This is a genomic window from Escherichia sp. F1 (genome assembly GCF_046764225.1).
In the GTDB taxonomy this organism is placed as follows: Bacteria; Pseudomonadota; Gammaproteobacteria; order Enterobacterales; family Enterobacteriaceae; genus Escherichia; species Escherichia coli.
In genome coordinates, this window is sequence record NZ_CP177202.1 from 516467 (window position 1) to 573074 (window position 56608).

Below are 56608 nucleotides of genomic sequence, written 5' to 3' on the forward strand. Positions count from 1 at the left end.
GTGAGCGTTCTGGTCGAAGAAGATGGCAAACGCGAACGCGGTGCCAGTGGCGGCGGCGGTCGTTTTGGTTATGAGTTCTTCCTTGCCGATCTCGACGGTGAAGTCCGTGCGGATGCATGGGCAAAAGAAGCTGTGCGTATGGCGCTGGTCAATCTTTCTGCCGTTGCTGCACCAGCGGGCACCATGCCGGTAGTACTTGGCGCAGGTTGGCCGGGCGTGCTGTTGCATGAAGCGGTGGGGCACGGTCTGGAAGGCGACTTCAACCGCCGTGGCACTTCAGTATTTAGTGGACAGGTCGGGGAGCAGGTGGCTTCAGAACTGTGTACCGTGGTTGATGACGGTACGATGGTCGATCGCCGTGGTTCGGTGGCGATTGATGATGAAGGTACGCCAGGTCAGTACAACGTGCTGATTGAGAATGGCATCCTGAAAGGCTACATGCAGGATAAACTCAACGCGCGTTTGATGGGGATGACGCCGACTGGCAACGGTCGCCGTGAATCCTACGCTCATCTGCCGATGCCGCGTATGACTAACACCTATATGCTGCCGGGTAAATCGACCCCGCAAGAAATTATTGAATCCGTTGAGTACGGTATCTATGCACCGAACTTTGGTGGCGGTCAGGTGGATATTACATCCGGCAAATTCGTTTTCTCCACTTCAGAAGCGTATCTGATTGAAAACGGTAAAGTAACGAAGCCGGTGAAAGGCGCAACGTTGATTGGTTCCGGTATCGAAACCATGCAGCAGATTTCGATGGTTGGCAACGACCTGAAACTGGATAACGGTGTGGGTGTCTGCGGTAAAGAAGGGCAAAGTTTGCCGGTTGGCGTGGGCCAGCCAACGCTGAAAGTTGATAATCTGACTGTTGGCGGTACCGCGTAATAATTTCAGTATGTTCAGAAGGATAATTAATCCTTCCACGTGCATGAACGGTCCCCTTGCCCCTCTGTGGAGAAGGTTAGGGGAACCCGTTGGCACAGGTTTGTACAACGTAACAGTACAATATTAATTACTTCTCTTTCCCGCGCCCGTGCATCTCCTGAAACAATTTACCGACCTCAACAAAATAATCCGTTAGCGAGTTGATCACGACTTGTACCTTCAGCGGCAGCTTATCTTTTTCGGTATATAACGCATAAACCGGGCGTGGATCTGACTGATAACGCGGCAGCAGGATCTCCAGCTCCCCACGATTGATCTCGTTGATCACCCACATCAGCGGCACGTAGGCGATCCCGGCACCCGCCGTCAGCCAGCGCACCAGCGTCATCGGATCATTAGTCACAAATCTTCCTTGTGGGATCAGGCGAGTCGAGATCCCTTCCGGTGCGATCAGTTCAAATTCATTGTCGGGCCGCACGCTGTATTCAAGCCATGAATGACTACTCAAATCGGCGGGTTTTTCCGGTATGCCGTATTGTGTGAGATAGCTTTTTGCGGCGCACACCACCATTGGCATCGCGCCCAGACGGCGGGAAAACAGGCTGGAATCCTGCAACGCGCCGACGCGGATCACCACATCCAGACCATCGGCAATCAGGTCGGGGGCAGGAATTCCGGTAACCAGATTGACGCTCAAACCTGGGTATTCTTTCAGCATTTTTGCTGTCAGCCCGGCGAGAACATTTTGTGCCATAGTTGAAGAACAGCCAATGCGCAGCGTCCCGATGGGGGTGTTATTGAAGGCATACAGTTGCTCATGAACATCCTGCACTTCATGGAGCATCCGACGGCAGCCCTGGTAGTAAATTCTACCGGCTTCGGTCAGGCCAATGCTGCGTGTACTACGGTTTAACAGCTTTACCTGTAACTCATCTTCCAGTTTTGACACCGTCTGACTGATGGACGAAACGCTCATCTGTAGCTGTCTGGCGGCGGCGGTAAAAGAGCCAAATTCAACTACTTTGGCAAACACCGACATGCGTTTTAGTCGTTCCATTATTCACTCTGACTTAAAAGTGATTTAGATCACATAATATAGATAACAGCATAACAGTTACGCTAATATATTAAATATCAATCTACAGCAATGTTGCTCTCGCCCGGCTTTCCATGCCCTTCTCTGCGGCGACAGATGCTGAAAATAATAACGCCTGCTCTCTCTATACAACCAAGGTCAACATGAGTCTGTTTCCCGTTATCGTGGTGTTTGGGCTGTCCTTCCCACCGATATTTTTTGAATTGCTTTTATCACTGGCGATTTTCTGGCTGGTGCGCCGGGTACTTGTGCCAACAGGTATCTACGACTTTGTCTGGCATCCGGCGTTGTTCAACACCGCGCTCTATTGCTGTTTGTTTTATTTGATATCGCGACTGTTCGTTTGAGGTTGAAGTGAAAACACTAATAAGAAAATTCTCCCGTACGGCCATCACGGTCGTATTAGTCATTCTGGCCTTCATCGCAATTTTTAATGCCTGGGTCTATTACACCGAATCCCCCTGGACGCGTGACGCGCGCTTTAGCGCTGACGTCGTTGCGATCGCGCCGGACGTTTCTGGACTCATAACCCAGGTGAATGTTCATGATAACCAGCTGGTGAAAAAAGGACAGGTACTGTTCACCATCGACCAGCCGCGCTATCAAAAGGCGCTTGAGGAAGCGCAAGCCGATGTTGCTTATTATCAGGTACTGGCACAGGAGAAACGCCAGGAGGCCGGACGTCGTAACCGTCTCGGTGTGCAGGCGATGTCTCGCGAAGAGATCGACCAGGCCAACAACGTACTACAAACGGTTCTGCATCAGTTAGCGAAAGCGCAGGCGACCCGCGATCTGGCAAAACTGGATCTTGAACGCACGGTGATCCGCGCGCCAGCAGATGGCTGGGTGACCAACCTCAACGTCTATACCGGTGAGTTTATTACCCGTGGATCAACGGCGGTTGCGCTGGTGAAACAGAACTCCTTCTATGTACTGGCCTATATGGAAGAAACTAAGCTGGAAGGGGTGCGCCCTGGGTATCGTGCAGAGATCACGCCGCTTGGCAGTAACAAAGTGCTGAAAGGGACTGTTGATAGTGTTGCCGCTGGGGTCACCAACGCCAGCAGCACGCGTGACGACAAAGGGATGGCGACCATCGACTCTAACCTTGAATGGGTGCGTTTGGCGCAACGTGTTCCGGTTCGTATTCGTCTCGACAACCAGCAAGAGAACATCTGGCCTGCGGGCACCACTGCTACAGTGGTGGTCACTGGCAAACAAGATCGCGACGAAAGCCAGGATTCGTTCTTCCGTAAAATGGCCCATCGCCTGCGTGAGTTTGGTTAATCACGATGGGTATTTTCTCCATTGCTAACCAACATATTCGCTTTGCGGTAAAACTGGCGACCGCCATTGTACTGGCGCTGTTTGTTGGCTTTCACTTCCAGCTGGAAACGCCACGCTGGGCAGTACTGACAGCGGCGATTGTTGCCGCCGGTCCGGCCTTTGCTGCGGGAGGTGAACCGTATTCTGGCGCTATTCGCTATCGTGGCTTTTTGCGCATCATCGGCACATTTATTGGCTGTATTGCCGGACTGGTGATCATCATTGCGATGATCCGCGCACCATTATTGATGATTCTGGTGTGCTGTATCTGGGCCGGTTTTTGTACCTGGATATCCTCGCTGGTACGAATAGAAAACTCGTATGCGTGGGGGCTGGCCGGTTATACCGCGCTGATCATTGTGATCACCATTCAGCCGGAACCATTGCTTACGCCGCAGTTTGCCGTCGAACGTTGTAGCGAGATCGTTATCGGTATTGTGTGTGCGATTATGGCGGATTTGCTCTTTTCTCCGCGATCGATCAAACAAGAAGTGGATCGAGAGCTGGAAAGTTTGCTGGTCGCGCAATATCAATTAATGCAACTCTGTATCAAGCATGGCGATGGTGAAGTTGTCGATAAAGCCTGGGGCGATCTGGTGCGACGCACCACGGCGTTACAAGGTATGCGCAGCAACCTGAATATGGAATCTTCCCGCTGGGCGCGGGCCAATCGACGTTTAAAAGCGATCAATACGCTATCGCTGACTCTGATTACCCAATCCTGCGAAACTTATCTTATTCAGAATACGCGCCCGGAATTGATCACTGATACTTTCCGCGAATTTTTTGACACGCCGGTAGAAACCGCGCAGGACGTCCACAAGCAGCTCAAACGCCTGCGGAGAGTTATCGCCTGGACCGGGGAACGGGAAACGCCTGTCACCATTTATAGCTGGGTCGCGGCGGCAACGCGTTATCAGCTTCTCAAGCGCGGCGTTATCAGTAACACAAAAATCAACGCCACCGAAGAAGAGATCCTGCAAGGCGAACCGGAAGTCAAAGTAGAGTCAGCCGAACGTCATCATGCGATGGTTAACTTCTGGCGAACCACACTTTCCTGCATTCTGGGGACGCTTTTCTGGCTGTGGACGGGCTGGACTTCCGGTAGTGGTGCAATGGTGATGATTGCGGTAGTGACGTCACTGGCAATGCGTTTGCCGAATCCACGCATGGTGGCGATCGACTTTATCTACGGGACGCTGGCAGCGCTGCCGTTAGGGCTGCTCTACTTTTTGGTGATTATCCCTAATACTCAACAGAGCATGTTGCTGCTGTGTATTAGCCTGGCAGTGCTGGGATTCTTCCTCGGTATAGAAGTACAGAAACGGCGACTGGGCTCGATGGGGGCGCTGGCCAGCACCATAAATATTATCGTGCTGGATAACCCGATGACTTTCCATTTCAGTCAGTTTCTCGACAGCGCATTAGGGCAAATCGTCGGCTGTGTGCTCGCGTTCACCGTTATTTTGCTGGTGCGGGATAAATCGCGCGACAGGACTGGACGTGTACTGCTTAATCAGTTTGTTTCTGCCGCTGTTTCCGCGATGACTACCAATGTGGCACGTCGTAAAGAGAATCACCTCCCGGCACTTTATCAGCAGCTGTTTTTGCTGATGAATAAGTTCCCAGGGGATTTGCCGAAATTTCGCCTGGCGCTGACGATGATTATCGCGCACCAGCGCCTGCGTGATGCGCCGATCCCGATTAACGAGGATTTATCGGCGTTTCACCGACAAATGCGCCGCACAGCAGACCATGTGATATCTGCCCGTAGCGATGATAAACGTCGTCGGTATTTTGGACAGTTGCTGGAAGAACTGGAAATCTACCAGGAAAAGCTACGCATCTGGCAAGCGCCACCGCAGGTGACGGAACCAGTACATCGGCTTACGGGTATGCTCCATAAGTATCAACATGCGTTGACCGATAGTTAAGTCAAAACCGACGCCCGAAGCGTCGGTTTTTTCATGGCTATACTTAGCGATGAACGGCAGAACTCGCCGCGAAACGTGACGGTGGCAACAGATGAATATTTATACCTTTGATTTTGATGAGATTGAGAGTCAGGAGGATTTTTATCGCGACTTCAGCCAAGCCTTTGGTCTGGCGAAAGATAAGGTACGCGATCTCGACTCACTATGGGATGTGTTAATGAACGATGTCCTGCCGCTACCACTTGAGATTGAATTTGTTCATCTGGGAGAGAAAACGCGTCGCCGTTTTGGCGCGTTAATATTGCTGTTTGATGAGGCAGAGGAAGAGCTGGAAGGGCATTTGCGTTTTAATGTTCGTCATTAGCGCAAAAAAAAGCCCCCGAACCGGGGGCAATATCGTCGGACAAGACGATGAGGGTTTATTTGTACAGTTCAGCCGTAGCGTGCCAGGTGTCACCGCTACGAGCTTCCGTAATCTGGTAGGCCGTTGCGCCTTTCTCTTCCGCTTTTTTGTTCAGCATTTCACGCATATCCATTGGCGAAGACGCCACACCACTTACGGATACGGTCCCGATTGCTTCACGATTTTGTGCTTGTGCAGCATCAATGGAGTCGGCAGCGAATGCACCGAAAGAGAAAACAGAAAGTACGCTTAATGCAGCAACAGTGGTTTTGATTTTCATGATTTTTACCTCGACATAATCTTTTAGCTGGGCCTTTGTTTCGTGACCCATATCACAAAATCAAGTATACACTAATTATTGAACTAATTAATACCACGCTAACTGTTTCAGTTGATACTAAGTGTTAAAAATGTGAGTTTTAATAACAAAAAAGAATTAAAAACACGGTTACTTATTATTAATTCTATTATTTTCAATTAGATAATTAATTTTGCATAATGTGCTTTTTTTAACTCATGTATTTATTATGTGAGTGATATGTCGCGATAAAACGCACTATTCGTTAAATTAATCGCAGGAGAAAGCAGGGGGGGGTGAGAGGGAAAAACAACATTTTCCCCGCCGCCAGAAGCGACGGGGCAGAGATTAAAGCTCCTGGTCGAACAGCTCTAAAATCGCTTCGTACAGGTCTTTGACGGTGAAACCGTTAGCAGGGGTGGTAAAGATGGTGTCATCGCCAGCGATGGTGCCCAGAATACCTTCTGCTTTGCCCAGTGAATCCAGCAGGCGAGCAATTAACTGCGCCGCGCCAGGGCTGGTATGAATCACGACAACTGCATCGTTGTAGTCGATATCCAGCACCAGATTCTTCAATGGACTGGAGGTAGTTGGTACACCCAGTTCAGCTGGCAGGCAGTAAACCATTTCCATTTTGGCATTGCGTGTACGTACAGCACCAAACTTGGTCAACATCCGCGAGACTTTAGACTGATTAATATTGTCAAAGCCTTGCTCCTGCAACGCGGCGACGATTTCGCCCTGGGAGCTAAATTTCTCTTCTTTAAGTAATGCTTTAAATGCTTTAACTAGTTCTTCTTGCTTAGCCGAGCTTCGCATAAGTCACCCGATATGGTGGTTGATACAACATTATTGTGCATACAGATGAATTTTTATGCAAACAGTCAGCCCTGAAGAAGGCTGAAATAATGTTATGAAAGAGCGGGATTTTATCAAATTTCGTTATTGAGAAACATGCCTGCGTCACGGCATGCAAATTCTGCTTAAAAGTAAATTAATTGTTATCAAATTGATGTTGTTTTGGCTGAACGGTAGGGTATATTGTCACCACCTGTTGGAATGTTGCGCTAATGCATAAGCGACTGTTAATTACGTAAGTTAGGTTCCTGATTACGGCAATTAAATGCATAAACGCTAAACTTGCGTGACTACACATTCTTGAGATGTGGTCATTGTAAACGGCAATTTTGTGGATTAAGGTCGCGGCAGCGGAGCAACATATCTTAGTTTATCAATATAATAAGGAGTTTAGGATGAAAGTCGCAGTCCTCGGCGCTGCTGGCGGTATTGGCCAGGCGCTTGCACTACTGTTAAAAACCCAACTGCCTTCAGGTTCAGAACTCTCTCTGTATGATATCGCTCCAGTGACTCCCGGTGTGGCTGTCGATCTGAGCCATATCCCTACTGCTGTGAAAATCAAAGGTTTTTCTGGTGAAGATGCGACTCCGGCGCTGGAAGGCGCAGATGTCGTTCTTATCTCTGCAGGTGTAGCGCGTAAACCGGGTATGGATCGTTCCGACCTGTTTAACGTTAACGCCGGCATCGTGAAAAATCTGGTACAGCAAGTTGCGAAAACCTGCCCAAAAGCGTGCATTGGTATTATCACTAACCCGGTTAACACCACAGTTGCGATTGCTGCTGAAGTGCTGAAAAAAGCCGGTGTTTATGACAAAAATAAACTGTTCGGCGTTACAACACTGGATATCATTCGTTCCAACACCTTTGTTGCGGAACTGAAAGGCAAACAGCCAGGCGAAGTTGAAGTGCCGGTTATTGGCGGTCACTCTGGTGTTACCATTCTGCCGCTGCTGTCACAGGTTCCTGGCGTTAGTTTTACCGAGCAGGAAGTGGCTGATCTGACCAAACGTATCCAGAACGCGGGTACTGAGGTGGTTGAAGCGAAAGCCGGTGGCGGGTCTGCAACCCTGTCTATGGGCCAGGCAGCTGCACGTTTTGGTCTGTCTCTGGTACGCGCACTACAGGGCGAACAAGGCGTTGTCGAATGTGCCTACGTTGAAGGCGACGGTCAGTACGCACGTTTCTTCTCTCAACCGCTGCTGCTGGGTAAAAACGGCGTGGAAGAGCGTAAATCTATCGGCACCCTGAGCGCATTTGAACAGAACGCGCTGGAAGGTATGCTGGATACGCTGAAGAAAGATATCGCCCTGGGCGAAGAGTTCGTTAATAAGTAATTGATTAGCGGATAATAAAAAACCGGAGCACAGACTCCGGTTTTTTGTTTTGAGCGCACGACTTAATTGGTTGCCGGATATTCCTGAATGGTGACCTGCAGCGTTAACTGCTTATCATCACGCATCACTACAACCGGGATCACCGAGCCAGGGCGAATTTCCGCCACCTGATCCATCGTCTCCAGAGCAGAGATGGCCGGTTTGTTATCCACCGAAATAATCAAATCGTTGACCTGAATACCCGCATTCGCCGCCGGGCCGTCAGGTGACACTTCATTAACCACGATCCCTTGCAGTTGATCTATACCACCGCCCTGCGCGTGCAGTGGTGCGATCTCACGTCCGCCGATACCAATGTAGCCGCGGATCACGCGACCATCGCGGATCAGTTTATCCATAATTTTGGTTGCTAACTGGAAAGGAATCGCAAAGCCGATACCTTCCGGCGTTTCGCCATCGTTACTCTTATCAAACGACAGCGTGTTAATGCCCATCAGTTCGCCCAGCGAGTTCACCAGCGCGCCGCCAGAGTTACCGTGGTTAATGGAAGCATCTGTTTGCAGGAAGTTTTGCCGCCCGGTCGGGTTCAGACCGATTCGACCCGTGGCACTAATAATCCCCTGGGTAATGGTCTGCCCGAGGTTGTACGGGTTACCGATCGCCAGTACCACGTCGCCAATGTGCGGTACGCGACGTGCATTGATTGGAATGGTAGGTAAACCGCCAGTGGCATTAATTTTAAGTACCGCCAGATCGGTTAGAGAGTCAGATCCCACCAGCAATGCTTCAAATACACGTCCATCCTGTAAGGCGACGATGATCTGATCGGCGTCGTTGATGACGTGTTTATTGGTGATGATATAACCGCGTTGATCCATGATTACACCGGATCCCAGGGTGCGGATCTCAAGCTGGTTGTGAGAGTTGGTGTTCAAACCACGGTTGTAAACGTTAACCACCGCTGGCGCGGCGCGGCGAACCGCCAGATTATAGCTGGCAGGCGTCTCATCGGTACTGTCAAATTGCGGAGTGGAAAGCGGGTTAAGGCTGCGCAGCGAAGGCATGGCAACCAGCAGAATAGCGCCGACAATTAATCCAATCGCAACGGAACGTAAGAGCTTCACAAACATGATGGAGGCGTCATTAAAAAAGGGAACGGCAGCAGCATACCACGAGTTAACCGGACATCACACGTCAGCCTGATGCCCGGTTTACGACATTAACGCATCAGCAGATAGATGCTTTCATTGCCGCGTACAATTTGCAGGGCGATGATGGCCGGTTTTGCCGCCAGCACTTTACGCATTTCAGCAATCGAGTTCACCCGATCGCGGTTGACGCCAATGATCACATCGTCTTTTTGCAAGCCAGCCTGAGCAGCTGGGCTTCCTTTGACAACTTCATCGATTTTAATACCTTTGCCGCCATCTTTTAGCTGACCATCGCTCAACGTTGCACCTTCCAGCGCTGGCGTGATCATTTCAGCGCTGGCCGACGAAGAGGTGCTGGTATCGAGCGTCACTTCTACTTCCAGTGGTTTGCCGTTACGCAGCAGGCCAAGCTTCACTTTCGTGCCCGGCTCGGTGGTTGCGATACGAGAGCGCAACTCAGCAAAGCTATTCAGCGGTTTGCCGTTGAGGCTGGTAATAATATCGCCCGCTTTGACGCCCGCTTTTGCCGAGCCAGAACCTGGCAACACTTCGCTGACAAACGCGCCACGCTGCACGTCAAGGTTGAAGGCTTTGGCGATATCGGCACTCATCTCTGTGCCTTTGATGCCTAACAGACCGCGTTTGATTTCACCAAAGTCGATAAGCTGCTGCGCCAGTGTTCGCGCCATATTACTGGGGATGGCAAATCCAATCCCGACGCTCCCGCCGCCAGGCGCAAGGATTGCCGTGTTGATGCCAATTAACTCACCGTTAAGGTTTAACAGTGCACCGCCGGAGTTACCGCGGTTAATGGAAGCATCTGTCTGGATAAAGTTTTCCAGACCTTCAAGATTCAACCCGCTGCGGCCTAATGCGGAAACAATGCCAGAGGTGGCGGTTTGCCCAAGGCCAAATGGGTTACCGACCGCCACGGCAAAATCACCGACGCGCAATTTATCGGAGTCGGCAATAGCGATTTGCGTTAATTTGCTCGGGTTTTGAATTTGCAACAGGGCGATATCGCTCTGGTCATCGCTACCAATCAGTTTTGCATCAAACTCGCGCCCATCATTGAGCTGAATACTGATTTTCTGTGCTTGATTAATCACATGGTTGTTAGTCAGCACATAGCCTTTACTGGCGTTGATGATGACACCGGAGCCTAAACCTTCGAAGGGTTGTGCAGGTTGATCCGGTAAATCATCACCAAAAAACTTTTTGAATTCTTCCGGGATTTTCTGTCCCTGACTGGCCGTTCCTTCCACCCGTACGCTCACCACTGCCGGAAGCACTTTTTCCAGCATTGGGGCCAGACTGGGGAGAGGGGCCTGATCGGCAACCTGGCCTGGAATCGACGCAACGGCCTGAAAAGACGCCGAGAGAGTTAACCCGACACTTAACGCTAATGCACTCAACAGCTGGGTTTGTTTTTTCATTATTCCTGCTCTCGTACCTGAATGATAAGAAAAGAGATTCAAAACAGTTTGATGTTATTGAATTTTCAGACGGCTAACAATGAGACACCAGATTAAATGATAGTCGGGGAGGGAGAGAAGAGGAGGGCGCAATGGCTGCGCCCGAAAAATAAATTAGTCGCGCTTCGCGCCAGTACGCAGCAGGCCGGATGCGCCTTCAGAATAGTCGCGAGGCATCTGCACCGGTGCCTGATCGTTACTGGCTTCAGACTCTGCCAGACGATTACGGAACGGGTTTGCTTCAGCAGACAGTTCCGGCAGCAGGCTGCTGGAGCTTTTCGCCATGTGTTGATACAGCTGGCGATAGTCGTGCGCCATGGTATCCAGTAATTCCGCGCTGCGGGCAAAGTGGCTAACCAGCTCTTCGCGATACTCGTCCAGTTCAGCTTTATTCTTTTCCAGTTCGTACTGCAACGCCTGTTGCTGGCGTAGTTTACGATTACCAAAACGCATGGCCACAGCACCAATAATGATGCCGACGACTAACCCAATTAGCGCATATTCCCAGGTCATGAACATCTCCCGTTGTCTTTTGTTTCCGTAGGGTGTTGGCTTCAGGCTCCATGCCTGCGGCTGATTATGCCACTATAACCGTTAATTCCACAGAAGTGGAATCCCGACTGCATATCGCGTAGTGTAGAACGGCCTTTTTTTCGTCAACCGTGAACAACGGCGCACCGATTATTCAAGGAATAACAATAAGATCATGCAAAGCGTTACCCCAACATCGCAATACCTGAAGGCGCTCAATGAAGGCAGCCATCAACCCGACGACGTTCAAAAAGAGGCCGTCAGCTGCCTGGAAATTATTTATCAGGAACTCATCAATAGCACGCCTCCAGCCCCCAGGACGAGTGGGCTAATGGCGCGGGTCGGTAAGCTGTGGGGTAAACGCGAAGACACAAAGCATACGCCAGTGCGTGGCTTATATATGTGGGGCGGTGTAGGACGCGGGAAAACCTGGCTGATGGACCTTTTCTATCAAAGCCTGCCGGGAGAGCGGAAACAGCGTCTGCACTTTCACCGTTTTATGCTGCGGGTGCACGAAGAGCTGACCGAATTACAAGGCCAAAGCGATCCGCTGGAAATTATTGCCGATCGCTTTAAAGCCGAAACTGACGTGCTCTGTTTTGACGAATTTTTTGTTTCTGATATTACCGATGCCATGCTACTTGGCGGTCTGATGAAAGCCCTGTTCGCCCGCGGTATTACCCTGGTAGCGACGTCAAATATTCCGCCGGACGAACTTTATCGAAATGGCCTACAACGTGCGCGTTTTTTGCCTGCAATCGATGCCATTAAACAGCATTGTGATGTAATGAACGTGGACGCTGGTGTTGATTATCGACTGCGTACACTCACTCAGGCGCATCTGTGGCTTTCACCCCTCAACGATGAAACCCGGGCGCAAATGGATAAACTATGGTTGGCGCTGGCGGGGGCGAAACGAGAAAATTCACCGACATTAGAAATCAACCATCGGCCATTGGCGACAATGGGCGTCGAGAACCAGACGCTGGCGGTCTCTTTTACTACGCTGTGCGTCGACGCCCGCAGTCAGCATGACTATATTGCGCTCTCACGCCTCTTTCACACGGTCATGTTGTTTGATGTACCAGTTATGACGCGGTTGATGGAGAGCGAAGCGCGGCGCTTTATTGCGCTGGTGGATGAGTTTTACGAGCGCCATGTCAAATTAGTGGTGAGTGCAGAAGTGCCGCTGTATGAAATTTATCAGGGCGATCGGCTGAAGTTTGAGTTCCAGCGTTGCCTGTCACGTCTGCAAGAGATGCAAAGCGAAGAGTATCTGAAGCGCGAGCATTTAGCGGGTTAAAACCTGCCACAAATCACAAAAAGGGGTCGATCTTTGACCCCGACTTCTCTATAATCCTGCGACCCCACGTTACAAGAAAGTTTTTTTCCCAAAACTTTTTGTGTGCTGGCATAGGCTATTCGAAGGGGTAGGTTTGCCGGACTTTGTCGTGTGAACCTCAACAATTGAAGACGTTTGGGTGTTCACCAACGTGTAACTATTTATTGGGTAAGCTTTTAATGAAAACTTTTACAGCTAAACCAGAAACCGTAAAACGCGACTGGTATGTTGTTGACGCGACCGGTAAAACTCTGGGCCGTCTGGCTACTGAACTGGCTCGTCGCCTGCGCGGTAAGCACAAAGCGGAATACACTCCGCACGTAGATACCGGTGATTACATCATCGTTCTGAACGCTGACAAAGTTGCTGTAACCGGCAACAAGCGTACTGACAAAGTGTACTATCACCACACCGGCCACATCGGTGGTATCAAACAAGCGACCTTTGAAGAGATGATTGCTCGCCGTCCTGAGCGTGTGATTGAAATCGCGGTTAAAGGCATGTTGCCAAAAGGCCCGCTGGGTCGTGCTATGTTCCGTAAACTGAAAGTTTACGCGGGTAACGAGCACAACCACGCGGCACAGCAACCGCAAGTTCTTGACATCTAATCGGGATTATAGGCAATGGCTGAAAATCAATACTACGGCACTGGTCGCCGCAAAAGTTCCGCAGCTCGCGTTTTCATCAAACCGGGCAACGGTAAAATCGTAATCAACCAACGTTCTCTGGAACAGTACTTCGGTCGTGAAACTGCCCGCATGGTAGTTCGTCAGCCGCTGGAACTGGTCGACATGGTTGAGAAACTGGACCTGTACATCACCGTTAAAGGTGGTGGTATCTCTGGTCAGGCTGGTGCGATCCGTCACGGTATCACCCGCGCTCTGATGGAATACGACGAGTCCCTGCGTTCTGAACTGCGTAAAGCTGGCTTCGTTACTCGTGACGCTCGTCAGGTTGAACGTAAGAAAGTCGGTCTGCGTAAAGCACGTCGTCGTCCGCAGTTCTCCAAACGTTAATTGGCTTCTGCTCCGGCAGAAAACAATTTGCGAAAAAACCCGCTTCGGCGGGTTTTTTTATGGCTAAATTCTGAATCAGCGTAAAAAATGGAAAGTTGCTTTTTGCTGCCGTCTGACAGACAGGCAAAACAAAAACCACATCGCCAATAAGGGACTAAGTCAACTATTTCAGACTAAAGCGCATCTCTTTTTCCCCATTTCCGGCATCGACTCACCACAAAGGTCGCAAAATCTGGTAAACTATCATCCAATTTTCTGCCCAAATGTCGGGTATTGCTCATTTTTTGTTTGATTTTCGAACAAAGAGAGTCGTTCCTTACTGGGTAACACAACTTCTGACTGGCCACCTGGTGGCTGGTAGCAGTAAAAATTCTGACTATACCTGGAGGTTTTCATGGCTGTCGCTGCCAACAAACGTTCGGTAATGACGCTGTTTTCCGGTCCTACTGACATCTATAGCCATCAGGTCCGCATTGTGCTGGCTGAGAAAGGTGTAAGTTTCGAGATCGAACACGTGGAAAAGGACAATCCGCCTCAGGATCTGATTGACCTCAACCCGAATCAGAGCGTTCCGACCCTGGTGGATCGTGAGCTGACCCTGTGGGAATCTCGCATCATTATGGAATATCTGGATGAGCGTTTCCCGCATCCGCCACTGATGCCTGTTTACCCGGTAGCTCGCGGTGAAAGCCGTCTGTACATGCATCGCATCGAAAAAGACTGGTACACGCTGATGAACACCATCATCAACGGTTCAGCTTCTGAAGCAGATGCCGCACGTAAGCAACTGCGCGAAGAACTGCTGGCGATTGCGCCGGTCTTCGGCCAGAAGCCGTACTTCCTGAGCGATGAATTCAGCCTGGTCGATTGCTACCTTGCTCCGCTGCTGTGGCGTCTGCCGCAACTGGGTATCGAGTTCAGCGGTCCAGGTGCGAAAGAGCTGAAAGGCTATATGACCCGCGTCTTTGAGCGTGACTCTTTCCTTGCTTCTTTAACTGAAGCTGAACGTGAAATGCGTCTGGGCCGGAGTTAATCTGTATGGATTTGTCACAGCTAACACCACGTCGTCCCTATCTGCTGCGTGCATTCTATGAGTGGTTGCTGGATAACCAGCTCACGCCGCACCTGGTGGTGGATGTGACGCTCCCTGGCGTGCAGGTTCCTATGGAATATGCGCGTGACGGGCAAATCGTACTCAACATTGCGCCGCGTGCTGTCGGCAATCTGGAACTGGCGAATGATGAGGTGCGCTTTAACGCGCGCTTTGGTGGCATTCCGCGTCAGGTTTCTGTGCCGCTGGCTGCCGTGCTGGCTATCTACGCCCGTGAAAATGGCGCAGGCACGATGTTTGAACCTGAAGCTGCCTACGATGAAGATGCCAGCATCATGAATGATGAAGAGGCATCGGCAGACAACGAAACCGTTATGTCGGTTATTGATGGCGACAAGCCAGATCACGATGATGACACTCATCCTGACGATGAACCACCGCAGCCACCACGTGGTGGTCGACCAGCATTACGCGTTGTGAAGTAATACTAAAACAGGCCCTGGCGGCCTGTTTTGTCTTTTTAATCGCTTAATAAAATAGCGTGATAGTGGCAATCATATTCACCACGAAACCGACTGCCATGGGGATCGCTGTCCGCTTCACTACCGCAAAAGGCGAAACGCCTGCAATTCCTGACGTAACGACCACCACCGCAGTAATCGGCGAAACCGCGCGCGCTAGCGTCGTGGCAAAATGCATCGGCATAATCATTACAACCGCTGGCACATGTAGTCCGGCTGCGATATTCGGAATAAGACTGGCAAATGACATAAACGGCGCATTGCCTGAGCCCATCACAATGGCACAAATGGCAATGACCAGCGCCATAATAATCATCACGCCAATACCGCCCAGACCAGAATGCTCCGCACCCCTGATTACCGCATCGACAGTGCCAATCGTCGTTAAGCCTTTCGCAAATATTTCACCCGCGACCACCAGCGTTACCACGTTGGCAAACTGCGTACCCATGCCGTCAAAAAACGCCTGCACATCGTCCATTGTTTCGCGCAAGTTATGCTTGCGGAAGAACTCAACAAACATCGTCACCGTCAAACTCAGTAACATCACCACCACCAGATGCAGTTCTGACTGCATCAGCCCGACGTGGGCAAGGAACAGCGAGCCGAGCATCAGGATTAACGGCATCACCGGTAAAATGGCGTAATAGAGCGGCGGGACATTATCGAGAGCTTTTTGCTCTGCCTGTTCGTGATTGATATTTTTATCTTTTTTGTCGAAAGCGCGTTGCACGAAAAAGTGGGAGATCGCCACCGAGATAATGACGCAAGAGGCGACCGGAAGCTGGTAGTGGAAGAAGTAAGTGGCAATTTTCATTCCTGCGACCTGGGCAGCAAAAATGGAGTTCGTTTCCAGAATCCCCCACTCAATGGACATCGTGGTTGCGATAACCGCCACTGCAGAGAGGCGACTTACTCCCAGACTCACCAGCGTCGGAAATAAGGTGACCATCAGCAACATACCCAGACCGGAGGCGCTGGTAATAAACTGCGCCATGATTTGGCCGATGACGTAAGTTGCCGACAGAATAATATACGGCGAGCGAATGAGTTTTAACGGGCGGCTTAACAAGCTCACCATCGCGCGACTTGCCCCTATGCGCTCCATATAGCGGGCATAACCGCCCACTGCCATAATCGACAGCCCCAATCCGGCAATGCGGTTGGACAGCATGCGCAGGATTTCATTATAAATATCGACGATCAAGTAGCCGCTGCTTTTGGCGGGATCGAGCACACCACCGAACCCTAACCAGACACCGCACATCATCAGGAAGATACCTGCGGCAGCCAGCACCACCTGAGGTTTGTAGTTTTTCAGGATCAAATAGCCCATCGTAATTAATACGATGCCAGATATAATTATGCCGAACATTGTTGAACTCCGTGTCAAAAGAAAACGGTCAATCCCATAAACGGCAGATTGAAAACAATGATGTTATATTTTTTGCAAGGCCATTTATGGTGCGGATGTCGTGTTTTTAATTGTAGGTGAGGTGATTTTTCATTAAAAAATATGCGCTTATGATTATTTTGTAAGAACACATTCATAATATTCATAATGCTCGTGAATAGTCTTATAAATAATTCAATCGGGATGTTTTTATCTGCGTTACATTAATTTTTCACAATAGTTAATTATTCCGTTAATTATGGTAATGATGAGGCACAAAGAGAAAACCCTGCCATTTTCCCCTACTTTCAATCCTGTGATAGGATGTCACTGATGATGTTAATCACACTGACCTTACAGAATGGGCCTTATGAACGCATTTGATTCGCAAACCGAAGATTCTTCACCTGCAATTGGTCGCAACTTGCGTAGCCGCCCGCTGGCGCGTAAAAAACTCTCCGAAATGGTGGAAGAAGAGCTGGAACAGATGATCCGCCGTCGTGAATTTGGCGAAGGTGAACAATTACCGTCTGAACGCGAACTGATGGCGTTCTTTAACGTCGGGCGTCCTTCGGTGCGTGAAGCGCTGGCAGCGTTAAAACGCAAAGGTCTGGTGCAAATAAACAACGGCGAACGCGCTCGCGTCTCACGTCCTTCTGCGGACACCATCATCGGCGAGCTTTCCGGCATGGCGAAAGATTTCCTTTCTCATCCTGGCGGGATTGCCCATTTCGAACAATTACGTCTGTTCTTTGAATCCAGCCTGGTGCGCTATGCGGCTGAACACGCCACCGATGAGCAAATCGATTTGCTGGCAAAAGCACTGGAAATCAACAGTCAGTCGCTGGATAACAACGCAGCATTCATTCGTTCAGACGTTGATTTCCACCGCGTGCTGGCGGAGATCCCCGGTAACCCAATCTTCATGGCGATCCACGTTGCCCTGCTCGACTGGCTGATCGCCGCACGTCCAACCGTGGCTGATCAGGCTCTGCACGAGCATAACAACGTTAGCTATCAACAGCATATTGCGATCGTTGACGCGATCCGCCGCCACGATCCCGATGAAGCCGATCGCGCGTTGCAATCGCATCTCAACAGCGTCTCTGCTACCTGGCACGCCTTCGGTCAGACCACCAACAAAAAGAAATAATGCCACTTTAGTGAAGCAGATCGCATTATAAGCTTTCTGTATGGGGTGTTGCTTAATTGATCTGGTATAACAGGTATAAAGGTATATCGTTTATCAGACAAGCATCACTTCAGAGGTATTTATGGCAACGAATTTACGTGGCGTAATGGCCGCACTCCTGACTCCTTTTGACCAACAACAAGCACTGGATAAAGCGAGTCTGCGTCGCCTGGTTCAGTTCAATATTCAGCAGGGCATCGACGGTTTATACGTGGGTGGTTCTACCGGCGAAGCCTTTGTACAAAGCCTTTCCGAGCGTGAACAGGTACTGGAAATCGTCGCCGAAGAGGCGAAAGGCAAGATTAAACTCATCGCTCACGTCGGTTGCGTCAGCACTGCTGAAAGCCAACAACTTGCGGCATCGGCTAAACGTTATGGCTTCGATGCCGTCTCCGCCGTCACGCCGTTCTACTATCCTTTCAGCTTTGAAGAACACTGCGATCACTATCGGGCAATTATTGATTCGGCGGATGGTTTGCCGATGGTGGTGTACAACATTCCAGCCCTGAGCGGGGTAAAACTGACTCTGGATCAGATCAACACCCTGGTTACGCTGCCTGGTGTAGGTGCGCTGAAACAGACCTCTGGCGATCTCTATCAGATGGAGCAGATCCGTCGTGAACATCCGGATCTGGTGCTCTATAACGGTTACGACGAAATCTTCGCCTCTGGTCTTCTGGCGGGCGCAGACGGTGGTATCGGTAGTACCTACAACATCATGGGCTGGCGTTATCAGGGCATTGTTAAGGCGCTGAAAGAAGGCGATATCCAGACCGCGCAGAAACTGCAAACTGAGTGCAATAAAGTCATTGATTTACTGATCAAAACGGGCGTATTCCGCGGCCTGAAAACTGTCCTCCATTATATGGATGTCGTTTCTGTGCCGCTGTGCCGCAAACCGTTTGGACCGGTAGATGAAAAATATCTGCCAGAACTGAAGGCGCTGGCCCAGCAGTTGATGCAAGAGCGCGGGTGAGTTGTTTCCCCTCGCTCGCCCCTACCGGGTGAGGGGAAATAAACGCATCTGTACCCTACAATTTTCATACCAAAGCGTGTGGGCATCGCCCACCGCGGGAGACTCACAATGAGTACTACAATCCAGAATATCCCGTGGTATCGCCATCTCAACCGCGCACAATGGCGGGCATTTTCCGCTGCCTGGTTGGGATATCTGCTTGACGGTTTTGATTTCGTTTTAATCGCCCTGGTACTCACCGAAGTACAAGGTGAATTCGGGCTGACGACGGTGCAGGCGGCAAGTCTGATCTCCGCAGCCTTTATCTCTCGCTGGTTCGGCGGCCTGATGCTCGGCGCTATGGGTGACCGCTACGGGCGTCGTCTGGCAATGGTCACCAGCATCGTTCTCTTCTCGGCCGGGACGCTGGCCTGCGGCTTTGCGCCAGGCTACATCACCATGTTTATCGCTCGTCTGGTCATCGGCATGGGGATGGCGGGTGAATACGGTTCCAGCGCCACCTATGTCATTGAAAGCTGGCCAAAACATCTGCGTAATAAAGCCAGTGGTTTTCTGATTTCCGGCTTCTCTGTGGGGGCCGTCGTTGCCGCTCAGGTCTATAGCCTGGTGGTTCCGGTCTGGGGCTGGCGTGCGCTGTTCTTTATCGGCATTTTGCCAATCATCTTTGCTCTCTGGCTGCGTAAAAACATCCCGGAAGCGGAAGACTGGAAAGAGAAACATGCTGGTAAAGCACCAGTACGCACGATGGTAGATATTCTCTACCGTGGTGAACATCGCATTGCCAATATCGTAATGACACTGGCGGCGGCTACTGCGCTGTGGTTTTGTTTCGCCGGTAACCTGCAAAATGCCGCGATCGTCGCTGTTCTTGGGCTGTTATGCGCCGCAATCTTTATCAGCTTTATGGTGCAAAGTACGGGCAAACGCTGGCCAACGGGCGTAATGCTGATGGTGGTCGTGTTGTTTGCTTTCCTCTACTCATGGCCGATTCAGGCGCTGCTGCCAACGTATCTGAAAACCGATCTGGCTTATAACCCGCATACTGTCGCCAATGTGCTGTTCTTTAGTGGCTTTGGCGCGGCGGTGGGATGCTGCGTAGGTGGCTTCCTCGGTGACTGGCTGGGAACCCGCAAAGCGTACGTTTGTAGCCTGCTGGCCTCGCAGCTGCTGATTATTCCGGTATTTGCGATTGGCGGCGCAAACGTCTGGGTGCTCGGTCTGTTACTGTTCTTCCAGCAAATGCTTGGACAAGGGATCGCCGGGATCTTACCGAAACTGATTGGCGGTTATTTCGATACCGACCAGCGTGCAGCGGGCTTGGGCTTTACCTACAACGTTGGCGCATTGGGCGGTGCACTGGCCCCAATCATCGGCGCGTTGATCGCTCAACGTCTGGATTTGGGTACTGCGCTGGCATCGCTCTCGTTCAGTCTGACATTTGTGGTGATCCTGCTGATTGGTCTGGATATGCCTTCCCGCGTTCAACGTTGGCTGCGCCCGGAAGCATTGCGTACTCATGACGCTATCGACGGCAAACCATTTAGCGGTGCCGTGCCATTTGGCCGCGCCAAAAACGATTTAGTCAAAACCAAAAGTTAATCCTGTTGCCCGGTCTCTGTACCGGGCCTTTCGCTAAGGGAAGATGTATGTCGTTACTTGCACAACTGGATCAAAAAATCGCTGCTAACGGTGGCCTGATTGTCTCCTGCCAGCCGGTCCCTGACAGCCCGCTCGATAAACCCGAAATCGTCGCTGCCATGGCATTAGCTGCAGAGCAGGCGGGTGCGGTCGCCATTCGCATTGAAGGTGTGGCAAATCTGCAAGCCACGCGTGCGGTGGTGAGTGTGCCGATTATCGGGATTGTGAAACGCGATCTGGAGGATTCTCCGGTACGCATCACGGCCTATATTGAAGATGTCGATGCGCTGGCGCAGGCGGGCGCGGACATTATCGCGATTGACGGTACCGACCGACCGCGTCCGGTGCCTGTTGAAACGCTACTGGCACGTATCCACCATCACGGTTTACTGGCGATGACCGACTGCTCAACGCCGGAAGACGGCCTGGCATGCCAAAAGCTGGGAGCCGAAATTATTGGCACTACGCTTTCTGGCTATACCACGCCTGAAACGCCAGAAGAGCCGGATCTGGCGCTGGTGAAAACGTTGAGCGACGCCGGATGTCGGGTGATTGCCGAAGGGCGTTACAACACGCCTGCTCAGGCGGCAGATGCGATGCGCCACGGCGCGTGGGCGGTGACGGTCGGTTCTGCCATTACGCGTCTTGAACACATTTGTCAGTGGTACAACACAGCGATGAAAAAGGCGGTGCTATGACCACACTGGCGATTGATATCGGCGGTACTAAACTTGCCGCCGCGCTGATTGGCGCTGATGGGCAGATCCGCGATCGTCGTGAACTTCCTACGCCAGCCAGCCAGACACCAGAAGCCTTGCGTGATGCCTTATCCGCATTAGTCTCTCCGTTGCAAGTTCATGCGCAGCGGGTTGCTATCGCTTCAACCGGAATTATTCGCGACGGCAGCTTAATGGCGCTAAATCCGCATAATCTCGGTGGATTACTACACTTTCCGTTAGTTAAAACACTGGGGCAGCTTACCGATTTGCCGACCATTGCCATTAACGACGCGCAGGCCGCAGCATGGGCGGAGTATCAGGCGCTGGAAGGCGATATAACCGAGATGGTGTTTATCACCGTTTCCACTGGCGTCGGCGGCGGTGTAGTGAGCGGCGGCAAACTGCTTACCGGCCCTGGAGGTCTGGCGGGGCACATCGGGCATACGCTTGCCGATCCGCATGGTCCAGTCTGCGGCTGTGGACGCACAGGTTGCGTGGAAGCGATTGCTTCTGGTCGCGGTATTGCAGCGGCAGCGCAGGGTGAACTGGCGGGCGCGGATGCGAGAACTATTTTTACACGCGCCGGGCAGGGCGACGAACAAGCGCAATGGCTGATTCATCGCTCCGCACGTACGCTTGCAAGGCTGATCGCTGATATTAAAGCCACAACTGATTGCCAGTGCGTGGTGGTCGGTGGCAGCGTTGGGCTGGCAGAAGGGTATCTGGCGCTGGTGGAAACGTATCTGGCGCAGGAGCCAGCGGCATTTCATGTTGATTTACTGGCGGCGCATTACCGCCATGATGCAGGTTTACTTGGGGCTGCGCTGTTGGCCCAGGGAGAAAAATTATGATGATGGGTGAAGTACAGTCATTACCGTCTGCTGGGTTACATCCTGCGTTACAGGACGCGTTAACGCTGGCATTAGCTGCCAGACCGCAAGAAAAAGCGCCGGGTCGTTACGAATTACAGGGCGACAATATTTTTATGAATGTCATGACGTTTAACACTCAATCGCCCGTCGAGAAAAAAGCGGAATTGCACGAGCAGTACATTGATATCCAGCTGTTATTAAACGGTGAGGAACGGATCCTGTTTGGCATGGCAGGCACTGCGCGTCAGTGTGAAGTGTTCCACCATGAAGATGATTACCAGCTTTGCAGCGCCATTGAGAATGAGCAAACCATCATCCTGAAGCCGGGAATGTTCGCCGTGTTTATGCCTGGAGAACCGCATAAGCCGGGATGCGTTGTCGGCGAACCTGGTGAGATTAAAAAGGTGGTAGTGAAGGTTAAGGCTGATTTAATGGCTTAAAACTTAGTTCGTTTTAAAGATTCTGCAGACACTGTCTGCAGAATTCGAAATTGCTGAAATTATCGGCGTCTATAGCCTTCCTCTAGCACCGCCTGTGTTCGAACGAGTTCATCCGCGAGTCGTTTTTCATCAGGTAGTTGCATCTTATATTCACTCGCCAGAACGGTGTTAGGCAAACCAGCCAGTGCATAATGCGCTTCTCCGACTCCTTTCTCTGCACAGAGAATCAGACCGATGGGCGGATTTTCATCCGGTAGCGTCCAGTGCTCTTTGGCGTAGTTGAGATACATATTCATCTGTCCGGCATCGCTATAGCTAAATTTGCCCACTTTTAGATCGACGATTAGCAGGCAGCGTAAACGGCGGTGGAAAAACAGCAGATCGACCCGAAACCAGTTGTCATCAATGCGTAACCTTCGCTGCCGACCAACAAAGGCAAAATCATCCCCAAGTTCCAGCATGAAATCCATCAGGTGGTTGATCAGCGCCTCCTCAAAATCAGATTCTGAGTATTCATCTTTCAACTCCAGAAATTCGAGCACAAAGGGATCGCGTATCGCCTGTTGCGGAAGAATATGCATCTCGGCAGGAGCGTGTTGTTGCAGCATGGCTGATTTATCATGTGACAGTAGTGTTCGCTCATAAAATTGGGTCGCAATTTGCCGCTCTAGCTGGCGGACAGACCAACCACAGCGGAGCGTCTCTTTTTCATAAAAGCTGCGGGCGTCAGCGTTTTTAACGGAAAGTAGACGGACGTAGGTGGACCAGGGCAGGGGGAAAGATTTGGCAGACAGCGTCTGCCAAATCTTTGCCGATGGGAATTCTGCAGACGGTGTCTGCGGCATTCCCAATGGTGTTAATTCGCCAGACACTGTCTGGCGAATTTCAACATGTTGAAAAAAGAGGTAAAAAAGCCTCATTTGGCGTAAGTTTTTTGCAGAGAACCCACGCTTATACCTTAGACTTAAATCCTTTGATAGTCGCTTGATTAGCTGCGCACCATACGCAGCCCTGGCCTCACCGCCTTGTTCAAATTCGACAATTCGTCGGCCAATTTCCCAGTACGTCGCGGTCATTAACGCGTTAACACTACGTACCGTTTCCGTCCGGGCGCTATCGACCAGATGAATAATGCCGTCGTGGATTTGCTGGTAGCCTGCTGTGGTTCTCTCTGAGAGCGATTCCATTATCTGTCCCTTTATATGGCGCTGTGTTGAATAATGGAATCAGCTATACGCCGGGCATCTGCCGGTAACAATCCAGATGAGCGTATTACATTGGTTTTCTTCAGATTATGCGAGGCGCTTTCTAGAAAGAAAGGAGAATTTCAGCGCCGACTCTTTTCTGAGGAGGCGGCGCTGGGACAGAGCTTAAACTTCCAGCCAGTTCATAATGCCGTCTGCCGCCTTACGACCTTCGGCAATAGCGGTTACTACCAGGTCGGAACCACGGACAATATCGCCGCCAGCAAAGATTTTCGGGTTGCTGGTCTGGAAAGCGTTGTCGCTGCCTTCCGGGGCGATAATGCGCCCTTGCGAATCCAGCTCGACGCTGTGTTTTGCCAGCCATTCCATGCTGTGTGGACGGAAACCAAACGCCATGATCACCGCATCTGCCGGAACGATATGTTCGGAACCTGCAACGATCTCCGCGCGGCGACGGCCTTTGGCGTCCGGTTCGCCCATTTCGGTACGCACCATTTTTACGCCGCTGACTTTGCCGTTACCATTCACTTCAATACCCAGTGGCTGGACGTTGAATTTGAACTCTACGCCTTCTTCCCGCGCGTTTTTCACTTCGCGGCGGGAACCTGGCATGTTCTCTTCATCACGACGATAGGCACAGGTAACGTGCTTCGCCCCCTGGCGTACAGACGTGCGCACGCAGTCCATCGCGGTATCGCCACCGCCAAGTACTACCACGCGTTTGCCTTCCATGCTGACGAACGGTTCTTCACGAGTTTCGCCAAAGCCCATTAACTGTTTGGTGTTGGCGATGAGGAACGGCAGCGCTGCGTACACGCCATCGGCGTCTTCGTTTTCCAGCCCGCCGCGCATTGACTGATAAGTCCCGACGCCAAGGAACACGGCATCGTAATCACTCAGCAGATCGTCCATCTGCACGTCGCGGCCCACTTCGGTATTGAGTCTGAATTCAATACCCATGCCGGTGAAGATTTCACGGCGGCGCGTCATTACCTCTTTTTCCAGCTTGAAAGCCGGAATACCGAAGGTCAGCAGGCCGCCAATTTCCGGGTGACGGTCGAAGACGACTGCTTTTACGCCGTTGCGCGTCAGGACATCTGCACACGCCAGACCCGCCGGGCCTGCGCCGATAATCGCCACTTTTTTACCGGTCTGTTTCACGCCAGACATATCCGGACGCCAGCCCATTTCGAACGCTTTATCATTGATATAACGCTCAATGTTGCCGATGGTCACTGCGCCGAACTCATCGTTCAGGGTGCAGGAGCCTTCGCACAGACGGTCTTGCGGGCAGACACGTCCGCAAACTTCCGGCAGGGTATTGGTCTGATGCGACAGTTCTGCCGCTTCAAAAATACGCCCCTCGTTGGCGAGCTTCAGCCAGTTCGGGATGTAGTTGTGTACCGGGCATTTCCACTCGCAGTATGGGTTGCCGCACGACAGGCAGCGGTCAGCCTGCGCTTTGGCCTGGCCTTCGGAAAACGGCTCGTAAATTTCAACAAACTCAATTTTGCGGATCTTCAGCGGTTTCTTTGGCGGATCAACGCGCTGCAGGTCGATAAATTGATAAACATTCTGACTCATTGTTGCTACCCCTTACTGCGCCTGCACGCGCAACTCTGCTGCGCTACGACTACGGTGACCCAGCAGTGCTTTTACATCACTGGACTTCGGTTTAACCAGCGCGAATTTCGTGGCGAAGGTTGACCAGTTCGCCAGAATCTCTTCACCACGCTGGGAACCGGTATGCTGCACATGCTCGGTGATAAGTCCACGCAGATGCTCTTCATGGATCGCCAAATCGTCAACGCTTAATACTTCCACCAGTTCCGGGTTAACGCGTTTGCGGAAATCGCCGCTTTCATCGAGAACGTAAGCGAAGCCGCCGGTCATGCCCGCGCCGAAGTTAACGCCGGTTTTACCGAGAATACAGACAATACCGCCTGTCATATATTCACAGCCATTGTCGCCAATGCCTTCTACCACGGTGATAGCACCGGAGTTACGCACGCCGAAACGTTCACCCGCGCGGCCTGCGGCATACAGACGACCACCGGTCGCGCCATACAGGCAGGTGTTGCCGATAATGCTTGCTTCATGGCTGCGGAAGGCTGAGCCAACCGGAGGACGAATGGCGATTAAGCCGCCCGCCATGCCTTTACCAACATAGTCGTTGGCATCACCGGTCAGGTACAGTTCCACGCCGCCCGCGTTCCACACGCCGAAGCTCTGGCCTGCGGTGCCGTTGAAGTACGCTTTGATCGGATCGGCTGCCAGACCCTGATCGCCGTGCGTCTGGGCGATATAGCCTGAAAGCGACGCGCCGACAGAACGGTCGGTGTTGCGAATATCGAACCAGAAGGTTTTGCTCTGACGCTCATCGACAAACGGTTTTGCCTGTTGCAGCAACTGCGCGTTCAGCAGACCGTTATCAAACGGCGGGTTGTTTTCGGTGCAGTAAAGTGCCTTACCAGCATGCGGCTCGGCAGTCTCCAGCAGCTTCGACAGTGCCAGTTTCTGCTGTTTGGCGGTGAAGCCGTCCAGCTCTTTCAGCAGGTCGGTACGACCAATCAGATCTACCAGACGCGTTACGCCCAGCTGTGCCATCAGCTCGCGGGTTTCTCGGGCGATAAACTCAAAGTAATTCGTCACCTTGAACGGCAGGCCGTGATAGTGATTCTTACGCAGTTTGTCATCCTGAGTTGCTACACCCGTGGCGCAGTTGTTCAGGTGGCAAATACGCAGATATTTACAACCGAGCGCCACCATCGGGCCAGTGCCGAAGCCGAAGCTTTCTGCGCCGAGAATCGCCGCTTTGATGATATCGACACCCGTTTTCAGGCCGCCATCGACCTGCAAACGAATTTTGTGACGCAGACCGTTAGCAACCAGCGCCTGTTGGGTTTCCACCAGGCCGAGTTCCCACGGACAGCCTGCGTATTTCACCGATGAAAGCGGACTTGCGCCGGTGCCGCCGTCATAGCCTGCGATGGTGATCAAGTCCGCATAAGCTTTCGCCACGCCAGTCGCGATGGTGCCGACGCCCGGTTCGGACACCAGCTTCACGGAGATCATCGCTTTCGGGTTAACCTGCTTGAGGTCGAAAATGAGCTGCGCTAAGTCCTCGATAGAATAGATATCGTGGTGCGGCGGCGGGGAGATCAGCGTCACTCCGGGCACCGAATAGCGCAGTTTGGCGATGTAAGGAGTGACTTTGTCGCCCGGCAACTGACCGCCTTCGCCCGGCTTCGCGCCCTGGGCGACTTTAATCTGAATAACGTCGGCATTGACCAGATACGCCGGAGTAACCCCAAAGCGACCAGAAGCCACCTGCTTGATGCGCGACACTTTGTTAGTGCCATAGCGCGCCGGATCTTCGCCGCCTTCACCGGAGTTCGAGTTACCGCCGATGCTGTTCATCGCTTCCGCCAGCGCCTCGTGGGCTTCCGGGCTTAACGCGCCGATAGACATCGCAGCGGTATCGAAGCGTTTAAACAGTTCGCTTGCCGGTTCAACATCGGTAATGTTGACTGCGTTTTCACCCGGCGTAATTGCCAGCAGATCGCGTAGCGTGGTTGCCGGACGCTCATTAACCAGCTTCGCGTATTCCTGATAGTCGCTATACTCGCCGCTTTGTACCGCCTGTTGCAGCGTGCGCACCACGTCCGGGTTGTAGGCGTGGTATTCGCCGCCGTGCACATATTTCAGCAGGCCGCCCTGGCTGATGGGCTTACGCGCCAGCCAGGCACGTTTCGACAGATTCAGCAGATCCTGCTGGAAGTCTTCAAAGCTTGCCCCGCCAATGCGGCTGACCGCGCCCTGGAAGCACAGGCCCACTACATCATCGTGTAGACCGACCGCTTCAAACAGTTTCGAGCAGCGGTAAGAGGCGATGGTGGAGATGCCCATTTTGGACATGATTTTGTACAAGCCTTTGTTGATGCCGTTACGGTAGTTGAGCATCACGGTACGATAATCTTTGGCAATCGCATGGGTGTCTACCAGGCGGCCCAGCGTTTCATAGGCAAGGTATGGATAAATAGCCGTCGCACCGAAGCCCAGCAACACGGCGAAATGGTGCGGATCGCGGGCGCTGGCGGTTTCGACGATGATGTTGGCATCGCAACGCAGGCTTTGATCGACCAGACGGGTCTGGATCGCGCCAACCGCCATCGGAGCCGGAACCGGCAGGCGATCTTTAGCGATATTCCGGTCGGAGAGCACCAGCAACACGGTGCCGCTACGTACCATTTTTTCAGCTTTGTCGCACAGCTCTTTGACCGTCGCTTCGAGCGTGGTTTTAGTGACGTCAAAGGTGATATCCAGTGTATCTGCGCGGTAGTGCTCCTCTTTCATCGTCGTGAGCTGTTTGAAATCGGAGTAGAGCAGAATCGGCGATTTAAAACTTAAACGGTGCGCCTGGCCCTCTGCTTCACAGAAGACGTTCATTTCACGCCCGATGCTGGTGGCGAGCGACATAACATGCGCTTCACGCAGTGGGTCGATTGGCGGGTTGGTGACTTGGGCAAATTGCTGGCGGAAGTAATCGTAAATAATGCGCGGCTGACTGGAGAGCACGGCGAATGGGGTGTCGTCGCCCATCGAACCGACCGCTTCCTGACCGTTTTCGCCCAGTACGCGAATTACGGAGTCCAGCTCTTCCGCGCTGTAGTTAAACTGTTTCTGGTAGCTGGCAAGCGTGTCGTCGTCCAGTTCGCGGCTACCCACTTCTTCATCGGGCAGATCTTCAAACGGTACCAGTCGGCGGACGTTTTTCTCCATCCACTCTTTATATGGATGGCGGCTTTTCAGATCGTCATCAGTTTCTGCCGAGTGCAGAATGCGCCCACTGCGGGTGTCGATAACCATCAGTTCGCCTGGCCCCACGCGGCCTTTTTCGACCACTTCGTCAGGCTGATAATCCCAGATACCGACTTCAGAGGCGCAGGTGATGAGCTTATCTTTGGTGATGACGTAGCGCGCCGGACGCAGACCGTTACGGTCGAGGTTACAGGCGGCAAAACGACCATCGGACATCACGATGCCTGCCGGGCCATCCCACGGCTCCATATGCATGGAGTTAAAGTCAAAGAAGGCGCGCAGTTCCGGGTCCATATCCGGGTTGTTCTGCCAGGCAGGTGGCACTAATAGACGCATGGCACGGATGATATCCATCCCGCCTGCCAGCAGGAGTTCCAGCATGTTATCCATCGAACTGGAGTCAGAGCCGGTTTCGTTGACGAACGGCGCGGCGTCGTGCAGGTCAGGGATCAGCGGCGTCTGGAATTTATAGGTACGCGCACGCGCCCATTGGCGGTTACCGGTGATGGTGTTGATTTCACCGTTATGCGCCAGGTAGCGGAACGGCTGCGCCAGCGGCCAGCGCGGTACGGTGTTAGTGGAGAAGCGCTGGTGGAACAGGCAGATGGCCGATTCCAGACGCAGGTCCGCAAGATCCAGGTAGAAGCGCGGTAGATCCGCCGGCATACACAGACCTTTATAGATGTTCACCAGATTCGACAGGCTACAGACGTAGAAGTCTTTGTCGGCTTCGAGACGCTTTTCAATGCGGCGGCGGGCGATAAACAGACGGCGCTCCATATCGCGCGGACGCCAGCCTGCCGGGGCGTTCACAAAAATTTGCTCAATGCGTGGCAGAGAGGAGAGGGCGATTTCACCCAGCACGCCTTCGTTAGTGGGGACATCACGCCAGCCCACAATCGACAACGTTTCGCGTTGCAGCTCTTCTTCAACGATGCGGCGTGCGGCAGCAGCGAGTTCAGGATCTTTATTCAGGAATAGCATCCCGACGGCGTAGTTTTTTGCTAAACGCCAGCCGCGCTCCTGCGCAACGATGCGAAAAAAGCGATCCGGTTTTTGTAACAGCAAGCCGCAACCGTCACCGGTTTTACCATCGGCGAGAATCGCGCCACGGTGCTGCATGCGGGCCAGTGCGTGTATTGCAGTACGCACTACCTTGTGGCTAGGTTCGCCTTCTATGTGGGCGATCAGGCCGAAACCACAGTTATCCCTCTCAAGGGATTTATCGTACAACATATCGTGAACCTCCCCCAGGCTCTGCGGGAACCCCACTTCCGAACCGCTGCGCACGGGCACAGAAAGAGCGTGGCGACGGGGGTTGCGTGTCATACGCGCGCCTCGCATTCGCCCCCTTGTTGTCCTTTTCGCATCGGTTAATACGGTGAAGAGGGGATCTCAATTACTGCATAAATATGATGAGCAGGCTGCTCATCCAGAAAGCTTCCAGCGGATTTCCAACTTATCGGGAAAGCTGATACAGGTCAAATGGCAAGCTTATTGGTACAGAAATGTGCTTTAGCGCAAAATTCTTTATTAATTTGCTGAAATTAAAGTGGATTTTCTATTTAAGGCTAAAAGGGGCGTCGTTAGAGAAACAGTCAATTCCTGACTGTCATAAAGGCGTGTTAACCCTTATCCTACCTTGAACTGACGAGAAAGCCAGCATTTTATACTGCTTTAATTGGTAATGGCATTTTATGCTACTGTTTTTGCCTAAAATCCATAAGGAGATAAAAAAATCTGACACAAGATAAGCAAAAATGATTTATGTGATCATGCATGAAATTTCGGTAATTTTGATTGATTATGCAGTTGATAAAAGCAGGCCGGGACGATTGATCCAGGTCATCGCCGAATTGAGCTAAAAATGGCAGGCTTTGGCCTCTTTTCAAGGCGCGGTCTATCAGATTATGCAGTTACAGAAATTAGTCAATATGTTTGGTGGTGATCTCACCCGTCGTTATGGGCAAAAGGTGCATAAGTTGACGCTGCACGGCGGTTTTAGCTGCCCTAACCGTGACGGTACCATCGGGCGTGGTGGCTGCACATTCTGTAATGTTGCCTCGTTTGCCGATGAAGCGCAGCAGCATCATTCCATTGCCGAGCAACTGGCGCACCAGGCGAATTTAGTTAACCGCGCTAAACGCTATCTGGCCTACTTTCAGGCGTATACCAGCACCTTTGCGGAAGTTCAGGTGCTGCGTTCTATGTATCAGCAGGCGGTGAGCCAGGCCAATATTGTCGGTTTGTGTGTTGGTACCCGCCCGGACTGCGTGCCGGATGCGGTGCTGGATCTGCTTTGCGAATATAAGGACCAGGGTTACGAAGTGTGGCTGGAGCTGGGGCTACAAACCGCCCACGACAAAACGCTGCATCGCATCAATCGCGGTCATGATTTTGCCTGTTATCAGCGCACGACGCAGCTGGCGCGTGAGCGTGGGCTGAAGGTGTGTTCTCACTTAATTGTCGGCCTGCCTGGCGAAGGGCAGGCTGAATGTTTGCAAACGCTGGAGCGAGTGGTTGAAACTGGCGTGGACGGCATAAAGCTGCATCCGCTGCATATTGTGAAAGGCAGCATTATGGCGAAAGCCTGGGAAGCGGGGCGTTTGAACGGTATTGAACTGGAGGATTACACGCTCACTGCCGGAGAAATGATTCGCCATACGCCACCGGAAGTGATCTACCACCGCATTTCCGCCAGCGCCCGTCGCCCGACGTTGCTTGCTCCGCTGTGGTGCGAAAATCGATGGACGGGAATGGTCGAGCTGGATCGCTATCTGAATGAACATGGCGTACAAGGATCGGCGCTGGGACGCCCGTGGCTACCTCCAACGGAGTAGACCATTGAGGGGAATTCCGCATTTCTCACACAATTTATAACGTAACTGTCAGAATTGGGTATTATTGGGGCAGGTTGTCGTGAAGGAATTCCCTAATGAAGCAAATTCGTCTGCTGGCGCAGTATTATGTTGACCTGATGATGAAGTTAGGTCTGGTGCGCTTCTCAATGCTGCTGGCGCTGGCCCTTGTTGTACTCGCCATTGTGGTACAAATGGCAGTGACCATGGTGCTGCATGGTCAGGTCGAAAGCATTGATGTTATTCGTTCTATCTTCTTTGGTTTGCTGATTACGCCGTGGGCGGTCTACTTTCTATCGGTGGTCGTCGAGCAACTGGAGGAGTCACGGCAACGTCTGTCACGGCTGGTGCAAAAACTGGAGGAGATGCGCGAGCGCGATTTGAGCCTCAACGTTCAGTTAAAAGATAATATTGCCCAGCTAAATCAGGAAATCGCCGTTCGTGAAAAAGCGGAAGCAGAACTGCAGGAAACCTTCGGCCAACTGAAAATTGAAATTAAAGAGCGTGAAGAGACACAAATTCAGCTCGAACAGCAATCCTCATTCTTACGTTCCTTTCTTGATGCTTCACCCGACCTGGTTTTTTATCGTAACGAAGATAAAGAGTTTTCCGGCTGTAACCGCGCGATGGAGCTGCTGACCGGAAAAAGCGAAAAACAACTGGTTCACCTGAAACCTGCTGATGTTTACTCACCGGAAGCCGCCGCAAAAGTCATTGAAACCGATGAAAAAGTGTTCCGTCATAATGTGTCACTGACCTATGAACAGTGGCTGGATTACCCGGACGGGCGCAAAGCCTGTTTTGAAATCCGTAAAGTGCCGTACTACGACCGCGTGGGTAAACGTCACGGTTTGATGGGTTTTGGTCGCGACATTACCGAGCGTAAGCGGTATCAGGATGCGCTTGAACGCGCCAGCCGCGACAAAACGACGTTTATTTCCACCATCAGTCACGAATTGCGTACACCGCTGAATGGTATCGTCGGCCTGAGCCGCATTCTGCTGGATACCGAACTCACCGCCGAGCAGGAAAAATATCTCAAAACCATCCATGTTTCGGCCGTCACGCTCGGGAATATCTTCAACGATATTATCGACATGGATAAGATGGAACGGCGTAAGGTCCAGCTTGATAATCAGCCGGTTGATTTCACCAGCTTCCTTGCCGATCTGGAAAATCTCTCCGCATTGCAGGCGCAACAAAAAGGATTGCGCTTTAATCTGGAGCCTACGCTGCCATTACCGCATCAGGTCATTACCGACGGGACGCGTTTACGGCAGATCCTGTGGAATCTCATCAGTAACGCCGTCAAATTCACCCAGCAAGGCCAGGTTACTGTGCGCGTGCGCTACGATGAAGGCGATATGCTGCATTTTGAAGTGGAAGACTCTGGTATCGGCATTCCGCAAGATGAGCTGGATAAAATCTTCGCCATGTATTACCAGGTGAAAGACAGTCATGGCGGTAAACCTGCCACCGGCACCGGTATTGGTCTGGCCGTTTCTCGTCGTCTGGCGAAAAATATGGGCGGCGATATTACGGTTACCAGCGAACAGGGCAAAGGTTCAACCTTTACGTTGACGATCCACGCACCGTCGGTAGCAGAAGAGGTTGATGATGCGTTTGATGAAGACGATATGCCTTTACCGGCGCTGAATGTGCTGCTGGTGGAAGACATTGAACTGAACGTGATTGTCGCGCGTTCTGTGCTGGAAAAATTAGGTAACAGCGTTGATGTCGCCATGACCGGCAAGGCGGCGCTGGAGATGTTTAAACCGGGCGAATACGACCTGGTATTGCTGGATATTCAGTTGCCAGATATGACCGGGCTGGATATCTCTCGTGAACTGACGAAGCGTTATCCGCGCGAGGATTTACCGCCGCTGGTGGCCTTAACCGCTAACGTGCTGAAAGACAAGCAAGAGTACCTCAATGCTGGAATGGATGATGTGCTGAGTAAGCCGCTTTCTGTTCCGGCGCTAACCGCGATGATCAAGAAATTCTGGGATACCCAGGATGATGAGGAGAGTACGGTGACGACAGAAGAGAACAGTAAATCAGAAGCATTGCTCGATATTCCCATGCTGGAACAGTATCTCGAACTTGTAGGACCGAAGCTGATCACCGACGGGTTAGCGGTGTTTGAGAAGATGATGCCGGGCTATGTCAGCGTGCTGGAGTCGAATCTGACGGCGCAGGATAAAAAAGGCATTGTTGAGGAAGGACATAAAATTAAAGGTGCGGCGGGGTCAGTGGGGTTACGCCATCTGCAACAGCTGGGTCAGCAAATTCAGTCTCCTGACCTTCCCGCCTGGGAAGATAACGTCGGTGAATGGATTGAAGAGATGAAAGAAGAGTGGCGTCACGACGTAGAAGTACTGAAAGCGTGGGTGGCAAAAGCCACTAAAAAATGACCCCGGCTAGACCGGGGTGCGCGAATACTGCGCCAACACCAGGGAAATCTTGGCTGCGCCGTAAATTATTATGATGAGTTACAAGGGCACAGCACTGTTTTTCAGGCCGCACGCAGTTAAGATAGCAAAACTTAAATGATTTGTTACATGAATCAGTTAAATGTGTGATGCGTAGCATTTTTATTAAAAAAATTAATGTGTTTCAGTCAATTGCGAAAGGATGATCACAATGAAGAAAATTGGCGTAATTCTGAGCGGATGCGGCGTCTATGACGGTTCTGAAATTCATGAAGCGGTGTTGACGTTGTTAGCTATTTCACGCAGCGGTGCGCAGGCGGTCTGCTTTGCACCGGATAAGCAGCAGGTTGATGTTATCAACCATTTAACGGGCGAAGCGATGACGGAAACGCGCAATGTGCTGATTGAAGCGGCACGAATAACGCGCGGTGAAATCCGTCCTCTGGCCCAGGCCGATGCCGCTGAACTGGATGCGTTGATTGTGCCGGGGGGTTTTGGCGCGGCGAAGAATTTAAGCAATTTTGCCAGTCTTGGTAGCGAATGCACCGTTGACCGTGAATTAAAGGCGCTGGCACAAGCGATGCATCAGGCCGGAAAACCGCTTGGTTTTATGTGTATTGCCCCGGCGATGCTGCCGAAAATTTTCGATTTCCCGCTGCGTTTGACCATCGGTACTGATATCGATACCGCAGAAGTGCTGGAAGAGATGGGCGCGGAGCATGTGCCGTGTCCTGTCGATGATATCGTGGTTGATGAAGACAATAAGATTGTCACCACCCCGGCATATATGCTGGCGCAGAACATTGCAGAAGCGGCGAGCGGCATTGATAAGCTGGTTTCCCGCGTGCTGGTCCTGGCGGAATGAGTAAAAGCCGCTTAACGGTGTTTAGTTTCGTTCGCCGTTTTCTTCTGCGGTTAATGGTTGTCCTCGCCGTTTTCTGGGGCGGGGGCATCGCGTTGTTTAGCGTTGCGCCTGTTCCTTTCTCAGCGGTAATGGCCGAGCGACAAGTCAGCGCCTGGCTGCATGGCAATTTTCGTTACGTGGCACATTCTGACTGGGTCAGTATGGATCAAATTTCGCCGTGGATGGGACTGGCGGTGATTGCCGCAGAAGATCAGAAGTTTCCTGAGCACTGGGGCTTTGATGTCGCCTCCATTGAGCAAGCCCTGGCCCACAACGAGCGCAATGAAAACCGTATTCGCGGTGCGTCAACGATTTCTCAGCAGACAGCCAAAAATCTCTTTTTATGGGATGGGCGTAGCTGGGTTCGAAAAGGGCTGGAAGCTGGATTAACGCTGGGGATAGAAACTGTCTGGAGCAAAAAGCGTATCCTGACGGTTTACCTGAATATCGCCGAATTTGGCGACGGTGTGTTTGGCGTCGAAGCTGCGGCACAACGTTATTTCCACAAACCCGCGAGCAAACTTACCCGCTCGGAAGCTGCATTACTGGCAGCTGTATTACCTAATCCACTTCGTTTCAAAGTCTCCGCGCCATCGGGCTACGTGCGTGGCCGTCAGGCGTGGATTTTACGGCAGATGTATCAGTTAGGCGGTGAGTCGTTTATGCAACAGCACCAGCTTGATTAAGCTTCGCGCGAAGTGAGGGCCAGCGTTTTGCTCTCACGAGGTTGCAGATCTTTCTGCAGGGCAATAGCCAGCGCCGGTTGGGCGATAAATCGTTTCCATAACCGCTCTTGCTTACGCAGACAACACCGCTTCGACCAGGTCGCCAGTGGAATCAATGTGCTTTCACCAATGTTGTCGCAGACGACGGGGATAACCTCTGACTCACTGATGCGGTGACAGAGGATATTCTGCGGCTTCAGCGACATCGTCACGATACGGTTATCCTGCAAATAACGCTTCAGCTGTTTCAGTAACTGGCGCAGTTGTGCAATGTCTTCTTCGTAACGGCATTGTTCTGCAAATTCGGTCAGCGTAATGGAAGGCTTGCCGTCGAAATCGGCAATCACATCGTAGACATAACCGGTTCCGCAATCCGTCTCAACGGTACCGTGATAGCGCGGTATTCCACTCCAGTCTTTTAACCGGCGACCAAGATGCGCGTAGTACTTTAACTCACGGCGGATCTCTTTATCGCCACCATCGCCACGATGGTAGACAATCTTGATACAGCGTTGGGCATCTTCCGGATGCGCATAACATTTCCGATGTCTTCCGGTGCCCAGGGGACTTTGTTCAGATAAGCGAATCATGCCATCTCCTGGAAATATTTTCTGACGATCTCCAGTATGGTCGATTAACTTAAACGAAACCTAAACAATGCTTCTTAAGGTTTTCTTAAGGTTCTTCTGAAAGTAAAAAGCGCACGAAATGTACAATTGACGTTGATTGAGAACGATTTCAGTACGCGCTTTTCTTATTGCCGGGGGAGCTTGAAGGGATTTGAATGTCAAAGTGATGAAGATTAATCTTCATCAAAACCAGAGTTAAAGAGGGCGATAACGGCGGCCAGTGCTTCCTCTTCCTGTGGGCCGGTCGCTTCAACTTCAATCTGCCGTCCTTTGGCAGAATCCAACATCAGCAGCGCAATAACGCTGTTGGCTTCGGCCTCGGTGCCTTCGTCATTACGTAACAGCACTTCTGCGTCAAAACCTTGCATTAATTCAAACAGCTTCATTGCAGGCCGGGCATGCATGCCCAGCTTGTTTGTGATTTCAACAGTTTGCTTGACGGTCATGGTTTACGTTTTTCCAGCGTACGATGGCGTGACTGGACGTTTTTACCGCGCGAGCGGAAGTAGTCTGCCAGTTGCTCTGCAATATACACCGAACGGTGCTTCCCGCCGGTACAACCAATGGCGACCGTCAAGTAGCTACGGTTGTTGGTTTCCAGCATAGGTAACCATAGCTCAAGATAGCTTCGCGTCTGGTAGATAAAATTGTGTACTTCTGTGTGGCGGTCGAGGAACGCGGCGACAGGTTTATCAAGACCTGTCATTGGACGCAGTTTCGGATCCCAGTGCGGGTTCGGCAAGAAGCGCACGTCAAAGACGTAATCTGCATCGATAGGGATACCGTGTTTGAAGCCGAAAGACTCAAAGACCATGGTCAGTTCGCGTTCACGTTTACCCAGCAGACGGGTACGCAGCATTTCAGCCAGCTCGTGAACGGACATTTCTGAGGTATCGACAATCAGATCCGCTCGCGAACGCAGAGGCTCCAGCAAATCGCTTTCTTTGTCGATAGCACTTTCCAGCGACAGGTTTTTGCTGGAAAGCGGATGCAGTCGGCGCGTGTCACTGTAACGACGAATTAAGGTATTACGGTCGGCATCCAGGAACAGTAGTTGCGGTGAGAAAGCGTCAGGCAGGTTACTCATCGCCTGTTCGAATATTTCTGGTGACTCCGGCATATTACGAACATCAATGCTGACGGCGGCAGAAATCTCGCGATCGGCCAGGGTTCGAGCCAGATCGGGTAACAACACTACGGGAAGGTTATCCACGCAGTAAAAACCCATATCTTCCAGCGCACGCAGGGCGACAGATTTACCTGAACCTGAACGTCCGCTGACGATCATCAGTACCATGTACTGTTTCTCCTCACAACGTCTAAAAGAGACATTACCGAATAACTACGCTTCATCCGGAGTACCTTCGGTATCCGTAATGATTTGATACAGCTCTTCATCGCTCTGGGCTGCGCGTAAACGGCGGCAGATGGTTTTGTCCGCCAGACGTTTCGCCACCAGTGACAGAGTATGCAGGTGCGTTTTAGTTTGGTCTGCCGGCACCAGCAGGGCAAAAAGTAAATCCACCGGTTGGTTGTCGATGGCATCGAAAGCTATAGGCGTTTCGAGCTGAACGAAAACGCCAACGGCGCGCAGAGTATCTTCTTCCAGTTTGCCATGCGGAATAGCAATACCATTGCCGATACCGGTACTGCCCATTTTTTCCCGCGTCAGGATAGCTTCAAAAACCACCTGAGGCGGCAGACTAAGTTGTTTCGCCGCCAGCTCGCTGATGATTTCCAGGGCGCGTTTTTTGCTCTGACAGTGGACGCGGCTTCGCGTACATTCCCTGTTAAGAACACTGCTAAGCTGTAGAGTTGTATCATTATTTGTCATAATTTCACCTAAGAACCTGCCCACTCAAACAGTGGAACAGGCTCGGAGCATTAACCGTACAAATGGCCCGTTGTGCCGCACAACAGGCCGCCATGCACATGCTAATTGCCCGGACAATTAGTGTTGTTTCAGTTTATCTTTATGTTTGGTCAACTGGCGTGCCAGCTTATCAATTAAGCCATCAATGGCAGCGTACATGTCCTGACCTTCCGCGCTGGCATGAATTTCACCACCGTTTACATGCAGTGTTGCATCTGAGGTGTGGGTGACTTTCTCCACTTTCAGAACAACATAGACCTGGTTGATTCGGTCAAAATATTGCTCAAGTTTGGCAAATTTGGCTGTAACAAATTCGCGCAGTGCCTCGGTGATCTCGACGTTATTTCCGGTAATGTTGAGCTGCATAGTGTCTTCCTTATCGGTTGGGTCAAACGAGCTGTTTACGCTGGTTTGACGGCGGAATGGATAAAGACTCTCGGTACTTCGCAACAGTGCGGCGTGCCACCATGATACCTTGTTCCGACAGCAAAGAGGTTAACTTGCTGTCGCTCAATGGTTTCGCTGGGTTTTCCGCCGCGATTAATTTCTTCACCAGCGCACGAATCGCCGTGGAGGAAGCTTCGCCGCCGCCCTCGGTATTGACGTGACTGGAAAAGAAATACTTCAGTTCAAAAATGCCTCGTGGACTATGCAGGTATTTTTGCGTGGTCACGCGAGATATCGTCGATTCATGCATTTCGACAGCCTGGGCGATATCGGCCAGTACCATCGGTTTCATATATTCTTCACCTTGCTCAAAGAAGGCTTGCTGCTGTTCAACGATACAGCGACTCACGCGCAGTAGCGTATCGTTACGGCTTTCCAGACTCTTGATCAACCATTTGGCATCCTGCAGATTGCTGCGGATAAACTGGCTATCACCATCGTTGCGCGCGTTATTGCACATCGAGGCGTAGTGCTGGTTGATTTGCAGACGCGGAATGCTGTCACTGTTGAGTTCTACCGTCCAGTGACCGTTATGCTTACGCACCAGCACATCTGGAATGACATACTCAGGTTCGCCAGTCTGGATCGACTGCCCGGGGCGCGGATCGAGCGACTGGATCAGATTGACGGCTTCTTTCAGCACATCTTCTTTCAGACGCGTGACGCGCATTAAAGTGCGGAAGTCGTGATTGGCTAACAGATCGAGATGATCGCTAATAATCAGTCTGGCCTCTTCCAGCCACGGCGTGGTTTTATCGAATTGGGAGAGTTGGATAAGCAGGCAGTCACGCAGATCTTTTGCCGCCACACCGACCGGATCAAACCGTTGGATCCGCTTAAGGACGGCTTCAACCTCGTCGATGTCGATCTCTTCATCGCCCATACTTTCGAGAATATCTTCCAGCGGGACAGTCAGATAACCGGTGTCATCAACGGCATCGACGATAGAGGTAGCAATAGCGCGGTCAGTGTCGGAAAACGGTGTCAGCTCGACCTGCCACATCAGGTAATCCTGCAAGGTCTGCGTCGTTTCGCCCTGATAGACCGGCAGCTCGTCGTCAATGTAGTCACCGCTGGTGCCGGATGGTGTACCAGCGGTGTAAATGGTGTCCCAACTGGCATCGAGCGGCAGCTCTTCCGGCATCTCTTTTTGTTCGAGCGCGTCGGCGGTGTCCAGCGTTTCACTGTCTTGCGTTTCGCGGGTGTCGATTTCTTCATGAGTGTCGATTTGCTCAAGCAGCGGATTACTCTCCAGTGCCTGCTGTAGCTCCTGCTGAAGTTCCAGCGTCGACAACTGCAACAGACGAATTGCCTGTTGGAGCTGTGGCGTCATCGCCAGTTGTTGGCTAAGCCTGAGTTGCAAACCTTGCTTCATGTTCAGAATCGTACTCTCCTGCTAAAACGTCGCAAACTTCTACCCTATCAGAGTCTGAAGTCTTCCCCAAGGTATACACGCTTAACGTGTTCGTCTTGTAAGATTTCCGTAGGCGTGCCGTGGGCGATCAAATGCCCCTGACTGACGATATAAGCGCGTTCACAAACCGCCAGTGTTTCACGCACGTTGTGGTCAGTGATCAGTACGCCCAGGCCGCTGTCGCGCAGGTGCTCAATGATGCGTTTAATGTCGATAACCGAGATCGGGTCAACCCCGGCAAACGGTTCGTCGAGCAGAATAAATTTCGGATTCGCAGCCAGTGCGCGGGCAATTTCTACACGGCGACGTTCACCCCCGGAGAGTGACTGCCCCATGCTGTCACGCAGGTGCTCAATGTGAAACTCTTCCATCAGCTCGTTCGCGCGGTCTTCACGTTGTTCAGCAGACAAGTCGTCACGAATTTGCAGTACCGCCATCAGGTTATCGTAAACGCTGAGGCGACGGAAAATGGAGGCTTCCTGTGGCAGATAGCCGATACCGCGGCGCGCGCGTGCATGCAGAGGCAGCAGACTGATATCGTCATCATCAATAATGATGTTGCCCGCATCGCGCGGCACAATGCCTACAACCATGTAGAAAGTGGTGGTCTTACCGGCACCGTTTGGCCCCAGCAGACCGACAATTTCCCCGGAGTTGACGGTCAGGCTGACGTCTTCTACCACGCGACGGCCTTTATAGGCTTTTGCAAGGTTCTTTGCAGTTAATGTTGCCATAACGAATTAATTACCCTTCTTCTGTGCCGGGGTCTGGCCTTTGTTGTTTTTGTCCTGCAGCTGCGACGGCACCAGAACGGTGGTTACGCGCTTACCTTTGTCGCTGAAAGCCTGCATTTTCTGCTCTTTCACCAGGTAAGTGATCTTATCGCCCTTAATGTTGCTATCGACCTGCTGCAGATAAGCATTACCCGTCAGAACGACAAAATCTTTTGCCAGTTCGTAGTGCATCTGGGAAGCGTGACCTTCAACGGGTTTACCATTGTCCTGCATCTGGTAGAACGTTGCCGGTTTACCGTAGCCGTCAATCACTTCTTTACCTTGTTCGCCGCCCGGACGGGTAACGACCACTTTGTCGGCATTAATTTTGATGGTGCCCTGGGTGACGATGACATTACCGGTAAAGGTAACCACGTTGCCTTGCATATCAAGAGATTGCTGGTCCGATTCAATGTGGATCGGCTGATCAGTGTCTCCGGTTACGGCAAATGCCGGAATGCTGGCGGCCAGAAGTGAGCTGGCAAGCACAAGATTAAGGCTGAGTTTGTTTGTTTTGAATTTCATAGGATGTTCTAACCTTTTCAATCAGCTCGGCGTTCTTGCTGCGTAAGTTGCCGCGCATTTTCAGACCGCTGGAGTTAAATGTTGTTCCGTATAACGTGACGAGGTCTTCAGAGGTAACATCCTGCGTCACCAGATTGATCTGCGCGTTATCCGTCGTGATTCTGCGAAGTTGAGAGTCCGGCACAAGTGCGTTGACTTCAACGTGTCCATATAAATAGAGCATCCGGTCATTGGTCAGCTTGGCTTTATCTGCTTTTACGGACCATGTCGGGATTTTATCCTTATCAAACGTGGTAAGTACCGGCTGCGTAAACCACGAAACGGCCTGATCGGAATAATATTCAACATGTTGAGCAATCAATCGATAGCTTAGTGCCCCTTCTGGGTTATAGACGAGCGTGTCCGTATGCTCGCTTTTATAGGTGGGATCATTGTTGTTGACGACCACCTGGGCGGTATCGTCTTTTTCGGCCATATTAATGCCGATCATCACCAGAACCGCCAGTGATAGCACAATGATAACCCAACGTCTGGCTTTACTCATATCGATTGCCCTTTGGCTTCATCCAGTTTGCCCTGCGCCAGGAGTAATAAGTCGCAAACTTCACGCACTGCACCACGACCGCCAGCAATGCGCGTCACGTAATCGGCGCGCGGGAGCAACAGTGGATGCGCATCGGCCACGGCGACGCTTAAACCCACTTTTTCCATTACCGGCCAGTCGATGAGATCATCGCCGACATAAGCCACATTTTCCGGGGCAATCGCCAGTTTTTCCAGCAAATCGCTAAAGGCGATCAGTTTGTTTGACTGCCCCTGATACAAGTGAGTGATCCCCAATGTGGCACAACGATCTTCTACCAGTTTAGCCTTTCGCCCGGTAATGATAGCGACTTCAATATCAGAGGTGAGCGCACAACGAATGCCATAACCGTCACGAACATTGAACGCTTTCAGCTCTTCGCCATTATTGCCCATATAAATCAGGCCATCTGACAGTACGCCATCGACATCGAGGATCAGCAGACGAATGTTCTCTGCTTTTGCTATAACGTCGGCGCTGACAGGGCCGTAACAGGTCGCAAGCGACGCACCTGCTTTGCTCATTGTTGTTTATCCTTGAATCTTTACACTACGCCTGCACGCAGTAAATCATGCATATGTAACACACCGAGTAAATGGTCGCCATCGGCAACCATCACGGAGGTGATATGGCGGGACTGCATTAAGTTCAGTGCCTCAACGGCCAGAATGCCAGGGCGCACGCGTATTCCCCCCGGCGTCATAACATCGGCAATACTTAACTGACGAACATCCACGCCCATATCGAAGACACGGCGTAAATCACCGTCGGTAAAGATGCCTTCAATCATCATATTGTCATCGCAAATGACAGTCATACCAAGATTTTTGCGGGTAACTTCCAGCAATGCGTCACGCAGACTGGCCGTTTTCTTAACATGCGGGATCTCATCGCCCGTATGCATAATATCGTTTACGCGCAGCAGAAGTTTACGACCCAGTGCGCCGCCTGGATGTGAGAGCGCAAAATCTTCGGCAGTAAAGCCGCGTGCTTTTAACAGCGCGACAGCGAGGGCATCGCCCATAACCAGCGTGGCGGTGGTGCTGCTGGTCGGTGCCAGCCCTAACGGACAGGCTTCTTTCGCTACTTTAACACACAGATGCACATCTGCGGCGCGCGCCATGCTGCTCTCCGGGCGACCGGTGATGCAGATTAACGGTACGTGAAGACGCTTAAGCACTGGAATTAAGGCCGTGATTTCGCTGGATTCACCTGAGTTAGAGATAGCAATCACCACATCCTGTGGGGTGACCATGCCTAAATCACCATGCGCGGCTTCACCGGGATGGACGAAAAATGAAGGTGTACCGGTGCTGGCAAACGTTGCCGCCATTTTGCGCCCGATGTGCCCCGATTTCCCCATCCCCATGACGACAACTTTCCCTTTACACCAGAACATCTTTTCACAGGCAAGCGTGAAATTCTGATTGATGTATTGATCAAGCTCCGCTAGGCATTCACGTTCAATCGCCAGGACTTCTTTACCTGCTTGCTGAAAGTCAAAACCCGGTTGTAACTCTACGTGCGACATAATGCGTTTCCAGTTATTCAACGAGTATTGGCGATAACCAGTACAACATCGCCAGCCATACGATAAATCCGCCAGTTAATAATACCCCTACACCACGGCCCGATTGCGGGGAGCGCCGCCAGCACAGCAACGCAAAAATAATGCTCACCAGCAACATCACGCTGTAGTCACGACTGTACGCCAGTGGATCAATCTCTCCTGGCGTTATCAGCGCGGGTAAACCCAACACGATGACAATATTAAAAATGTTTGCGCCAATGATATTTCCGACAGCAATGTCGTTTTCACCTTTGCGAACCCCCGCTATTGCGGTTGCCAGTTCCGGCAGGCTGGTTCCGATAGCAATTGCCGTCAGACCCATCGTCAACTCGCTGATGGCAAAGTAATTCGCCAGCACCGTGGCGTTATCAACCACCATCCGCGTGGCCACTGGCATGATGATAAGCGCAATGCCGAGCCATAAAAACGCGACGGGCAATCCACCTTCACGCGGCAGCTCTGCAAGCTGCTCTCTGGTCAGACTGTCAGTCCCCTGACGTTCAGCCTGACGTGCAAGTTTAACAATGAACAGCAGCCATAGCACAGCCAGAAAGAGGAGAAAGATACCATCGCTGCGACTAAGTTGTCCGTCATAGAGTACGGAACCGGCCACCACGCTGACCAACAACATTAAGGGTAATTCACGGCGTAGAACATCAGAATGGACGGTAAAAGGACGAACCAGCGCAGCCAGACCGAGGATCAGCAATATATTGATAATGTTTGAGCCGAGGGCTGTACCAACGGCTAAATCGCGTTGTTCGTGCAAAGACGCGGCAAGCGAGACGATGATTTCTGGTAACGATGTACCAATACTGACCACCGTCATGCCGATGATCAGCGGCGGGATGCCAAAGGTTCGGCAAAGAATAGACGCGGCAAAAACCAGGCGGTCGGCACTGTAAACGACCAAAAGTAAACCAACAATTAACAGTGCCGTAGCTAAAAGCATCTAACGTCCTTTCTTCAGGTATACTCGCCGGTCCGCTGAAGATTTTCAGAAAGCCGTAACGGATTCTTAATTTTGACTTTATGCGGCTAAAAAGTAAAACAAATGCCAGCTTTCGCTAACCACGGCGGGTAATATTCTGTAAATATGTTGGGTTCAAGGTTAAATTGAGCGCCATGCTTAGAAAATCAACGCAAGACGAAGGGTGAATTATGGAGCAGTCTGTGGCGAATTTAGTCGATATGCGCGATGTCAGTTTTACGCGTGGCAATCGCTGCATCTTCGATAATATTTCCCTGACCGTGCCGCGAGGGAAGATCACGGCGATCATGGGGCCATCGGGCATCGGTAAAACGACGCTACTCCGTCTGATTGGCGGGCAAATCGCACCAGATCATGGTGAGATTCTTTTCGATGGTGAGAATATTCCGGCGATGTCTCGTTCGCGCCTGTATACAGTGCGCAAACGGATGAGCATGTTATTTCAGTCCGGGGCGTTGTTCACTGATATGAACGTATTTGACAACGTCGCCTATCCACTGCGCGAACATACTCAACTTCCCGCGCCATTGTTGCATAGTACGGTGATGATGAAGCTGGAGGCCGTGGGGCTGCGTGGAGCGGCTAAACTAATGCCTTCTGAACTTTCCGGTGGGATGGCGCGGCGTGCAGCGCTGGCGCGTGCGATTGCGCTGGAGCCGGATCTCATCATGTTTGATGAGCCCTTTGTTGGGCAAGATCCCATCACCATGGGCGTACTGGTGAAGCTGATTTCTGAGCTGAACAGCGCGCTGGGTGTGACTTGTGTGGTGGTTTCTCACGATGTGCCGGAAGTGTTAAGTATTGCCGATCACGCCTGGATCCTGGCGGACAAAAAAATTGTCGCTCATGGCAGTGCCCAGGCGTTGCAGGCGAATCCTGATCCACGCGTACGTCAGTTTCTGGACGGGATAGCTGACGGGCCTGTTCCGTTCCGCTATCCTGCCGGCGATTATCACGCTGATCTTTTACCAGGGAGTTAAGCCACTCATGCTGTTAAATGCGCTGGCGTCGCTCGGACATAAAGGGATTAAAACCCTGAGAACGTTCGGGCGGGCCGGGTTAATGTTATTCAATGCGCTGGTCGGCAAACCGGAATTTCGCAAACATGCGCCGCTGCTGGTGCGCCAGCTCTATAATGTCGGCGTCCTGTCGATGCTGATTATTGTAGTTTCTGGCGTGTTCATCGGAATGGTGTTGGGGCTGCAAGGTTATCTGGTTCTGACCACTTATAGTGCGGAAACCAGTCTGGGTATGCTGGTGGCGTTATCGCTACTGCGTGAACTGGGGCCGGTGGTTGCCGCGTTGTTGTTTGCCGGGCGTGCTGGTTCGGCGCTAACCGCAGAAATCGGCCTGATGCGCGCTACAGAGCAACTCTCCAGTATGGAGATGATGGCGGTGGATCCGCTGCGTCGGGTTATTTCTCCCCGTTTCTGGGCTGGGGTTATTTCATTACCACTGTTGACGGTTATTTTCGTCGCCGTGGGGATCTGGGGCGGATCTCTGGTCGGCGTCAGTTGGAAAGGCATTGATAGCGGGTTCTTCTGGTCGGCAATGCAAAATGCCGTCGACTGGCGTATGGATCTGGTCAACTGTCTGATTAAGAGCGTGGTGTTCGCCATCACGGTGACGTGGATTTCGTTGTTTAACGGCTACGACGCCATCCCGACGTCTGCCGGGATTAGCCGGGCAACCACTCGCACCGTTGTCCACTCGTCTCTGGCTGTTCTGGGGCTGGATTTTGTGCTGACCGCATTGATGTTTGGGAATTGAGTTCATGCAAACGAAAAAAAATGAAATTTGGGTGGGTATCTTTTTATTAGCAGCACTACTGGCGGCGCTGTTTGTTTGCCTGAAGGCGGCGAACGTGACGTCCATACGTACTGAACCGACCTACACGCTTTATGCGACGTTCGATAACATTGGCGGCCTGAAAGCGCGCTCTCCGGTCAGCATTGGTGGTGTTGTTGTGGGCCGGGTGGCGGATATTACGCTGGACCCGAAAACCTATCTGCCGCGCGTAACGCTGGAAATTGAACAACGTTATAACCACATTCCTGATACCAGTTCGCTGAGCATTCGTACTTCCGGCCTGCTGGGGGAACAATATCTGGCATTAAACGTCGGTTTTGAAGACCCGGAACTGGGGACTGCTATCCTGAAGGATGGCGATACAATTCAGGACACCAAGTCTGCGATGGTGCTGGAAGATCTTATTGGTCAGTTCCTTTACGGTAGTAAAGGCGATGACAATAAGAATAGTGGCGATGCGCCAGCTGCTGCGCCAGGTAATAATGAAACCACTGAACCTGTGGGTACAACGAAATAATTTCAGGAGAACCGACGCATGTTTAAACGTTTAATGATGGTCGCTTTGCTGGTGATTGCACCGCTGAGTGCGGCAACCGCGGCAGACCAGACCAATCCGTATAAGCTGATGGACGAGGCGGCGCAGAAAACGTTCGATCGCCTGAAGAATGAGCAACCGCAAATTCGGGCCAACCCGGATTATCTGCGTACCATTGTCGATCAGGAACTGTTGCCATACGTACAGGTGAAATACGCCGGTGCGCTGGTGCTGGGCCAGTATTACAAGAGTGCGACCCCTGCTCAACGTGATGCTTACTTTGCCGCTTTCCGTGAGTACCTGAAGCAGGCTTACGGTCAGGCGCTGGCGATGTATCACGGTCAAACCTATCAGATTGCGCCAGAACAGCCGCTGGGCGATAAAACCATTGTGCCTATTCGCGTTACCATTATTGACCCGAATGGCCGCCCGCCGGTGCGCCTAGACTTCCAGTGGCGTAAAAACTCCCAGACGGGCAACTGGCAGGCTTACGACATGATTGCTGAAGGCGTCAGTATGATCACCACCAAACAAAACGAGTGGGGAACGCTGCTGCGTACCAAAGGTATCGACGGCCTGACTGCACAACTGAAATCGATTTCTCAACAGAAAATCACTCTGGAAGAGAAAAAATAATGAGCGAGTCACTGAGCTGGATGCAGACGGGTGACACGCTGGCGTTATCCGGAGAGCTGGATCAGGACGTTCTGCTACCGCTTTGGGAAATGCGTGAGGAAGCGGTGAAGGGGATTACCTGCATCGATCTTAGCCGTGTGTCCCGCGTGGATACGGGTGGACTGGCACTGCTGCTCCATCTTATCGATCTGGTGAAAAAGCAGGGCAACAACGTGACGCTTCAGGGGGTAAACGATAAAGTGTATACCCTGGCGAAATTGTATAATTTGCCTGCTGATGTTCTGCCTCGTTAAATTTTTTCAGGCCGGATATGGTGTTAACCGCCTGTCCGGCAAACCTGCCTGCAAGTCGAGCCTTGTCTGATTTATCAGCGAGGCTTTTTGCTTATTTATGCCAGCGCAACTTTGCTCTAAGATGTTTCGCTGGTTTATTAACTGATGATTGAAGATCCCATGGAAAATAATGAAATTCAGAGCGTGTTGATGAACGCTCTCTCCCTCCAGGAAGTCCACGTTTCCGGCGATGGCAGCCACTTTCAGGTTATTGCCGTGGGTGAGTTGTTTGACGGCATGAGTCGGGTTAAAAAACAGCAGACGGTCTATGGCCCGCTGATGGAATATATTGCGGATAACCGCATTCATGCTGTGTCGATCAAAGCGTATACCCCTGCGGAGTGGGCGCGCGATCGCAAACTGAACGGCTTTTGAGCTATGGGCGATTCGCCGGTAGCGGATATGAATTGTTAACTGAGAACAAACTAAATGGATAAATTTCGTGTTCAGGGGCCAACGAAGCTCCAGGGCGAAGTCACAATTTCCGGCGCTAAAAATGCTGCTCTGCCTATCCTTTTTGCCGCACTACTGGCGGAAGAACCGGTAGAGATCCAGAACGTCCCGAAACTGAAAGACGTCGATACATCAATGAAGCTGCTAAGCCAGCTGGGTGCGAAAGTAGAACGTAATGGTTCTGTGCATATTGATGCCCGCGACGTTAATGTATTCTGCGCACCTTACGATCTGGTTAAAACCATGCGTGCTTCTATCTGGGCGCTGGGGCCGCTGGTAGCGCGCTTTGGTCAGGGGCAAGTTTCACTGCCTGGCGGTTGTACGATCGGTGCACGTCCGGTTGATCTACACATTTCTGGCCTCGAACAATTAGGCGCGACCATCAAACTGGAAGAAGGTTACGTTAAAGCTTCCGTCGATGGTCGTCTGAAAGGCGCACATATCGTGATGGATAAAGTCAGCGTTGGCGCAACGGTGACCATCATGTGTGCTGCAACCCTGGCGGAAGGTACCACGATTATTGAAAACGCAGCGCGTGAACCGGAAATCGTCGATACCGCGAACTTCCTGATTACGCTGGGTGCGAAAATTAGCGGTCAGGGCACCGATCGTATCGTCATCGAAGGTGTGGAACGTTTAGGCGGCGGTGTCTATCGCGTGCTGCCGGATCGTATCGAAACCGGTACTTTCCTGGTGGCGGCGGCGATCTCTCGCGGCAAAATTATCTGCCGTAACGCGCAGCCAGATACTCTCGACGCCGTGCTGGCGAAGCTGCGTGACGCTGGAGCAGACATCGAAGTCGGCGAAGACTGGATTAGCCTGGATATGCATGGCAAACGTCCGAAGGCTGTTAACGTACGTACCGCGCCGCATCCGGCATTCCCGACCGATATGCAGGCCCAGTTCACGCTGTTGAACCTGGTGGCAGAAGGGACCGGCTTCATCACCGAAACGGTCTTTGAAAACCGCTTTATGCATGTGCCAGAGCTGAGCCGTATGGGCGCGCACGCCGAAATCGAAAGCAATACCGTTATTTGTCACGGTGTTGAAAAACTTTCTGGCGCACAGGTTATGGCAACCGATCTGCGTGCATCAGCAAGCCTGGTGCTGGCTGGCTGTATTGCGGAAGGGACGACGGTGGTTGATCGTATTTATCACATCGATCGTGGCTACGAACGCATTGAAGACAAACTGCGCGCTTTAGGTGCAAATATTGAGCGTGTGAAAGGCGAGTAATTGTCTGAGAGCTGGCAGCCCCGTTCGCGGGGCTACCGCCAGACCACTCATTTTTTCGGTTTAGTGTAGCTACGCATCAACTGCGTTCTGTCGATAAACTCATGGGTCTGCGGATCATGGTAGCGAGATGGCCAGATAATCCAGGGGTCAGTACCCAGGGCTTTCGCAATAATCATCTCTCCTTTCGGCCAGGGGCGCGATAATGCGTTCGCCAGCGTTGAGGAACTCAAACCATTTCTGCGAGATTCCGCCGCCATTGACGTTCCCTTCTTGCGCAAACCCGCAATGATGTCAGCGGGATGCCAGTCAATGAAATTACTTTCCATCTTTCCTCACTCCTTAAGTTAGTCGCTTTCATTCAGAACACTTCTTCTGTCGAGCATCACTATACTCCTGATGGCCTATTGCTCTAAAAAGTTCCTGTAAAGAGTGTGAATATTCAGAATATATAAAGATGTACAGCCCTATTTTTCAGGTGTTATAGAGCTGAATAAGTGTTTTTATGGAATTTACTGGAATCATCCCGCGCGCTGCGCGGGATGAGGGGAGGGGATTAACGATCGCGTTGAACAGCGATGTGCGCGAGGCCGATGAGTGCTTCTCGCCACGGGGTGTCCGGGAGCACCTGTAACGCTGCGATGGCTTTGTCTGCTTCTTCCTCGGCACGCTGACGCGTCCATTCAAGAGATCCACAAGCGTTCATTGCTTCCAGAACCGGTTCCAGAAGATGGCGACCGTTACCCTGTTCGATGGCGGTACGAATCATCTGTGCCTGTTCTGGTGTGCCATGATGCATTGCATGCAGCAGCGGAAGCGTCGGTTTACCTTCGTTCAGATCGTCGCCGACGTTTTTACCTAACTGTTCGCCATCGGCATTGTAATCGAGTAAATCGTCGATCAACTGGAAAGCAGTGCCGAGATAGCGCCCATAATCCTGCAGGCCTTTCTCCTCCTCCGGCGTACAGCCAGCCAGAATCCCGGAACACTGCGCGGCAGCCTCAAACAGACGCGCGGTTTTGCTATAGATAACGCGCATGTAGTTTTCTTCAGTGATGTCCGGATCGTTAACGTTCATCAGTTGCAGAACTTCACCTTCTGCGATGACGTTTACGGCTTCTGACATGACTTCCAGCACTTTGAGCGAGCCGAGGCTGGTCATCATCTGGAACGCGCGGGTATAAATAAAATCGCCTACCAGCACGCTGGCGGCATTGCCAAATGCGGCGTTGGCGGTAGCTTTACCCCTGCGCATATCTGATTCATCCACAACGTCGTCGTGCAGCAGAGTCGCCGTGTGGATAAACTCGATCAGGGCAGCAATGGTGACATGCGCATTTCCCTCATAGCCAACAGCTCGTGCAGCCAGTACAGCAATCATCGGACGAATACGTTTACCGCCGCCGCTGACGATGTAATAGCCTAACTGATTGATCAGTTGGACGTCGGAATTAAGCTGCTCAAGGATTGCCGCATTAACACCCGCCATATCTTGCGCGGTTAACTCATTGATTTTTTCTAAATTCATCGCAAAAGCCGGGCTTTTCGCCCCGATTACCTTACTGTGAACAAAGGCAACTTAGGGTTTATGGTTAGGAATATAGGGTGATTGTACTGAAAAAATGGCACAGATAAACGTTACCGTACAAGTTGTGTTTTTTTTCTTCGTGTATTGACTGTAGCACTTGTCAAAGGCGTGCGTTTTGCGTAATATTCGCGCCCTATTGTGAATATTTATAGCGCACTCTGAATCATTGAAAAGGTGTGCGCGGAAGCGGAGTTTTATATGTACGCGGTTTTCCAAAGTGGTGGTAAACAACACCGAGTAAGCGAAGGTCAGACCGTTCGCCTGGAAAAGCTGGACATCGCAACTGGCGAAACTGTTGAGTTCGCTGAAGTGCTGATGATCGCAAACGGTGAAGAAGTCAAAATCGGCGTTCCTTTCGTTGATGGCGGCGTAATCAAAGCTGAAGTTGTTGCTCACGGTCGTGGCGAGAAAGTTAAAATCGTTAAGTTTCGTCGTCGTAAACACTATCGTAAGCAGCAGGGCCATCGTCAGTGGTTCACTGATGTGAAAATTACTGGCATCAGCGCCTAAGACCTGAGGAGAGATTTCAAATGGCACATAAAAAGGCTGGCGGCTCCACACGTAACGGTCGCGATTCAGAAGCTAAACGCCTGGGCGTTAAGCGTTTCGGTGGCGAATCCGTTCTGGCGGGTAGCATCATCGTTCGTCAACGTGGTACCAAATTCCACGCTGGCGCTAACGTAGGTTGCGGTCGTGACCACACTCTGTTTGCTAAAGCAGACGGTAAAGTGAAATTCGAAGTTAAAGGCCCGAAAAACCGTAAATTTATCAGCATCGAAGCTGAATAAGTTTTTCGCGTCCCGGTAACGGATGAAAGCCCCGCAACACGTTGCGGGGCTTTTTACATTCGATAACCGGTAAAAATGCGCATGGTGCGACGTTAATCCGCAAATGCGCTTTGCAGGGAATACGGTATGAAGCAGCAGGCAGGCATTGGCATTCTTTTGGCGCTCACCACAGCAATTTGCTGGGGGGCGTTGCCAATCGCAATGAAGCAGGTGCTGGAGGTGATGGAACCTCCGACAATCGTGTTTTACCGTTTCTTGATGGCGAGTATTGGCCTGGGTGCCATTCTTGCGGTGAAGAAGAGGTTGCCGCCATTACGCGTGTTTCGTAAGCCACGCTGGTTGATTTTGTTGGCAGTGGCGACCGCCGGGTTGTTTGGGAACTTCATCCTGTTCAGCTCATCCTTGCAATACCTGAGTCCGACCGCTTCGCAGGTGATTGGACAACTCTCGCCAGTTGGCATGATGGTTGCCAGCGTATTTATCCTGAAAGAGAAAATGCGCAGCACTCAGGTTGTAGGGGCATTGATGCTCCTGAGCGGCCTGGTGATGTTTTTTAACACTAGTCTGGTCGAGATATTTACAAAGCTCACCGATTACACCTGGGGAGTTATCTTTGGGGTCGGTGCGGCGACGGTTTGGGTGAGTTATGGCGTGGCGCAAAAGGTTTTATTGCGTCGGCTGGCCTCACCGCAGATCCTGTTTTTACTGTACGCTTTATGTACAATTGCGCTCTTCCCTCTGGCAAAGCCTGGAGTGATAGCGCAGCTTAGCCACTGGCAGCTCGCATGTTTAATTTTTTGCGGACTGAATACCTTGGTAGGATATGGCGCCCTGGCGGAAGCGATGGCTCGCTGGCAGGCAGCGCAGGTGAGCGCGATCATCACGCTCACCCCACTGTTTACGCTGTTTTTTTCAGATCTTTTATCACTGGCCTGGCCCGATTTCTTCGCCAGACCGATGTTAAACCTTTTAGGTTATCTCGGTGCGTTTGTCGTGGTTGCGGGCGCGATGTATTCCGCCATTGGTCATCGTATTTGGGGCGGATTACGTAAGCATACAACGGTGGTATCGCAACCCCGCGCAGGCGAATGATTTACGGAGAATAAAATGAAGTTTGTTGATGAAGCATCGATTCTGGTCGTTGCAGGTGATGGCGGTAATGGTTGCGTGAGCTTCCGCCGCGAAAAGTATATTCCGAAAGGCGGCCCGGATGGCGGCGACGGCGGTGACGGCGGTGACGTATGGATGGAAGCCGACGAGAACCTGAACACGCTTATCGATTATCGTTTTGAAAAATCTTTCCGCGCAGAGCGTGGTCAGAATGGCGCAAGCCGCGACTGTACCGGTAAGCGCGGTAAAGACGTGACGATTAAAGTGCCGGTAGGTACGCGTGTAATCGACCAGGGTACCGGTGAAACCATGGGCGATATGACCAAACACGGTCAGCGTCTGCTGGTTGCTAAGGGCGGCTGGCACGGTCTGGGCAATACCCGTTTCAAATCGTCAGTTAACCGTACACCACGGCAGAAAACTAACGGTACGCCGGGCGATAAGCGTGAGCTGCTGCTGGAGCTGATGCTGCTGGCTGACGTCGGTATGTTGGGGATGCCAAACGCGGGTAAATCGACCTTTATTCGTGCGGTATCGGCGGCTAAACCGAAAGTGGCGGATTATCCGTTTACCACTCTGGTGCCAAGTCTGGGTGTGGTACGAATGGACAACGAAAAGAGCTTCGTTGTTGCCGATATTCCAGGACTGATTGAAGGCGCTGCGGAAGGCGCAGGTCTGGGCATTCGCTTCCTGAAGCACCTGGAACGTTGCCGCGTCCTGTTGCACCTCATCGATATCGATCCGATTGACGGCACCGATCCGGTTGAAAACGCGCGTATTATTATCAGCGAGCTGGAAAAATACAGCCAGGATCTGGCGGCGAAACCGCGTTGGTTAGTCTTCAACAAGATCGATCTGCTGGATAAGGTAGAAGCCGAAGAGAAAGCGAAAGCGATCGCTGAAGCGCTGGGCTGGGAAGATAAATATTATCTGATCTCTGCGGCGAGCGGACTGGGCGTGAAAGATCTCTGCTGGGATGTGATGACCTTTATCATTGAAAACCCGGTCGTGCAGGCTGAAGAAGCGAAACAGCCAGAGAAAGTCGAATTCATGTGGGATGATTATCACCGCCAGCAGCTTGAAGAGATTGCTGAAGAGGATGATGAAGACTGGGATGACGATTGGGACGAAGACGACGAAGAAGGCGTTGAGTTCATTTACAAGCGTTAATCAGCAAAACCCCGGCCATGCGCCGGGGTTTCTCTTTAGACTAATTGTTCTGGTAAATATCTTTATACAAACGGCTTTCAAAACGTACCAACGGAATACGGCGATTACGCTGATCCGCCGGTTCTACTGCATAGCCAGAAAGATATTGTACAAATGCCATTCGTTGCCCGCTCGCTGTGGTAATGAATCCCGCCAGGTTATATACCCCCTGCAACGAACCGGTTTTCGCTGAGACTTTGCCATCCACGCCCGCCTGATGCAGACCTGCACGGTACTGCAAAGAGCCGTCATAGCCCGCCAGCGGCAGCATGGAGATAAAGTTAAGTTCATTGTCGTGTTGGGCAATGTATTGCAGCACCTGCATCATGGTGGCGGGGGCAATCAGGTTATGCCGCGAAAGCCCTGAACCATCGGCAATAATGGTATTTCCAATATCGACACCGGCTTGCTGGCGCAGGATCTGACGCACGGCGTCCGACCCGGCCCGCCATGTTCCAGGCACATTGAAGCGCGCATGGCCTATCATGCGGAAAACCGTATCGGCGATCATGTTGTCTGACTTTTTCAGCATAATCTTAAGCAGATCGTGCAGCGGGGCCGACTGTTTACTGGCAACTACCGTTCCAGGTTCGTTAACCTGAGTCTGGCGCAGCAGTGTTCCGCTCCAGGTGATACCCGCCTGTTTTAACTCATCTTTCAGAATTGCCCCGGCATAGCTGGCTCCATCCTGTACGGCAAAAGCCAACGGGAGCGGCTCAGAACGTTGTGGCAGGCATCCCGTCAGCGTAAAGCGGTTCAGGTCGCCTGGTACGACATCCAGTTCGCAGTATTGCGCTTCGGCAGAACCACGGGGGAGGGTGCGTACCTGGCTGAACATCGTAACGGGGTAATAAGATGCCACGCGTATAAAAGCCATATCACCAGGTTTTGGGGCACTGTAGAGCGAGACGGAGAAACAGTTGCGGTCAACTATGGCGGCGGCAGGCGGAGCGCTAAAGCATTGTGTCATGTCATTCCATGGCCAGCCGGGGGCTTTATCGTGGCTGGCGAAAATGGAGGTATCTATAAACACATTGCCATCGATTTGGTTGACGCCAGATTTTTTCAAAGTCGCGACCATATTGCGAATATCCTGACGTCTTAACGTCGGATCGGCACCAAATCGCGCCACTAAGTCACCCTTAAGTACGCCGTTTTCCACATTGCCTTTGGTTTCAAGCGTCGTGGTAAAACGAAAATCGGGGCCGAGTTGAATCAACGCCGCCAGTGCAGTAATCACTTTCTGCGTACTGGCGGGCAGCGCCATCTGCTGACTGTGGTAATCAATAGCGGGGGCCGACGCGCCGACTTTTTGCACCATCAGGGCAAGGTTGGCACCAGCGGGGAGTTGAGTAATGTACTCATCAACATTTGCGGCCTGAACACTGAACGCTATACAGCTGGTCAATCCGATGATAAATCTGGAAAATCGCATAATCTCGCGCTAACAACCTGGAATCGAGCCGTCATACTACGGCGCAACGCCCTATAAAGTAAACGATGACCCTTCGGGAACTTCAGGGTAAAATGACTATCAAAATGTGAATTGTAGCTGACCTGGGACTTGTACCCGGGTCGGTATTTTTTTGCTTCTGGTCCCGGTGAGGAGTTATGCCGGGCAGGCCGAACAGCCGGGGTGGGTGAAGACTTGCCCCATCAGGAATATTCAAGAGGTATAACAAATGCAAGCTATTCCGATGACCTTACGCGGCGCTGAAAAATTACGCGAAGAGCTGGATTTTCTGAAATCTGTGCGCCGTCCTGAAATCATTGCTGCTATCGCGGAAGCGCGTGAGCATGGCGACCTGAAAGAAAACGCCGAATACCACGCAGCTCGTGAACAGCAGGGCTTCTGCGAAGGCCGTATCAAAGACATCGAAGCCAAGCTGTCGAACGCGCAGGTGATTGATGTCACCAAAATGCCCAACAATGGGCGCGTTATTTTTGGTGCTACCGTAACGGTGCTGAATCTCGATTCTGACGAAGAACAGACTTATCGCATCGTTGGCGATGACGAAGCTGACTTTAAACAAAACCTGATTTCTGTAAACTCACCTATTGCTCGTGGCCTGATCGGCAAAGAAGAAGATGATGTTGTGGTCATCAAAACGCCGGGCGGCGAAGTAGAATTTGAAGTAATTAAGGTGGAATACCTGTAAGAATTACCCAATACTCAAGATGTTGATGTATTGTAAAGAAAGGAAAAAGGCCGCTATGCGGCCTTTTATCAACGAACAGAGCGTGGCATTTTGCTCTCCTGCCTGCGGAAAACCCCTCGTTTTACACAGCAAATGTGTGTAACTTTAGGATAATCTTAGCGTGGCAGCGAGATTTTACGTTCTTTAGTTGGGCGATAAAGCACCAGCGTTTTACCGATGACCTGTACATTACAGGCGCCGGTTTCGCGCACGATAGCTTCCACGATCAAGGTTTTAGTTTCGCGATCTTCGGTGGCGATTTTCACCTTGATGAGTTCATGGTGCTCTAACGCTTGTTCAATCTCGGCCAGCACCCCTTCGGTCAAACCATTACTGCCAAGCAGAACAACTGGCTTGAGCGGATGTGCCAGACCTTTCAGGTGCTGTTTTTGTTTAGTACTCAGATTCATCGTATTTTTTGCTTACGTTGGGATTGAAAACGGGTCATTCTACCGCCATCTCCCATATATCACCAAATAGGCGCGTAAAAATTTACGCAATTGGTTACGATGA

General features: G+C 51.7%; 59 protein-coding genes (1 of these 59 only partly in view). 33 read left to right on the forward strand and 26 right to left on the reverse strand.

What is annotated here, in order from left to right:
- On the forward strand, positions 1–888 hold the 3' portion of the coding sequence (gene tldD, locus ACK8NJ_RS02400; protein ID WP_000055898.1) for a metalloprotease TldD. Its footprint begins 558 nt before the window's first position; the window shows 888 of its 1446 coding nt (coding positions 559–1446); its start codon lies off the left edge, out of view; the stop codon is at positions 886–888.
- A 127-nt stretch (positions 889–1015) separates the two neighbouring features.
- Here the strand turns inward: tldD and aaeR are convergent, their stop codons facing one another.
- Positions 1016–1945 (reverse strand): HTH-type transcriptional activator AaeR, encoded by a 930-nt coding sequence (gene aaeR, locus ACK8NJ_RS02405; RefSeq protein WP_000440317.1) that lies wholly within the window; start codon positions 1943–1945, stop codon positions 1016–1018.
- Between the two features lie 182 nt (positions 1946–2127).
- Between aaeR and aaeX the strand changes: the two genes are divergently transcribed.
- The 4 genes from aaeX (at position 2128) to ACK8NJ_RS02425 (ending at position 5608) form a co-directional block, all read left to right on the forward strand.
- Positions 2128–2331, forward strand: a complete 204-nt coding sequence (aaeX, locus tag ACK8NJ_RS02410; RefSeq protein ID WP_000051841.1) for a p-hydroxybenzoic acid efflux pump operon protein AaeX — start codon at positions 2128–2130, stop codon at positions 2329–2331.
- A 7-nt stretch (positions 2332–2338) separates the two neighbouring features.
- Entirely contained in the window at positions 2339–3271 is a 933-nt protein-coding gene (gene aaeA / locus ACK8NJ_RS02415; RefSeq protein WP_000854033.1) for a p-hydroxybenzoic acid efflux pump subunit AaeA, read from the forward strand.
- Between the two features lie 5 nt (positions 3272–3276).
- Positions 3277–5244, forward strand: a complete 1968-nt coding sequence (aaeB, locus tag ACK8NJ_RS02420; RefSeq protein WP_042096571.1) for a p-hydroxybenzoic acid efflux pump subunit AaeB — start codon at positions 3277–3279, stop codon at positions 5242–5244.
- Positions 5245–5335: 91 nt separating this feature from the next.
- The gene (locus tag ACK8NJ_RS02425; protein ID WP_001029005.1) at positions 5336–5608 is read left to right on the forward strand and encodes a barstar family protein; all 273 of its coding nucleotides are present in this window, start codon (positions 5336–5338) and stop codon (positions 5606–5608) included.
- A 55-nt stretch (positions 5609–5663) separates the two neighbouring features.
- On the opposite strand, the gene yhcN is transcribed toward ACK8NJ_RS02425, so the two are convergent.
- Positions 5664–5927 carry a peroxide/acid stress response protein YhcN gene (gene yhcN / locus ACK8NJ_RS02430; protein ID WP_042096572.1) on the reverse strand — a complete coding sequence of 88 codons (264 nt, stop codon included), beginning with the start codon at positions 5925–5927 and terminating at the stop codon, positions 5664–5666.
- Between the two features lie 366 nt (positions 5928–6293).
- Positions 6294–6764: a transcriptional regulator ArgR gene (gene argR, locus ACK8NJ_RS02435; protein WP_001257846.1), complete on the reverse strand. Its 471-nt coding sequence runs from the start codon at positions 6762–6764 to the stop codon at positions 6294–6296.
- 434 nt (positions 6765–7198) lie between these two features.
- On the opposite strand from argR, the gene mdh reads away from it, so the two are divergent.
- Positions 7199–8137 (forward strand): malate dehydrogenase, encoded by a 939-nt coding sequence (gene mdh, locus ACK8NJ_RS02440; protein ID WP_001295272.1) that lies wholly within the window; start codon positions 7199–7201, stop codon positions 8135–8137.
- Between the two features lie 62 nt (positions 8138–8199).
- Here the strand turns inward: mdh and degS are convergent, their stop codons facing one another.
- From degS to zapG, 3 genes are all read right to left on the reverse strand, one after another.
- Complete coding sequence (gene degS, locus ACK8NJ_RS02445) at positions 8200–9267, reverse strand: outer membrane-stress sensor serine endopeptidase DegS (RefSeq protein WP_000497723.1); 1068 nt, start codon at positions 9265–9267, stop codon at positions 8200–8202.
- An 89-nt stretch (positions 9268–9356) separates the two neighbouring features.
- Positions 9357–10724, reverse strand: a complete 1368-nt coding sequence (gene degQ / locus ACK8NJ_RS02450) for a serine endoprotease DegQ (RefSeq protein ID WP_001295271.1) — start codon at positions 10722–10724, stop codon at positions 9357–9359.
- A 153-nt stretch (positions 10725–10877) separates the two neighbouring features.
- Positions 10878–11276: a Z-ring associated protein ZapG gene (gene zapG / locus ACK8NJ_RS02455; RefSeq protein WP_001295270.1), complete on the reverse strand. Its 399-nt coding sequence runs from the start codon at positions 11274–11276 to the stop codon at positions 10878–10880.
- A gap of 193 nt (positions 11277–11469) precedes the next feature.
- Between zapG and zapE the strand changes: the two genes are divergently transcribed.
- The 5 genes from zapE to sspB all read left to right on the forward strand — a co-directional run bounded on the left by zapE (position 11470) and on the right by sspB (position 15188).
- Complete coding sequence (gene zapE, locus ACK8NJ_RS02460; RefSeq protein WP_001560001.1) at positions 11470–12597, forward strand: cell division protein ZapE; 1128 nt, start codon at positions 11470–11472, stop codon at positions 12595–12597.
- 218 nt (positions 12598–12815) lie between these two features.
- Entirely contained in the window at positions 12816–13244 is a 429-nt protein-coding gene (rplM, locus tag ACK8NJ_RS02465; RefSeq protein WP_000847559.1) for a 50S ribosomal protein L13, read from the forward strand.
- A 15-nt stretch (positions 13245–13259) separates the two neighbouring features.
- Entirely contained in the window at positions 13260–13652 is a 393-nt protein-coding gene (rpsI, locus tag ACK8NJ_RS02470; protein ID WP_000829818.1) for a 30S ribosomal protein S9, read from the forward strand.
- A gap of 394 nt (positions 13653–14046) precedes the next feature.
- Positions 14047–14685 carry a stringent starvation protein SspA gene (gene sspA / locus ACK8NJ_RS02475; protein WP_000257293.1) on the forward strand — a complete coding sequence of 213 codons (639 nt, stop codon included), beginning with the start codon at positions 14047–14049 and terminating at the stop codon, positions 14683–14685.
- Positions 14686–14690: 5 nt separating this feature from the next.
- Positions 14691–15188 carry a ClpXP protease specificity-enhancing factor gene (gene sspB / locus ACK8NJ_RS02480; protein WP_000366126.1) on the forward strand — a complete coding sequence of 166 codons (498 nt, stop codon included), beginning with the start codon at positions 14691–14693 and terminating at the stop codon, positions 15186–15188.
- 43 nt (positions 15189–15231) lie between these two features.
- On the opposite strand, the gene dcuC is transcribed toward sspB, so the two are convergent.
- A complete protein-coding gene (gene dcuC, locus ACK8NJ_RS02485; RefSeq protein WP_001560000.1) occupies positions 15232–16599 on the reverse strand; it encodes an anaerobic C4-dicarboxylate transporter DcuC in 1368 nt (455 codons plus the stop codon).
- 379 nt (positions 16600–16978) lie between these two features.
- Here dcuC and nanR point away from each other — a divergent pair, with 379 nt between their 5' ends.
- The 6 genes from nanR to nanQ all read left to right on the forward strand — a co-directional run bounded on the left by nanR (position 16979) and on the right by nanQ (position 22454).
- On the forward strand, positions 16979–17770 hold the full coding sequence (gene nanR / locus ACK8NJ_RS02490; protein ID WP_000523844.1) for a transcriptional regulator NanR: 792 nt from the start codon (positions 16979–16981) through the stop codon (positions 17768–17770).
- A 121-nt stretch (positions 17771–17891) separates the two neighbouring features.
- Positions 17892–18785 (forward strand): N-acetylneuraminate lyase, encoded by an 894-nt coding sequence (gene nanA / locus ACK8NJ_RS02495; RefSeq protein ID WP_000224714.1) that lies wholly within the window; start codon positions 17892–17894, stop codon positions 18783–18785.
- 108 nt (positions 18786–18893) lie between these two features.
- The gene (nanT, locus tag ACK8NJ_RS02500; protein WP_000108262.1) at positions 18894–20384 is read left to right on the forward strand and encodes a sialic acid transporter NanT; all 1491 of its coding nucleotides are present in this window, start codon (positions 18894–18896) and stop codon (positions 20382–20384) included.
- A gap of 47 nt (positions 20385–20431) precedes the next feature.
- Positions 20432–21121 (forward strand): N-acetylmannosamine-6-phosphate 2-epimerase, encoded by a 690-nt coding sequence (locus ACK8NJ_RS02505; RefSeq protein WP_000054239.1) that lies wholly within the window; start codon positions 20432–20434, stop codon positions 21119–21121.
- On the forward strand, positions 21118–21993 hold the full coding sequence (gene nanK, locus ACK8NJ_RS02510) for an N-acetylmannosamine kinase (RefSeq protein ID WP_000209040.1): 876 nt from the start codon (positions 21118–21120) through the stop codon (positions 21991–21993). Before ACK8NJ_RS02505 ends, nanK begins: the two co-directional genes overlap by 4 nt.
- The gene (gene nanQ, locus ACK8NJ_RS02515) at positions 21990–22454 is read left to right on the forward strand and encodes an N-acetylneuraminate anomerase (RefSeq protein WP_269566518.1); all 465 of its coding nucleotides are present in this window, start codon (positions 21990–21992) and stop codon (positions 22452–22454) included. Before nanK ends, nanQ begins: the two co-directional genes overlap by 4 nt.
- A 59-nt stretch (positions 22455–22513) precedes the next feature.
- Here the strand turns inward: nanQ and ACK8NJ_RS02520 are convergent, their stop codons facing one another.
- From ACK8NJ_RS02520 to gltB, 3 genes are all read right to left on the reverse strand, one after another.
- Entirely contained in the window at positions 22514–23641 is a 1128-nt protein-coding gene (locus ACK8NJ_RS02520) for a PDDEXK nuclease domain-containing protein (protein WP_000445164.1), read from the reverse strand.
- Between the two features lie 183 nt (positions 23642–23824).
- Complete coding sequence (gene gltD / locus ACK8NJ_RS02525; protein WP_247839816.1) at positions 23825–25243, reverse strand: glutamate synthase subunit GltD; 1419 nt, start codon at positions 25241–25243, stop codon at positions 23825–23827.
- A 12-nt stretch (positions 25244–25255) separates the two neighbouring features.
- A complete protein-coding gene (gene gltB, locus ACK8NJ_RS02530; RefSeq protein WP_411962502.1) occupies positions 25256–29716 on the reverse strand; it encodes a glutamate synthase large subunit in 4461 nt (1486 codons plus the stop codon).
- A 674-nt stretch (positions 29717–30390) separates the two neighbouring features.
- Here gltB and ACK8NJ_RS02535 point away from each other — a divergent pair.
- From ACK8NJ_RS02535 to mtgA, 4 genes are all read left to right on the forward strand, one after another.
- Positions 30391–31320: a TIGR01212 family radical SAM protein gene (locus ACK8NJ_RS02535; RefSeq protein ID WP_328116506.1), complete on the forward strand. Its 930-nt coding sequence runs from the start codon at positions 30391–30393 to the stop codon at positions 31318–31320.
- A 95-nt stretch (positions 31321–31415) separates the two neighbouring features.
- Entirely contained in the window at positions 31416–33752 is a 2337-nt protein-coding gene (gene arcB, locus ACK8NJ_RS02540) for an aerobic respiration two-component sensor histidine kinase ArcB (RefSeq protein ID WP_000809774.1), read from the forward strand.
- 229 nt (positions 33753–33981) lie between these two features.
- Positions 33982–34635, forward strand: a complete 654-nt coding sequence (gene elbB / locus ACK8NJ_RS02545) for an isoprenoid biosynthesis glyoxalase ElbB (RefSeq protein ID WP_001300411.1) — start codon at positions 33982–33984, stop codon at positions 34633–34635.
- Positions 34632–35360 carry a monofunctional biosynthetic peptidoglycan transglycosylase gene (mtgA, locus tag ACK8NJ_RS02550; protein ID WP_000047073.1) on the forward strand — a complete coding sequence of 243 codons (729 nt, stop codon included), beginning with the start codon at positions 34632–34634 and terminating at the stop codon, positions 35358–35360. Before elbB ends, mtgA begins: the two co-directional genes overlap by 4 nt.
- On the opposite strand, the gene yrbL is transcribed toward mtgA, so the two are convergent.
- From yrbL to ACK8NJ_RS02610, 12 genes are all read right to left on the reverse strand, one after another.
- Positions 35357–35989: a PhoP regulatory network protein YrbL gene (gene yrbL / locus ACK8NJ_RS02555; RefSeq protein ID WP_203139619.1), complete on the reverse strand. Its 633-nt coding sequence runs from the start codon at positions 35987–35989 to the stop codon at positions 35357–35359. The two genes, mtgA and yrbL, sit on opposite strands and share 4 nt — an antisense overlap.
- A 212-nt stretch (positions 35990–36201) precedes the next feature.
- Positions 36202–36474 carry a PTS phosphocarrier protein NPr gene (gene npr / locus ACK8NJ_RS02560; protein ID WP_000216791.1) on the reverse strand — a complete coding sequence of 91 codons (273 nt, stop codon included), beginning with the start codon at positions 36472–36474 and terminating at the stop codon, positions 36202–36204.
- Positions 36471–37325 carry an RNase adapter RapZ gene (rapZ, locus tag ACK8NJ_RS02565; protein WP_000243741.1) on the reverse strand — a complete coding sequence of 285 codons (855 nt, stop codon included), beginning with the start codon at positions 37323–37325 and terminating at the stop codon, positions 36471–36473. The genes npr and rapZ overlap by 4 nt, the downstream gene beginning before the upstream one ends.
- Positions 37326–37370: 45 nt before the next feature.
- Positions 37371–37862: a PTS IIA-like nitrogen regulatory protein PtsN gene (gene ptsN, locus ACK8NJ_RS02570; RefSeq protein WP_000183676.1), complete on the reverse strand. Its 492-nt coding sequence runs from the start codon at positions 37860–37862 to the stop codon at positions 37371–37373.
- 117 nt (positions 37863–37979) lie between these two features.
- Complete coding sequence (gene hpf, locus ACK8NJ_RS02575; RefSeq protein WP_001176599.1) at positions 37980–38267, reverse strand: ribosome hibernation promoting factor; 288 nt, start codon at positions 38265–38267, stop codon at positions 37980–37982.
- A 22-nt stretch (positions 38268–38289) separates the two neighbouring features.
- Positions 38290–39723, reverse strand: a complete 1434-nt coding sequence (gene rpoN / locus ACK8NJ_RS02580; protein WP_000809051.1) for an RNA polymerase factor sigma-54 — start codon at positions 39721–39723, stop codon at positions 38290–38292.
- Between the two features lie 47 nt (positions 39724–39770).
- Positions 39771–40496, reverse strand: a complete 726-nt coding sequence (gene lptB / locus ACK8NJ_RS02585) for an LPS export ABC transporter ATP-binding protein (RefSeq protein ID WP_000224099.1) — start codon at positions 40494–40496, stop codon at positions 39771–39773.
- 6 nt (positions 40497–40502) lie between these two features.
- Complete coding sequence (lptA, locus tag ACK8NJ_RS02590; RefSeq protein ID WP_000669785.1) at positions 40503–41060, reverse strand: lipopolysaccharide ABC transporter substrate-binding protein LptA; 558 nt, start codon at positions 41058–41060, stop codon at positions 40503–40505.
- Complete coding sequence (gene lptC / locus ACK8NJ_RS02595; protein ID WP_000030537.1) at positions 41029–41604, reverse strand: LPS export ABC transporter periplasmic protein LptC; 576 nt, start codon at positions 41602–41604, stop codon at positions 41029–41031. The genes lptA and lptC overlap by 32 nt, the downstream gene beginning before the upstream one ends.
- Positions 41601–42167 carry a 3-deoxy-manno-octulosonate-8-phosphatase KdsC gene (gene kdsC, locus ACK8NJ_RS02600; RefSeq protein ID WP_000030006.1) on the reverse strand — a complete coding sequence of 189 codons (567 nt, stop codon included), beginning with the start codon at positions 42165–42167 and terminating at the stop codon, positions 41601–41603. Before kdsC ends, lptC begins: the two co-directional genes overlap by 4 nt.
- Before the next feature lie 20 nt (positions 42168–42187).
- The gene (gene kdsD, locus ACK8NJ_RS02605; RefSeq protein WP_001295557.1) at positions 42188–43174 is read right to left on the reverse strand and encodes an arabinose-5-phosphate isomerase KdsD; all 987 of its coding nucleotides are present in this window, start codon (positions 43172–43174) and stop codon (positions 42188–42190) included.
- A gap of 13 nt (positions 43175–43187) precedes the next feature.
- Positions 43188–44165, reverse strand: a complete 978-nt coding sequence (locus ACK8NJ_RS02610) for a calcium/sodium antiporter (protein WP_000922881.1) — start codon at positions 44163–44165, stop codon at positions 43188–43190.
- Between the two features lie 209 nt (positions 44166–44374).
- Between ACK8NJ_RS02610 and mlaF the strand changes: the two genes are divergently transcribed.
- The 7 genes from mlaF to murA all read left to right on the forward strand — a co-directional run bounded on the left by mlaF (position 44375) and on the right by murA (position 49205).
- On the forward strand, positions 44375–45184 hold the full coding sequence (gene mlaF / locus ACK8NJ_RS02615) for a phospholipid ABC transporter ATP-binding protein MlaF (protein ID WP_000438245.1): 810 nt from the start codon (positions 44375–44377) through the stop codon (positions 45182–45184).
- 7 nt (positions 45185–45191) lie between these two features.
- Positions 45192–45974 (forward strand): lipid asymmetry maintenance ABC transporter permease subunit MlaE, encoded by a 783-nt coding sequence (gene mlaE, locus ACK8NJ_RS02620; protein WP_000925795.1) that lies wholly within the window; start codon positions 45192–45194, stop codon positions 45972–45974.
- A gap of 4 nt (positions 45975–45978) precedes the next feature.
- Positions 45979–46530, forward strand: coding sequence for an outer membrane lipid asymmetry maintenance protein MlaD (gene mlaD / locus ACK8NJ_RS02625; protein WP_001296448.1), 552 nt, complete (start codon positions 45979–45981; stop codon positions 46528–46530).
- Between the two features lie 18 nt (positions 46531–46548).
- Positions 46549–47184 carry a phospholipid-binding protein MlaC gene (mlaC, locus tag ACK8NJ_RS02630; RefSeq protein ID WP_000476484.1) on the forward strand — a complete coding sequence of 212 codons (636 nt, stop codon included), beginning with the start codon at positions 46549–46551 and terminating at the stop codon, positions 47182–47184.
- A complete protein-coding gene (mlaB, locus tag ACK8NJ_RS02635; protein WP_001346697.1) occupies positions 47184–47477 on the forward strand; it encodes a lipid asymmetry maintenance protein MlaB in 294 nt (97 codons plus the stop codon). The genes mlaC and mlaB overlap by 1 nt, the downstream gene beginning before the upstream one ends.
- Before the next feature lie 159 nt (positions 47478–47636).
- Complete coding sequence (gene ibaG / locus ACK8NJ_RS02640; protein ID WP_000429656.1) at positions 47637–47891, forward strand: BolA family iron metabolism protein IbaG; 255 nt, start codon at positions 47637–47639, stop codon at positions 47889–47891.
- A 54-nt stretch (positions 47892–47945) separates the two neighbouring features.
- A complete protein-coding gene (gene murA, locus ACK8NJ_RS02645; RefSeq protein WP_000357259.1) occupies positions 47946–49205 on the forward strand; it encodes a UDP-N-acetylglucosamine 1-carboxyvinyltransferase in 1260 nt (419 codons plus the stop codon).
- A 47-nt stretch (positions 49206–49252) separates the two neighbouring features.
- Here murA and sfsB read toward each other — a convergent pair whose 3' ends face one another.
- Complete coding sequence (sfsB, locus tag ACK8NJ_RS02650; RefSeq protein WP_000445407.1) at positions 49253–49531, reverse strand: DNA-binding transcriptional regulator SfsB; 279 nt, start codon at positions 49529–49531, stop codon at positions 49253–49255.
- A 227-nt stretch (positions 49532–49758) separates the two neighbouring features.
- On the reverse strand, positions 49759–50730 hold the full coding sequence (gene ispB / locus ACK8NJ_RS02655; protein WP_001047336.1) for an octaprenyl diphosphate synthase: 972 nt from the start codon (positions 50728–50730) through the stop codon (positions 49759–49761).
- A 258-nt stretch (positions 50731–50988) separates the two neighbouring features.
- Here ispB and rplU point away from each other — a divergent pair, with 258 nt between their 5' ends.
- The 4 genes from rplU to cgtA all read left to right on the forward strand — a co-directional run bounded on the left by rplU (position 50989) and on the right by cgtA (position 53858).
- Positions 50989–51300 (forward strand): 50S ribosomal protein L21, encoded by a 312-nt coding sequence (gene rplU, locus ACK8NJ_RS02660; protein WP_000271401.1) that lies wholly within the window; start codon positions 50989–50991, stop codon positions 51298–51300.
- A 20-nt stretch (positions 51301–51320) separates the two neighbouring features.
- Positions 51321–51578, forward strand: coding sequence for a 50S ribosomal protein L27 (gene rpmA, locus ACK8NJ_RS02665; RefSeq protein ID WP_000940595.1), 258 nt, complete (start codon positions 51321–51323; stop codon positions 51576–51578).
- A 126-nt stretch (positions 51579–51704) separates the two neighbouring features.
- Entirely contained in the window at positions 51705–52670 is a 966-nt protein-coding gene (locus ACK8NJ_RS02670) for a DMT family transporter (RefSeq protein WP_000813030.1), read from the forward strand.
- A gap of 15 nt (positions 52671–52685) precedes the next feature.
- Positions 52686–53858: an Obg family GTPase CgtA gene (gene cgtA, locus ACK8NJ_RS02675; protein ID WP_000673572.1), complete on the forward strand. Its 1173-nt coding sequence runs from the start codon at positions 52686–52688 to the stop codon at positions 53856–53858.
- Between the two features lie 40 nt (positions 53859–53898).
- Here cgtA and dacB read toward each other — a convergent pair whose 3' ends face one another.
- Positions 53899–55332, reverse strand: coding sequence for a serine-type D-Ala-D-Ala carboxypeptidase (gene dacB / locus ACK8NJ_RS02680; protein ID WP_001212633.1), 1434 nt, complete (start codon positions 55330–55332; stop codon positions 53899–53901).
- 247 nt (positions 55333–55579) lie between these two features.
- Between dacB and greA the strand changes: the two genes are divergently transcribed.
- Positions 55580–56056 (forward strand): transcription elongation factor GreA, encoded by a 477-nt coding sequence (gene greA / locus ACK8NJ_RS02685; RefSeq protein WP_001148001.1) that lies wholly within the window; start codon positions 55580–55582, stop codon positions 56054–56056.
- A gap of 155 nt (positions 56057–56211) precedes the next feature.
- Here the strand turns inward: greA and yhbY are convergent, their stop codons facing one another.
- On the reverse strand, positions 56212–56505 hold the full coding sequence (yhbY, locus tag ACK8NJ_RS02690) for a ribosome assembly RNA-binding protein YhbY (RefSeq protein ID WP_001054420.1): 294 nt from the start codon (positions 56503–56505) through the stop codon (positions 56212–56214).
- Between the last annotated feature and the right edge of the window lie 103 nt (positions 56506–56608).

Coding starts and splice junctions, on each gene's coding strand:
- gltD (WP_247839816.1), bottom strand. CDS start 25,243: ATGAGTCAGAATGTTTATCAATTTATCGACCTGCAGCGCGTTGATCCG.
- ACK8NJ_RS02520 (WP_000445164.1), bottom strand. CDS start 23,641: ATGGAATCGCTCTCAGAGAGAACCACAGCAGGCTACCAGCAAATCCAC.
- kdsC (WP_000030006.1), bottom strand. CDS start 42,167: ATGAGCAAAGCAGGTGCGTCGCTTGCGACCTGTTACGGCCCTGTCAGC.
- rplU (WP_000271401.1), top strand. CDS start 50,989: ATGTACGCGGTTTTCCAAAGTGGTGGTAAACAACACCGAGTAAGCGAA.
- zapE (WP_001560001.1), top strand. CDS start 11,470: ATGCAAAGCGTTACCCCAACATCGCAATACCTGAAGGCGCTCAATGAA.
- lptC (WP_000030537.1), bottom strand. CDS start 41,604: ATGAGTAAAGCCAGACGTTGGGTTATCATTGTGCTATCACTGGCGGTT.
- nanR (WP_000523844.1), top strand. CDS start 16,979: ATGGGCCTTATGAACGCATTTGATTCGCAAACCGAAGATTCTTCACCT.
- lptB (WP_000224099.1), bottom strand. CDS start 40,496: ATGGCAACATTAACTGCAAAGAACCTTGCAAAAGCCTATAAAGGCCGT.
- aaeX (WP_000051841.1), top strand. CDS start 2,128: ATGAGTCTGTTTCCCGTTATCGTGGTGTTTGGGCTGTCCTTCCCACCG.
- dcuC (WP_001560000.1), bottom strand. CDS start 16,599: ATGTTCGGCATAATTATATCTGGCATCGTATTAATTACGATGGGCTAT.
- elbB (WP_001300411.1), top strand. CDS start 33,982: ATGAAGAAAATTGGCGTAATTCTGAGCGGATGCGGCGTCTATGACGGT.
- mdh (WP_001295272.1), top strand. CDS start 7,199: ATGAAAGTCGCAGTCCTCGGCGCTGCTGGCGGTATTGGCCAGGCGCTT.
- ACK8NJ_RS02425 (WP_001029005.1), top strand. CDS start 5,336: ATGAATATTTATACCTTTGATTTTGATGAGATTGAGAGTCAGGAGGAT.
- zapG (WP_001295270.1), bottom strand. CDS start 11,276: ATGACCTGGGAATATGCGCTAATTGGGTTAGTCGTCGGCATCATTATT.
- aaeB (WP_042096571.1), top strand. CDS start 3,277: ATGGGTATTTTCTCCATTGCTAACCAACATATTCGCTTTGCGGTAAAA.
- murA (WP_000357259.1), top strand. CDS start 47,946: ATGGATAAATTTCGTGTTCAGGGGCCAACGAAGCTCCAGGGCGAAGTC.
- gltB (WP_411962502.1), bottom strand. CDS start 29,716: ATGTTGTACGATAAATCCCTTGAGAGGGATAACTGTGGTTTCGGCCTG.
- rplM (WP_000847559.1), top strand. CDS start 12,816: ATGAAAACTTTTACAGCTAAACCAGAAACCGTAAAACGCGACTGGTAT.
- ibaG (WP_000429656.1), top strand. CDS start 47,637: ATGGAAAATAATGAAATTCAGAGCGTGTTGATGAACGCTCTCTCCCTC.
- yrbL (WP_203139619.1), bottom strand. CDS start 35,989: ATGATTCGCTTATCTGAACAAAGTCCCCTGGGCACCGGAAGACATCGG.
- mlaF (WP_000438245.1), top strand. CDS start 44,375: ATGGAGCAGTCTGTGGCGAATTTAGTCGATATGCGCGATGTCAGTTTT.
- yhcN (WP_042096572.1), bottom strand. CDS start 5,927: ATGAAAATCAAAACCACTGTTGCTGCATTAAGCGTACTTTCTGTTTTC.
- ACK8NJ_RS02505 (WP_000054239.1), top strand. CDS start 20,432: ATGTCGTTACTTGCACAACTGGATCAAAAAATCGCTGCTAACGGTGGC.
- kdsD (WP_001295557.1), bottom strand. CDS start 43,174: ATGTCGCACGTAGAGTTACAACCGGGTTTTGACTTTCAGCAAGCAGGT.
- rapZ (WP_000243741.1), bottom strand. CDS start 37,325: ATGGTACTGATGATCGTCAGCGGACGTTCAGGTTCAGGTAAATCTGTC.
- ACK8NJ_RS02535 (WP_328116506.1), top strand. CDS start 30,391: ATGCAGTTACAGAAATTAGTCAATATGTTTGGTGGTGATCTCACCCGT.
- nanQ (WP_269566518.1), top strand. CDS start 21,990: ATGATGATGGGTGAAGTACAGTCATTACCGTCTGCTGGGTTACATCCT.
- lptA (WP_000669785.1), bottom strand. CDS start 41,060: ATGAAATTCAAAACAAACAAACTCAGCCTTAATCTTGTGCTTGCCAGC.
- nanT (WP_000108262.1), top strand. CDS start 18,894: ATGAGTACTACAATCCAGAATATCCCGTGGTATCGCCATCTCAACCGC.
- dacB (WP_001212633.1), bottom strand. CDS start 55,332: ATGCGATTTTCCAGATTTATCATCGGATTGACCAGCTGTATAGCGTTC.
- rpoN (WP_000809051.1), bottom strand. CDS start 39,723: ATGAAGCAAGGTTTGCAACTCAGGCTTAGCCAACAACTGGCGATGACG.
- degS (WP_000497723.1), bottom strand. CDS start 9,267: ATGTTTGTGAAGCTCTTACGTTCCGTTGCGATTGGATTAATTGTCGGC.
- aaeR (WP_000440317.1), bottom strand. CDS start 1,945: ATGGAACGACTAAAACGCATGTCGGTGTTTGCCAAAGTAGTTGAATTT.
- argR (WP_001257846.1), bottom strand. CDS start 6,764: ATGCGAAGCTCGGCTAAGCAAGAAGAACTAGTTAAAGCATTTAAAGCA.
- mlaB (WP_001346697.1), top strand. CDS start 47,184: ATGAGCGAGTCACTGAGCTGGATGCAGACGGGTGACACGCTGGCGTTA.
- mlaD (WP_001296448.1), top strand. CDS start 45,979: ATGCAAACGAAAAAAAATGAAATTTGGGTGGGTATCTTTTTATTAGCA.
- sfsB (WP_000445407.1), bottom strand. CDS start 49,531: ATGGAAAGTAATTTCATTGACTGGCATCCCGCTGACATCATTGCGGGT.
- ACK8NJ_RS02610 (WP_000922881.1), bottom strand. CDS start 44,165: ATGCTTTTAGCTACGGCACTGTTAATTGTTGGTTTACTTTTGGTCGTT.
- nanK (WP_000209040.1), top strand. CDS start 21,118: ATGACCACACTGGCGATTGATATCGGCGGTACTAAACTTGCCGCCGCG.
- ACK8NJ_RS02670 (WP_000813030.1), top strand. CDS start 51,705: ATGAAGCAGCAGGCAGGCATTGGCATTCTTTTGGCGCTCACCACAGCA.
- mlaC (WP_000476484.1), top strand. CDS start 46,549: ATGTTTAAACGTTTAATGATGGTCGCTTTGCTGGTGATTGCACCGCTG.
- ptsN (WP_000183676.1), bottom strand. CDS start 37,862: ATGACAAATAATGATACAACTCTACAGCTTAGCAGTGTTCTTAACAGG.
- rpmA (WP_000940595.1), top strand. CDS start 51,321: ATGGCACATAAAAAGGCTGGCGGCTCCACACGTAACGGTCGCGATTCA.
- rpsI (WP_000829818.1), top strand. CDS start 13,260: ATGGCTGAAAATCAATACTACGGCACTGGTCGCCGCAAAAGTTCCGCA.
- sspB (WP_000366126.1), top strand. CDS start 14,691: ATGGATTTGTCACAGCTAACACCACGTCGTCCCTATCTGCTGCGTGCA.
- mlaE (WP_000925795.1), top strand. CDS start 45,192: ATGCTGTTAAATGCGCTGGCGTCGCTCGGACATAAAGGGATTAAAACC.
- degQ (WP_001295271.1), bottom strand. CDS start 10,724: ATGAAAAAACAAACCCAGCTGTTGAGTGCATTAGCGTTAAGTGTCGGG.
- arcB (WP_000809774.1), top strand. CDS start 31,416: ATGAAGCAAATTCGTCTGCTGGCGCAGTATTATGTTGACCTGATGATG.
- yhbY (WP_001054420.1), bottom strand. CDS start 56,505: ATGAATCTGAGTACTAAACAAAAACAGCACCTGAAAGGTCTGGCACAT.
- greA (WP_001148001.1), top strand. CDS start 55,580: ATGCAAGCTATTCCGATGACCTTACGCGGCGCTGAAAAATTACGCGAA.
- npr (WP_000216791.1), bottom strand. CDS start 36,474: ATGACCGTCAAGCAAACTGTTGAAATCACAAACAAGCTGGGCATGCAT.
- hpf (WP_001176599.1), bottom strand. CDS start 38,267: ATGCAGCTCAACATTACCGGAAATAACGTCGAGATCACCGAGGCACTG.
- cgtA (WP_000673572.1), top strand. CDS start 52,686: ATGAAGTTTGTTGATGAAGCATCGATTCTGGTCGTTGCAGGTGATGGC.
- nanA (WP_000224714.1), top strand. CDS start 17,892: ATGGCAACGAATTTACGTGGCGTAATGGCCGCACTCCTGACTCCTTTT.
- mtgA (WP_000047073.1), top strand. CDS start 34,632: ATGAGTAAAAGCCGCTTAACGGTGTTTAGTTTCGTTCGCCGTTTTCTT.
- sspA (WP_000257293.1), top strand. CDS start 14,047: ATGGCTGTCGCTGCCAACAAACGTTCGGTAATGACGCTGTTTTCCGGT.
- ispB (WP_001047336.1), bottom strand. CDS start 50,730: ATGAATTTAGAAAAAATCAATGAGTTAACCGCGCAAGATATGGCGGGT.